Raw genomic sequence first — 56,841 nt, 5'->3', positions numbered from 1 at the left:
CAAACTGACGAAGGAAGTGTCGCTGTACGGCAATTACATCGAAGGTCTGCAGCCCGGCACCAAGGTCTCGGATACAACCGCCACCAACTTCGGCGCGATGCTGGCACCGTACAAGTCGAAGCAAAAGGAAGTCGGCGTCAAATATGATGCCGGCAAGATCGGCCTGACCGTTGCCGTGTTCAGCATCGAGAAGCCAAACGTCATCACGGTCGGCCCGGCCGCCGCGCCAACCTATACCGCCAGCGGCAAGCAGGAAAACAAGGGTGTGGAAATCGGCGCCTTCGGCGAACCTGTTCGCGGCTTGCATCTGCTGGCCGGCCTGACTTTGCTGGACGCGAAGCAAAAGCGCACGCAAAACGGCATCTACGACGGCAAGGACGCCATCGGTACGGCAAAGACCATGGCCAACGTCGGTGCAGACTGGGATATCCCGGGCGTACAAGGCCTGTCGGTCAGCGGCCGCGTGATCTACACCTCGAAGCAATATGCCGATTCGGCCAATACGCAAGGGATTCCTGCATGGACCCGTCTGGACGTGGGGGCGCGCTACATGACCGACATCGGCGGCAAGGCGGTAACCCTGCGCGGCGGCATCCAGAACCTGGCGAACCGCAGCTACTGGGAATCGGCGGGAGGATCTTCCGCCCTCGGCTACCTGGTGCAAAACGCACCGCGCACCTTTGTCACCTCGGCCTCGATCGACTTCTGATCGCGGCAAACGGAGTCAAAAAAGGGAAGCCATCGCTTCCCTTTTTCATTTCCGGTTCGCTGCAGCGTCCTGCAATCGCAACGCGGGCGCTCAAGCCACCCGTTTCCCCAAGATCACCAGATCGCGCTCCACACCATCCAGCGTCGCCACGCGCGGCATGTTGGCCCAGCGCTCGAAAGCGAAGGCCTCGAACAGCTTCAGGCTCGGCTCGTTATGGCCGAACACGAATCCCAGCAGCGTATGCACCTTGATCGACGGCGCGAAGGCGATGGCCTGTTCGAGGAAGTAGCGTCCAAGGCCCTGGCCGCGCGCTTTTTCATGCAGGTAGACCGACAGCTCGGCAGTGCCGGCATAGGCCGGACGGCCGTAGAAATTGGAATACGACAGCCAGCCGATGATCTCGCCGTCGCGTTCGGCGACCCATAGCGGGCGCTTGTCGGCGGTGTGCTCGTCAAACCAGGCCTGGCGCGATGCCAGGGAGACGGGTTCGGTATCGGCGGTAACCTGACGCGATGCGACGGTGCTGTTGTAGATGGCGACGATGGCGTCGAGGTCTTGCTGGCGTGCCAGGCGATGAGTGTATGCGGTGCTCATGACGAAGTTTCGGTTAGTGCGGGTAAAAGTGACGGCGGCGCTCGCACAGAACGCCGCTGCCCGGCTCAGGCAAACAGCGAAGAATATTCGATCAGCATTTCTTCGATGAACAGCCGCGCCGACAAGGGATGGTCGGCAATCGCGCGGCGGTCGTTGGCGGCCTTGAGCGCGGCGGCGATGGTGACCGTGTCGATGCGTCCGCTCAGGGCGCCGAGCTCCTTGCTGTAGCGCGGATAGTAGCGGATCGGCCCGCCTGACTTCAGCGCGAACAGATCATACAGCCAGCGCTGCTGCCAGCCGACCAGTTCGGCTACCGGCGTTTTTTGCAGGCGTTCGGCCGTCTTCAGCGCGACATCGATACCCGGATGGCACAGCGAGCGCAGGAATTCATCCATGACTTCGCGACCATCGCCCTGCGAGGCGTTGAACGCCGCCAGCGGCGCCCCGCCCTGCTCCGACAGCCAGACATCGGCGTCCTTGACGTTCTGCTGCTTGAGCCAGGCCAGGCCGTCGTCATGCGACGGCAAGGCCAGTGCGAACTTGCGGCAGCGCGACAGGATGGTCGGCAGCAGACGGTCAAGCCGGTTCGAAACCAGCAGGAACATGGTGTTCGGCGGCGGCTCTTCCAGCGTCTTCAGCAGCGAGTTGGCAGCGGCGGTATTGAGCGCCTCGGCCGGATACAGCACCACCACGCGCATGCCGGAGCGATGCGTCGATACGTTCATGAAATCAGCCAGTGCGCGGATCTGGTCGATCTTGATTTCCTTCGATGGCGTCTTGCTGGCCTTGGCGGTCTTCTTTTCTTCGCCGTCGCCGTCATCGCCGCCCTCTTCGCCGTCGAGGATTTCCGGACGTACGCGACGATAGTCGGGATGGTTGTATTGCGAGAACCAGCCGCACGAGGCGCAAGCGCCGCAGGCATGGCCATCGGGCTGCACGTCTTCGCATAACAGCGATTGCGCAAAAGATTCGACGAAATCGGTCTTGCCTATGCCTTCGGGGCCGTAGAACAGGATCGCGTGCGGCAGGCGTGCACGCAGCTGCTGCAATTGCAGCCAACTGTCTTCGAGCCAAGGGAAAACGGTATTGCTCATGCGGGTTCAGTCATGGGTAGTGGGCGTCAGACCGCGTCCAGCAATTGCGCGATTTCCTGCTGGATATCGGCAATGGCGCGGGTCGAATCGATGACGCGGAAACGCTGGGGGAATTGCGCCGCGCGGCGCAGGTATTCGGCGCGTGTGGCGGCGAAGAAATCAGCCTTCTCCTGTTCGAACTTGTCCAGCGTGCGCTCGGCATCGAGACGGGCGCGCGCCACTTCCAGCGGCACGTCGAACAACAGCGTGAGGTCCGGCTGCAGATGGGGATGCACCCATTGCTCAAGCGCGTTGAGCTTGTCGAGCGACAGGTGGCGGCCACCACCCTGATAGGCGAAGGTGGCGTCGGTAAAGCGATCGGAAATCACCCAGTCGCCACGCGCCAGCGCCGGCTCGATGACTTGCGCCAGGTGTTCGCGGCGGCCGGCGAACATCAGCAGCGCCTCGGTTTCGAGATGCATCTTCTGATGCAGCACCATCGCGCGCAGGCTCTCGCCAAGTTCGGTGCCGCCCGGTTCGCGTGTGGTCACAACCGTCAGGCCGCGCGAGCGCAACAGGTCCGCGACGAAGGCGATATGGGTCGATTTGCCGGCGCCGTCGATGCCTTCGAAAGTAATGAATTTGCCAGATGCCATGGGATTCTTGATGGTCGTGATGATCGGTCCGAACGAAAAACCAGCGCAGCTTGGTTGCAGCTGAATTAACGCTGATACTTGTTGACCGCCTGGTTATGCTCGCTCAGATTGCTGGAAAAATGACTGGTACCATCGCCGCGCGCCACGAAGTACAAGGCTTCGGTCTTGTCGGGATTCATGGCGGCCGCCAGCGATGCCGCTCCCGGCAGCGCGATCGGCGTGGGCGGCATGCCTTTGCGGGTGTAGGTATTGTACGGCGTGTCGGTCAGCAGGTCGCTTTTGCGAATCACGCCCTGGTAGCGCTCGCCCATGCCGTAGATCACGGTCGGATCGGTCTGCAGCAGCATGCCTGTCTTCAGGCGGTTGACGAATACGCCGGCAACCATGCCGCGCTCCGACTTCTGGCCGGTTTCCTTCTCGACGATGGAGGCCATGATCAGGGCGTCGTAAGGCGTCCTGTACGGCAAGGACAGCTCGCGCTTGCTCCAGGCCTCGTTAAGCCGCTTGCTCATGAGCATGAACGCCTGGCGGTAGATCTGCATGTCGCTGGCGCCTTTGGCGAACAGGTAGGTGTCCGGGAAGAACAAGCCTTCCGGCGCGGCGAACTCGGTGGTCAGCTTGGCCAGCAATTCAGCGTTGGACAGCGTTGCGGTGTCGTGCTTGAGTCCCTTGTGGTCGGCGATGGCCTGGCGCATCTGGCGGAAATTCCAGCCTTCGATGATGGTCAGCGACTCTTGCGCGAACTCGCCGCGCACCAGCTGATCAAGCAGGCGCAACGGCGTAGCGCCCGGTTTCAGCTCGTAACTGCCTGCCTTGATGCGGTTGCCCTTGCCGCTGCCGCGCGCCAGCAAGGCGAACAGCACCGGATTGACCGGCGCGCCGGCATCGGCGATCTGCTGGGCGGCGCCGTTGATGCCGGCGCCGGGGGTAATGGTGAATTCGACCGGTTTCTGCCCCTCTTCGATGATGGGCTGGCTGAGCCAATAGGCGGCTCCGCAGGCAGCCAGGACACACAGCAGGACGAGGGTATTGAATATTTTTTTCATTGAAAAAGCAAAATCAGTGCAATCCGACGCGCTTTTTCAAGCGCCACTATAATCGAGGCATCAATGATAATCGCTGTTAGCCCAGTAACCTAATTTATGACCGATCCGACCCCGGCACGCTCCGCGTGGCACACCTTCCTGGACCAGCAAGGCTCGCATCTCCCTCCTGAGGCAGGCGCCGCGCTGCCGGACAATTTCGTCGCTGCGCTGAACGACCTCGGCCTGATTTCGCTGACCGGTGACGACGCCGCATCCTTCCTGCATAACCAGATTACCAACGACGTCGAAAAGCTCGATCTCGCCAGCGTACGGCTGGCCGGCTATTGCACGCCCAAGGGCCGCCTGCTGGCAACCTTCCTGATGTGGAAGGACGCCGGCCAGATCGTGCTGCAACTGCCGCGCACGCTGCAACCAGCGATCCAGAAGCGCCTGCAGATGTTCGTCCTGCGCGCCAAGGCCAAGCTGGCCGATATCAGCGAGCAGCGCGTCACGCTGGGCCTTGCCGGCAACGCCGCCGCCACCGCCTTGCAGCAATGGTTTCCGCAACTGCCGGCGCAGCCGTATGGCAAAACCGACAACGAACACGGCACCTTGCTGCGCGTCGCCGACAGCCGCGGCGCCCCGCGTTTCCAGTGGATCACCAGCGAGGAACAGGCGATCGCCGCCTGGCCGGCGCTGACCCAGAAACTCGCTGTCGCCGGCGCCCAGGCCTGGCGCCTGAGCGACATCTACGCGGGCGTCCCGACGATCACGCAACCGACGCAGGAACAGTTCGTGCCGCAGATGATCAATTTCGAGCTGATCGGCGGCGTCAATTTCAAGAAAGGCTGCTACCCCGGGCAGGAAATCGTTGCGCGCAGCCAATACCTGGGCAAGCTGAAACGGCGCAGCGTACTCGCGCTGGTCGCTGACGGGCAAGTTGCCGCAGGTGCTGAGGTATTTTCCAGCGAAGATCCGGGCCAGCCTTGCGGCATGGTGGTCAACGCCGAGCCGGCCGGCGCCGGCAATTCGGCCTGCCTGGTGGAAATCAAGCTGGCTGCGGCCGAATCCGGCAGCATCCATCTGGGTAGCGTCGACGGCCCTGCGCTGCAGTTGCAGGCACTACCGTACGAATTGACGGACCCGCAGTAAGCGGCCTCTGCGAAACAAACGACCGGAGCCCGTCGATGGATCTTTATATTTATTACCGCGTGCCGGTCGGCAAATCGGCGCAGCTTGAGCAGCAGGCGGCGGCATTGCAGGCGCGCTTGTCGCAACAGCACCAGGTCGCCACCGAACTGAAACGCCGGCCACAGGACAAGGACGGCATGCATACGTGGATGGAGGTCTATCTCGATACGCCGGATGGCTTTGAAAGCATCCTTGAGGAAGCGCTCACAAGCTCCGGCTTGCCCGCGCTGATCGATGGGCAGCGCCACACCGAATATTTCCTGGATTTTTCACCATGTGCCTGATCATTTTTGCGTGGAAAGTCATCCCCGGCATGCCGCTGATTGCGGCAGCCAATCGCGACGAGTTCTACAACCGCCCGGCCAGTGCCGCCGGCTGGTGGGAAGACCAGCCCGACATCTACGCCGGCCGCGATCTGCAAGCCGGCGGCACCTGGCTCGGCGTGACGCGCAACGGCCGTTTCGCGGCGCTGACCAACGTGCGCGCACCGACCGAAAAACGCCCGGATGCACCCACGCGCGGCAAACTGGTGTCGGACTACCTGGCAGGCACGCTCACCCCGGAACAATACATCGAGCACATCCGCGCCGGCGCCGGCCAATACAATGGCTTCAACCTGATCGTCGGCGATCGCGAAACCCTGCTTTGGTACTCCAACAAGGGCGATGAAGACCCGCGCAACGGCAAACCGCTCGGCTACGGCGTCTACGGCCTGTCCAACGCCCTGCTCGACACGCCCTGGCCCAAGCTCACCCGCGCCAAGGCGCAATTCGCCAGCTTGCTGTGCCAGGGTGCGCCGGAAGAAACCTTTTTTGAACTGCTCAGCGACAGCACGCGGGCCAACGATTGCCGCCTGCCGAGCACCGGCGTCAGCCAGGAATGGGAGCGCATCCTCTCCTCCATTTTCATCTGCTCGCCCGAGTACGGCACTCGCGCCTCCACCGTCGTGCGTGTACCCATCGTCGGCGAACCGGTCCTGAGCGAGCATGTATCTGACCCGGTGACCTCCTGCCAGTCGCCACCTGCAACCGAGCCGCAACAAAAGAAATCACCCTGCAAACTCAAGCTCAAGCTCGAAGTTGAACGCCCGGAAAGCCCCAGCTGAAGCGGCCTCCGGTGCAAAAACACTGCAATTATCACCAAAACGAATATCTGATATTTGAGAAATAAAGTAGATGGTTTTTGTGCGGAGCATTAAAGTTGTACCTGTCTCCTCCAATTTCCTCCTTAAAGAATTGGATTTAAGCCCGCACCTTCAGGTCGCGGGCTTTTTTTTTCGCCGCTCCGGTTTGCCACCTCCGCGCAGACCGTATTCCACCGCTTCCCCGCCCTGAATTCATGCTGCACTGCAGAATGACTAATCACGTCAAACGGAACACAATAGCTTCAAATAAATCCAGTCCTCAAGAGGCTGCGAGGAGACCCGGACCCGTAACGTGCCCCCATTCGTTATGGGTCTTTTCTTTTGTGCGGCCGATGGAAATAAAAAAGCGGCGAGACCGTCAAGTCTCGCCGCTTTTTTTGCGCCGCCCGGCTCAGCGGGCAGCGGCAACATCAATGGTGGATCTTCGCTTCCGTGCGATCCAGGACTGCTTCAGGCTCGTTGGCCTCTTCCGCCGTCTCATTGTTGAGCTGCGCATGCAGACGCTTCTCATCGAGCTCATTGCTCCATTTCGCCACGACGAGGGTCGCCACGCCGTTGCCGATGGTGTTGGTCAGCGCGCGGGCTTCCGACATGAAACGATCGATACCGAGGATCAGCGCCAGACCTGCGACCGGCACGTGGCCCACCGCCGACAGCGTCGCCGCCAGCACGATGAAGCCGCTGCCGGTAATGCCCGCCGCGCCCTTGGAAGTCAGCAACAGCACCGCCAGCAAGGTCAGCTCCTGCGTCAGCGTCATCGGCGTGTTGGTCGCTTGCGCGATGAACACGGCCGCCATGGTCAGGTAAATCGCGGTGCCGTCCAGATTGAACGAATAACCGGTCGGGATCACCAGGCCGACCACGGTCTTCTTGGCGCCCAGGTTCTCCATCTTGGCCAGCATGCGCGGCAGCACCGATTCCGACGACGAAGTACCCAGGACGATCAGCAGTTCTTCCTTGATGTACTTGACGAACTTCCACACGCTGAAGCCGTGCAGTCGCGTAATGATGCCAAGGATGACGAAGATGAAGAACAGGCAGGTCAGGTAGAACGTGCCCATCAGCTTGCCCAGCGACAGCAGCGAACCGACGCCGTACTTGCCGATGGTGAATGCCATCGCGCCGAATGCGCCGATCGGGGCAGCCTTCATGATGGTGCCGACGACCGAGAACAGGACGTGCGAGATTTTTTCGATGAAATCGAACACCAGCGTGCCGCGGCCGCCGAACTTATGCAGCGCGAAACCGAACAGTACCGAAATCAGCAGCACCTGCAACACGTCGCCCTTGGCGAATGCGTCGAACATGCTGGTCGGGATGATGTTCATCAGGAAGTCGGTGGTGCTGGTCATCTTGCCCGGCGCGGTATAGGCAGCGATGCTCTTGGTGTCGATCGTGCTCGCATCGATGTTCATGCCTGCGCCCGGTTGCAGCACGTTGACCAGGATCAGGCCGACGATCAGCGCCAGGGTGCTGACGACTTCAAAGTACAGCAGCGCCAGACCACCGGTCTTGCCGACCTTCTTCATGTCTTCCATGCCGGCGATGCCGAGGACGACGGTGCAGAAGATCACCGGTGCGATGATCATCTTGATCAATTTGATGAAGCCGTCGCCGAGCGGCTTCATCGCCTCGCCCGACTGCGGATAGAAGTGGCCCAGCAGCACGCCGATGGCAATTGCCACCAACACCTGGAAATAGAGGGATCTGTAAAGCGGCGTTTTGGCGGCCATTGCGGTTCTCCGTTTATTATGAAATCTGGGAAACAGTCAGCAGTCGACGTCGCAAGTTTCAAACACGGGATGAGTCGCTGCGGGCGCAAGTATGCCCGACCGGCATACCGCTAGATATTGTGGGAAACCACAACAAAAGACAATTTATTTCCTTCGGGGAATTGCATGCCGCCATCCTTGCAGCAGCGCGGCCGCGTACCGGAAAACAACAAAAAACAGGGAATGCGGGCAAGTACGAGAGCCGTCCTTGCCCTGTGCCGGGGCCGGTGCTTGGGCCTATTCAGCCCAATGCAGCGCGCATGTGGATGTGGGGAATGCCGGCTTCCATGAACTCGGCGCCCTCCTGGGCGAAACCGTGGCTGCCGTAGAAGGAGGCTGCGTGCGTTTGCGCATTCAGCACCACCTCGCGGTCGCCACGCGCACGCGCAGCCTCCATCAGCGTCTGCAGCACGCTGCCGCCAATGCCCTTGCCGCGGCCGCTCTTGCGCACGGCCATGCGACCGATGTGACCGTCCGGCAGCAGACGACCGGTCGCCACCGGCACGCCGGCGGCGTCGTAGGCGACGGCGTGTACGCATACGGCGTCCATTTCGTCCATTTCCAATTCGGCCGGAACGTTTTGCTCCACGACGAAGACTTCATTGCGGATTACTGCGGCGTCCTCGCGCAGCACGTCCCATGCGGCGACCTTGATGTTGTAGCTCATGTCTGGAATCTCTGTTGTTCAGGTGATATCAATGATCCGTGTCGGTCACGACTCGTGCGTCAGCTTCTTGGCAATGTCGATGCGCTTGATCGCCTTGAAGGTGCCCATCGCCTTGGCGACCAGCTTGTCGCCGTTCCACAGCCCGGCTTCGCAAAAACACATGGTCGTCGAGCGATGGTAGGCGATGCCCTTGGCAACGATGGTTTCGCCTGCCTTGCCCGCCGGCAGCAGAAAGCTGGTGCTCATGTCGACCGTGGCGGAGGACTTGGCGTCCGGGATCGCGGTACGCGCCGCCAGCCCCATCGCGACGTCCATCAGCGTCATCGAGATGCCGCCCTGCGCGACCTCCCAGCTGTTCATGAATTCGGGACGCAGCAGCAATGCCATGGTGGCCTTGCCGTCGCCGTATTGCAGCACTTCCACGCCCAGGCTTTCGAGGTAAGGATTGCCGTTGGCGAATACTTCGGTTAAGGAATGACTCATGTCGGTATCGGTCTCCGGCGCGCTCAGACTTCGTAGTCCATGCATTGGCGACCTTCGCGGATCGCCCCGATGAACGGCTTGATGGCGATGTGATCCGGATGGTCCTGGTAGGCGTCCAGCGCCGCCTTCGATTCGAACTCGGAATACAGCACCACGTCGTAAGTCGCTTCCAGTCCCGGTTGCGCCAGCGCCGCTTCGAACTTCAGGATGCCGGGCACCAGATTCTTGCAGCCGTCCAGCAGTTCCTTCATTTTGCGCGCGTTGGTCGCCTTGTCGCCGCCTTCGGCCTGGTCTTTCAGTTTCCACATGACGATGTGTTTCAGCATGGCGAGTCTCCCGGCAAATAAGCAAAGCCGTAATGATAAGCGAAGGCGGTCCCGGATGCTGCGGGTGCGAGGTTCCGCCGGGCTGATTTCAGAGGGAAACCCCGCGCCGTATTAAAATTCGTCCTTCGTCACTTTTTGAATTGCCGTTGCCGTGATCAATCAACCTGTCGTCATGCTGGACTTCGAAACCACCGGCCTGAGCCCTGCGCAAGGCGCCCGCATCACCGAAGTCGCTGCGCTGCGCATCGTCGACGGCCGCGTGGTCGAGCGTTTCGTGTCGCTGATCAACTGCGGTGCCGAGGTGCCTTACGAAATCACCGCGCTGACCGGCATCACCCAGGATATGGTCGATTCCGCCCCCTCGGTGGAACGTGTATTGCCGGAATTGCTACGTTTCATCGGCAGCGACGCTCTTGCAGCGCACAACGCCAGTTTCGACGCCAAATTCCTTGCAGCCGAGGCCGAACGCCTCGATTTGCAGGCCGGCTATTCCGAACTGGTCTGCTCGCTGCTGCTGTCACGCCGGCTGCTTCCGGGCCTGTCCAGCTACCGCTTGTCGAGCCTGGCCGACAGCCTGGGCATCCGCTTCAGCGGCCATGCCCACAGAGCGGAAGCCGACGCCGAGGTCTCTGCCGAACTGCTGCTGCACTTGAGCGAGCGCCTGCGCGGCCATCACAAATGCGTACGTGTCGACCCCACCCTGCTGGCCGCGATCAACCGCCTGCCCGCCGCCAAAGTGCCGACTTTCCTGCAACAGCAGGCGGCCTGATCGCCATTGCCGGCTGCGCTGCAATGCGGAAAAATCCCTGTAAGCTTATGTAAGTTTCAAGCAAGTCCTGCGTAAGGTTCGCGTCGCACACTCCATCCGTGCACAAATGGCGCCTGCGCAGTTTGGGTCGTCCCGGTCGCCCGTTTGTACATCCAATTACATCAATAAATTTAGGAGACAAGCATGGCGACAGCTTCCACTGCGCACACCATTACTCCCGAAGAGCGCAAAGTCATTTTCGCGTCTTCGCTGGGTACTGTTTTCGAATGGTACGACTTCTATCTGTACGGCTCGCTGGCAGCAATCATCGCCAAGCAGTTCTTTGCCGGCACGGATCCCAACACCGCTTTCATCTTCGCGCTGCTGGCGTTTGCCGCGGGCTTCATCGTGCGTCCATTCGGCGCGCTGGTGTTCGGCCGCCTGGGTGACCTGGTCGGACGCAAATACACCTTCCTGGTGACCATCCTGATCATGGGTGCGTCGACCTTCATCGTCGGCATCCTGCCGAATTACAACTCCATCGGCATTGCCGCTCCGATCATCCTGATCGCCCTCCGCATCCTGCAAGGTCTGGCGCTGGGCGGCGAGTACGGTGGCGCAGCGACCTACGTCGCCGAGCATGCGCCGGAAGGCAAACGCGGTTCGTTCACTGCGTGGATTCAAACCACTGCGACACTGGGTCTGTTCCTGTCGCTGCTGGTGATCCTGGGTGTGCGCACCGCCGTCGGCGAAGCTGCATTTGCCGACTGGGGATGGCGCATTCCGTTCCTGGTCTCGATCATCCTGCTGGGCATTTCCGTCTGGATCCGCCTGTCGATGAACGAATCGCCGGCCTTCCTGAAGATGAAATCCGAAGGCAAGCTGTCGAAGGCGCCGCTGACCGAAGCATTCGGCAAATGGAAGAACCTGAAGCTGGTCATCCTGGCACTGGTCGGCATGACAGCCGGCCAGGCCGTGGTCTGGTACGCAGGTCAGTTCTACTCGCTGTTCTTCCTGACGCAAACGCTGAAGGTCGACGGTCCCCTGGCCAACATCCTGATCGCGCTGGCGCTGTTGCTGGCAACACCGTTCTTCCTGATATTCGGTTCGCTGTCCGACAAGATCGGCCGCAAGCCTATCATCCTGGGCGGCTGCCTGATCGCTGCAGTGACCTACTTCCCGATCTTCCAGGGCCTGACTCACTACGCCAATCCAGCGCTGGAAGCAGCCCTGAAAAAAGCGCCTGTGATCGTCACCGCCGATCCTGCAACCTGCCAATTCCAGTTCAACCCGACCGGCACCAAGAAGTTCACTTCGTCTTGCGATATCGCCAAGGCAAAGCTGTCCGCCGCTTCGGTGAACTATGAAAACGTGGCTGGCGCCCCGGGTTCGGTCGCTACCATCAAGATCGGCGACAAGGTCCTCACTTCGTATGATGCCTCCGGTCTGTCCAAAGAAGATGCTGCAGCGAAGGACAAGGCATTCTCCAAGGAACTGGCTGACGACATCAAGGCCGCCGGTTATCCGACCAAGGCCGATCCTGATCAGATGAACAAGCCGATGGTCCTGCTGCTGCTGTTCATCCTGGTGATTTACGTGACCATGGTCTACGGCCCGGTTGCTGCCGCGCTGGTGGAAATGTTCCCGACCCGCATCCGCTACACCTCGATGTCCATGCCTTACCACATCGGCAACGGCTGGTTCGGCGGCTTGCTGCCGACCACGGCGTTCGCTCTGGTGGCGTACAAAGGCGACATCTACTACGGTCTGTGGTATCCGATCGTGATCGCCCTGGCGACATTCGTGATCGGCCTGCTCTTCGTCAAAGAGTCCAAGGACAACAACATCAACGCCGAAGAGTACTAAAAGCATCAAGAGGGGGAAGCCGGACGGCTCCCTCGCTTGCCTGCAGTCTGAAAGTACAAGTGAGAGAGTACGTCGAGCCGGTCAGGGTGCAAATCCTGACCGGCTTTTTTCCTGTATCAGCTCCAGCAAACCTTGCGCCGCAATCGACAGGCTGCGTTCCCTGGCCTTGACGATCAGCAGCGGCCGCACCAGATCGGGCGCATTCAGCGGAATCGCCACCAGATTCGGATGACGGAACTGGAACAGCGTCAGTTCCGGCACCAGGCTCACGCCCAGGCCGCTTTCAATCAGGCCGGCGACCGTCGCCAGATGCTCCACTTCCAATCCCGTATTGATCACGCCGACCGGCTGCAGCAGCGTATCGAGATGCTGGCGTACGCTGGTTGAACGCGCTAGATGGATCAGTTCGCAGCCGGCCAGTTGCTCCACCCGGATCACGCGTTTCTTTGCCAGCTTGTGATCGCGCCGGCACACCAGGTAAAACGGATCCTCGCACAACGGTTGCGTGTCGAATTCCATCAGGTTTGGTCCCGGCGCGGTCAGCGCTATGTCGGCCTTGCCCTGGCGCAGGTAGTTCAGGCAGTGATCCGAAATCGCATCGAACAACTCCACCGTCACGCCGGGATGCTGTGCGCGATACATCGCAATCACCGGCGGCAACCAACCCGCAGCCAACGATGGCAAGGCAGCGATCGACACTCTGCCCTTGCGCCGCGCCACATAGTCGCTCATGTCAGAAAACGCGGCCTCAATATCGCTCATCAGCTGACGCGCCACCTCGACGAACAATTCACCTTCCGGCGTCAGCGTCACGTTGCGTGTGTCGCGTTCAAACAGTCTGGCGCCGGCAGCGGCTTCCAGTTTCTGGATCATCACGCTGAATGCCGATTGCGACACGTGGCAGCGTTGCGCTGCATGGCCGAAATGGCGGCAATCGTTGAGCATGAGAAAAGCCTGCAACAGGCGAGTGGAGATATTGGCTTGCATAGCGTATTGGAATCAAATACCTCTTCATTAATCTGAAAAACCGATTAATCAATCGTAAAAATGCACTTTACAACAAAATTGCGCCACACCTACACTCGTCCTTTCCCATATGACATCCCGTCAATAAAAATACCGGAGACACGCATGCTCGCCCTGCTCGGCTTTATCACGATCGTTGTTTTACTAGCGGCCATCCTGACCAAGAAAATGTCGCCGCTGGCGGCGTTGATCGCCATTCCATTCATCGCCGCATTGATTGGCGGCTTCGGTCTCGGCACCGGAAAATTCATGGTCGACGGCATCAAGAGCATTGCGCCGATTGTCGGCATGTTCGTCTTCGCCATCCTCTTCTTCGGCATCCTCAAGGACGCCGGCATGCTCGACCCGATCATCAATAAAGTCCTGAAGGTGGTCGGCATGCGGCCATCGCGCATTGTGCTCGGCTCCGCAGTGCTGGCCGCCATCGTGCATCTCGACGGCTCTGGTGCGGTGACGTTCCTGGTGACGATTCCTGCGCTGCTGCCGCTGTACGAACGGCTCAAGATGGACAAGCGAATTCTTGCTTGTGTAGTCGCCATGGCCGCCGGTGTCGCCAATGCCTTGCCTTGGGGCGGCCCGACCCTGCGCGCCGCCGCAGCGCTGCATATCCCGGTCGCCGATTTATATCTGCCTTTGATCCCGGTGCAAATCTGCGGCATGCTGTTCGTCTTCACCTGCGCCTGGTTGCTCGGCAAAAAAGAAGAGCGCCGCCTGGGATTGACCGCCGCTGCCTCGGCCAGTGACGAAATTACTCATCATCAGCAGGAACTCAGCACGGAACAGCTCGAACTGCGCCGTCCCAAGCTCTTTGTCGTCAATGTTGTCCTCGTCCTGCTGGTGCTTGGCACGATGATTACCGGCAAAGTCGATCCGGTGGCCTGCTTCATGATCGGTACCGTCATCGCCCTGTTCATCAACTATCCGAACGTGGCGCAACAGCGCGCGCGCATCGACTCGCATGCCAAAGCCGCCTTGATGATGGCCAGCATCCTGCTTGCCGCCGGTGTTTTCACCGGCATCATGAAAGGCACCGGCATGCTGACCGCCATGGCCAAATTCGTGGCGGGCAGCATTCCCGTCGACATGGCGCATCACTTGCCGGCAGCGCTGGCCGTCATCTCCATGCCCCTGAGCCTGCTGTTCGATCCGGACTCGTTCTACTTCGGCGTCTTGCCGGTGTTGGCAGAAGCCAGCTCCGCGCTCGGCGTTCCCTCGATACAGATGGCCCAGGCATCGTTGCTGGGACAGATGACCACCGGATTTCCGGTCAGCCCTTTGACCCCCGCGACCTTCCTGCTGATCGGTCTGGTGGGCATCGAACTCAGCGACCATCAGAAATTCACGATTCCGTTCCTCTTCGCTACGACGATTTTCATGACCCTCGTAGCGATCGTCCTGGGCTTGTTTCCCTTTTGATTTTCTATCCCGACTCTGAACCTGTCTGCATCGACACATGGCGCATCACATGAAAACCATCCGCATCGGCGCTGGCGCCGGTTATTCCGGCGACCGTATTGAACCCGCCGTCGAGCTCGTCGAAAAAGGCGAGCTTGACTATCTGATTTTCGAATGCCTGGCAGAACGCACCATCGCCATCGGCCAGCAGACACGCAGGGCCGACCCGAACCAGGGCTATGATCCGCTGTTGGCCGATCGCATGCTGGCGGTACTGAAGCTATGCGCCGGCAAAGGCATCAAGATCGTTACCAACATGGGCGCCGCCAATCCGCTCGCCGGCGCGGCAAAAGTCAGAGAAATCGCCGCAGCGCTGGGACTGAAGGGGCTGAAAATCGCCGCCGTCGCCGGCGACGACGTGCTCGATGTTCTGCTCGACGGCGACTATCGCATTGAAGACAACGGCAAGCCCGTGAAATCGCTCGGCGACAAACTGATCTCCGCCAACGCCTACCTTGGCGCGCAACCCATCGTTGACGCTCTCAAAGCCGGTGCAGATGTCGTCATCACGGGCCGCGTCGCCGATCCTGCGCTGGTCCTGGGTCCGCTGATTCATGAATTCGGCTGGGCCATGGACGACTGGCCGCGATTGGGCCAAGGCACCCTGGCCGGTCACTTGCTCGAGTGTGCCGGGCAGATCACCGGTGGTTATTTTTCCGATCCGGGCGTCAAAGACGTCAGGAGTTTGGCGCGCCTCGGTTTTCCCATCGGCGAAATCGCCGAAGACGGCAGCATGGTGATCACCAAGGTAGCCGGATCCGGCGGCCAGGTCACCGCAGCCACCTGTAAGGAACAGCTGCTGTACGAAATTCATGACCCTCAGGCCTACCTGACTCCCGATGTCATTGCCGATTTCTCACAGGTCTCGATCACGGAAATTGCTCCCGACCGCGTCGCCATCAGCGGCGCCTCCGGCCGTCCGCGCCCTGCCACCCTCAAGACCACGCTGGGGTATGTCGACAGCTACATCGGCGAAGGACAGATATCCTATGCCGGCCCCGGCGCACAGGCGCGCGGACAATTGGCGCTGGACATCGTCAGGCAGCGCCTGGCCATCATCGATGTAAAGACCGACGAGACGCGTTACGACCTGATCGGTGTCAATGCCATTCACAACGGCCAACAGTCGGCATCCGCAGTCGAACCCTACGAAGTCCGCGCCCGGGTCGTCGGCCGCACCGCCAGCATGCGTGAAGCGATACGCATCGGCAACGAAGTCGAAACCTTGTATACCTGCGGCCCAGCCGGTGGTGGAGGCGTGACCAAATCAGCCAAGGAAATCATCGCCGTCCTCTCCGCGCTGGTACCGCGTGAATTGATTCATCCCGCCATCCATTTCGAGGAAAGTTGACATGCTGCTACGTGACATCGCGCATTCACGCGCCGGCGACAAAGGCGATATATCCAACATCTCCGTCATCGCCTACGACCTCAAGGACTACGCCCTGCTGGAAACATACCTGACCCCGGAACGCGTCAAGGCGCATTTCGCCGGTGTCGTGCGAGGCGAGGTAGTCCGCTACACGCTACCGCACCTGGGCGCCCTCAACTTCGTCATGCAGCAAGCGCTGGGCGGCGGCGTGACACGTTCACTGGCGCTGGATGCACATGGGAAGAGTCTGAGCGGGGCAATGCTCGCCATCGTGCTTCCCGAGCAGGAATAAAGGGCGTGTGAGGCTGTTGCAATGAATTGCTTGTACTTATCCGCCTTTCTTCAAGCATTCTCTCAAGAGCTTTCCGATTTGCTAACGGCAGCACAATTTTGGCTGTCCAAAATGGCCAGGATTTGGTATCGTCGCGCGATTCCCCGACTTTCCCATCCTTTCCATTCTGCATTTATCCAATGAAGACTCCCGTTCGCCTCGGCACCCCGCTTTCTCCTTCCGCCACCAAAGTCATGCTGCTCGGTTCCGGCGAGCTCGGCAAAGAAGTGATCATCGCCCTGCAACGCCTGGGCGTGGAAGTGATCGCCGTGGACCGTTACGCCGATGCGCCGGGCCATCAGGTCGCGCACCGCTCGCACGTCATCAACATGACGGACGGCGCCGCACTGGCCGCCCTGATCGCCAAGGAACAGCCCGACCTGGTCGTGCCTGAAATCGAAGCCATCGCCACCGAAACCCTGGTCGAACTGGAAAAAGCCGGCAAGGCGCGCGTCATCCCGACCGCCCGCGCCGCCTGGCTGACCATGAACCGCGAAGGCATCCGCCGCCTGGCCGGTGAAACGCTGAGCCTGGCGACTTCGCCTTACCGCTTCGCCGACAGCCTCGACGAGTTGAAAGCCGCTACCGAACAAATCGGCTTCCCGTGCGTGATCAAGCCGGTCATGTCGTCCTCGGGCAAGGGCCAGTCGAAGATCGACAGCGCCGCCGAAGTCGAAGCCGCCTGGAATTACGCCGCTGCCGGCGGCCGCGTTGACTCCGGTCGGGTGATCGTGGAAGGCTTCATCGATTTCGATTATGAAATCACCTTGCTGACGGTGCGCTCGCTCAACGAGAACGGCGACACCGTCACCAGCTTCTGCGACCCGATCGGCCACGTGCAGGTCAAGGGCGATTACGTCGAATCCTGGCAGCCGCATCCGATGCATCCGGCGGCACTCGACAAGGCGCGCGACATCGCCCGCAAGGTCACCGAAAACCTCGGCGGCCTGGGCCTGTTCGGTGTTGAGTTGTTCGTCAAGGGCGAGATGGTCTGGTTCTCTGAAGTTAGCCCGCGTCCGCACGATACCGGCATGGTCACCATGGTCACCCAGGTCCAAAGCGAGTTCGAACTGCACGCCAAGGCCATCCTCGGCCTGCCGGTCAACGTTGCGCTGCGCACGCCGGGCGCGTCCGCCGTGATCTACGGCCAGCATGACGCCAAGGCCATCGCCTTCGAAGGCGTGGCCGATGCGCTGCGTATCCCGGGCGCCGACATCCGCCTGTTCGGCAAGCCGGAATCGTTTGAGCGCCGCCGCATGGGCGTGGCCCTGGCCGCCGCCGACAACGTCAGCGACGCCCGCATCCGCGCCAAGCAAGCCGCCGCCAAGGTCAAGCCGGTCAAGACTTCCTGATCGATTGAGTCGCATCGCTGCCCACGTGCAGCGATGCTCGTCCTTACTGCAGCGATGCGTTCTTTCCGCTGTTCCCCGCTCCTGCCCTCCTCCTCTTGCCTCTTGCCCCTTCCCCTTACCCCGTCTTCCCGGCTGACAAAGCCGCGCGCGATTGCCGGATATAATCGTGCCTTCCTTTCAACATCTCCTCAGCCCTCATGAAATTCGATGTCGCCATCATCGGCAGCGGACTTGCCGGTTTATCCGTCGCCCTGCATCTTGCCGAAAAGAAAAACGTGGTCGTGGTCTCCAAGGGAGAGTTGCTCGACGGCGCCAGCAACTGGGCGCAGGGCGGCATCGCTGCGGTGCTCGACTCGGGCGACAGCCATGACCAGCACATCGACGACACGCTGATCGCCGGCGCCGGCCTGTGCGATGAGGCGTCCACGCGCTTCATCGTCGAGCATGGCCGCGAAGCGATCGAGTGGCTGATCGAACAAGGCGTGCCCTTCACGCGCGACGACAGCGCCGAACTGGGTTACCACCTGACCCGCGAAGGCGGCCACAGCCAGCGCCGCATCATCCACGCCGCTGACGCCACCGGCCATGCGGTGCAGGTCACGCTGGAGCAGCGCGTGCGTGCCCATCCCAACATCACGCTGCTGGAACATCACTGCGCGATCGACGTCATCACCACGAAAAAGCTCGATCCCACAGCCGAAGGCGCACCGCGCTGCGTCGGCGTCTACGTGCAGGACATTAAGCAGGGCAAGGTCGTCACCATTGCGGCCGACCACACCGTGCTCGCCACCGGCGGCGCCGGCAAGGTCTACCTGTACACGTCGAATCCGGACTCCGCCACCGGCGACGGCATCGCCATGGCGTCGCGCGCCGGTTGCCGCGTCGCCAACATGGAATTCATCCAGTTCCATCCGACCTGCCTGTATCACCCTTACGCCAAGTCCTTCCTCATCAGCGAAGCCTTGCGTGGCGAAGGCGCCTTGCTCAAGCTGCCTGCCGCCGCCGGCAGCGCTGCCGGCACACGCTTCATGCCCGAACACGACGAACGCGCCGAACTGGCGCCGCGCGATATCGTGGCGCGCAGCATCGATTTTGAAATGAAAAAACGCGGCCTCGATCATGTCGACCTCGACATCAGCCACCAGCCGCCGGAATTCATCAAGGAACATTTCCCGACCATCCAGGCGCGTTGCCTGGAGTTCGGCATCGACATCACGAAGCAACCGATCCCGGTCGTGCCTGCAGCGCATTACACCTGTGGCGGCGTGGTGACCGATATGTCTGGCCGCACCGACCTGTCCGGCCTGTATGCCGTCGGCGAGACCGCCTACACCGGTCTGCACGGCGCCAACCGCCTGGCCAGCAATTCGCTGCTGGAATGCCTGGTGCTGGGCCGCGCCGCCGCGCAGTTCATCGAGCAGCAGCCCGCTGCGCCGGCGATGGCGTTGCCGGCCTGGGACGAAAGCCGCGTCACTAACGCCGACGAAGAAGTCGTGATCTCGCACAACTGGGACGAGCTGCGCCGCTTCATGTGGAATTACGTCAGCATCGTACGCACCAACAAGCGCCTGGAACGCGCGCAGCACCGCATTCGGCTGCTGCGCGAAGAGATCGACGAGTACTACGCCAATTTCCGCATCACGCGCGATCTGCTGGAGCTGCGCAACCTGGTCGAGGTCGCCTCGCTGATCGTCAACAGCGCACTGGCGCGCAAGGAAAGCCGGGGCCTGCATTACAGCCTCGACTATCCGGACACCCTGGCGCAAGCCGTGCCGACGGTGCTATCCCCGCAAAAGTGAAAGCCCGGGCGATTCGGTTCATAATGACGGCAGGAACAGCAACGACAGCATCATTGCGTCGTTGAACGCAGCCCGCCGAAGGAGGAGACGATGAGCATTACGCGTATCAATACATTCCAGGCGCTCGACGACAAGGTCGACGCGCTGAAGGAGTTCCTGACCGCCCTGTTGCCGACCATCCTCGCATCTCCCGGTTGCCGGTCCTGCCAGTTTCTGCAGGATCAGACCGTCCCGTCGCGCATGGTGATCATCGAAGTCTGGGACAGCATCGACGCCCATCATCAGTCGCTGCAGCATGTGCCGCGCGAAAGCATCGAGGAAGTGAAGACCATGCTGGCTGCGCCGCCGGTCGGCGCTTACTACCGGTAAATTTTGCGGCGCCGCGGCGCCGCGCCGCTGCCGCATCCGTCCGGGATGAAGACTGTCTGAACGTGTTGCATTGCGTGTTCGGTCCGGCCCGATTTACACTACGGCCATCGCCATTCCTCGCCCCCACACCGTGACACGCCCTCCCGCCCTTCTCTCCCTTCGCTTGCTCGGCTTGCTGGCGGGAGTTGCATTCCTCACTGCTGCTTCCTCCTCATCGGCCGCAGAGGCTTCCTCCGCAACAGCAACGACACCCGAAGCCAAGCCGCGCCCGCGCGTCGGCCTGGTCCTGTCCGGCGGCGGCGCTCGCGGCTATGCGCATCTGGGCGTGCTGCAATATCTGGAGAAACTGCACGTGCCGGTCGACTATATCGCCGCCACCAGCATGGGCGCGCTGGTCGGCGGCCTGTACGCCACCGGGATTTCGGCGGAAGACCTGGAAAACTGCCTGTCGCAGACCAATCTCAGCGACATCGCCTTCGACCGCAACGAGCGCGCCAAGCTGCCGCAATCGCAGCGTGAAGACGATTTCCAGTATCCGATCTCGATTGCCGCCGGTTACGACGACGGCAAGCTCAAACTCGCTCCCGGCCTGGTGCAGGGAAACAACCTGCTGACCTTGCTGCAGAACTGGACGGCGCAGTTGCCGGCCAACATTTCCTTCGAGCGCTTGCCGATTCCGTTTCGCGCCGTCGCCACCGATCTCGGCAAGGGCACCGAAGTCATCCTTGAGCGCGGCTCCCTGCCGCGCGCCATGCGCGCCAGCATGGCGGTGCCGGGGCTGTTCGCACCGTACGCCATCGACGGCCGCACGCTGGTCGATGGCGGCCTGGTCAGCAACCTGCCGGTGCAGGAAGCACGCGACATGGGCGCCGACGTCATCATCGCGGTCAACATCGCCACCCCCTTGCAGGATCCCGCCAATCTGCAATCTCCCACTGCCGTCGCGCAGCAGATGGTGGGCATCCTGATCCAGCAAAACGTCAAGGCGCAGAAGGCCCTGCTGGGCAAGGATGACGTGCTGATCGAACCGGAACTGGCCGGCATGTCTTTCACGGATTTTGCGCGCGGCAAGGATGGCGTCAACGCAGGCTGGAACGCGGCGCAGAAGCAAAGCGCCCGCCTCACCGAACTGTCGCTGCCGCCGGCGCAGTGGCAGGCCTATCTGGCGGCGCGCCAGACCGGAGCCGTCCTGGCGCATGACACCCGCGTCGATGCGATCGAAATCAAGACCACCGGAAGGATTCCTGCAGCCTATGTGCGCAGCCGGCTCAGCGTGAAGGAAGGCGATGTCTACGACGCCGACAAGATCAACCAGCAGCTGTCGCAATTGGCGACCAACGGCGACTTCAACGCACTGACCCAGGAGATCGTTGAAAAAGATGGCCGCAACGTGCTGCTGATCGATGCGGAGGAAAAATCCTGGGGACCGCAATATCTGCTGTTCGGACTCGGTCTGTCCAATAATTTCAACGGTCGCGGCGGCGTCAATCTGCAGATCGGCCATCGCTATCCGTGGATCAATCAAAGCGGCCTGGAATGGCGCAATGACCTGGTGCTCGGCAACAACCGCGCCAGCCTGCACAGCGAGCTGCGTCAGCCGATCCTTGGCACCAGCGGCATCTATCTGTCCCCGTATGTCGACCTGAACCGCCGCTACGTCGACATCTACCTCGACGGCAGCGACGCCAAAGCCTCGCCGGCGACGCAATACCGCATCGATACCTACACCGCCGGAGTCGACCTCGGCATGCCGCTGGCGCGGCTGGGCGAAGTGCGGCTGGGCGTCAATTATCAGCACAACAAATACACGCCCACCTACAACTTGTCGGATCCGTCTTTCGGTTCGCTCTACGACACCGCACAAAGCAACCAGCCCGTGGCGCGCGCACGACTGACCATCGACCAGCTCGACGATCCGCTGTTTCCGCGCAAGGGCTACTACCTGTTCGCCGAAGCGCATCGCGGCTTCGGCAAGGAAGACGATCGCTACAGCGACGCCCAGTTCAAGAGCCTGTGGGCCTTCAGCCATGATCGCAACACCGTCAACGTGGCGCTGGAAGCGGCCAGCAATCTGTCGTCCAACAATCCGGGGCCAGGCTTTTTCCTGGGTGGATTCCAGCGCCTGTCGGCGTATGCGGCCGATCAGTTCTATGGAAATTATCTGCTGTACAGCAGGCTGACCTACTTGCGCGACCTCAATGACTTCGCCCTGCCGGGCCTGCGCAATCCCGTGCTCGGCACCAGCCTCGAAGCAGGCAACGTGTGGCAGTCGCGCAGCGCCATGGGCGACGGTCCGTACCGAAAGAGCGTCAGCATGTTCCTCGGCGGCAGCAGTCCGGTCGGACCGCTGTACTTCGGCGCCGCGCTTGGCGATCAGGGTGTGTGGAACGTCTATCTGCAGCTGGGACGCGTGTTCTGACTTACCTCTGAACCGGTTCTCAGGCGACCGTACCGCGCTGCCGCCGCACGCGTTCCGGCAGCGGCGGGAAGCCGAAAAACTCCAGCACGCTGTTGGCGACCTGATCGCGGTCGTTGTCGACGCAGATCATGTGGTAGCTGTTTTCCAGCACCACGGTGCGCGCATCGGCAAGACGCGCCTGCAAGAACTCCGCCGAGCGCAAACTGGTGAGTTCATCTTCCCGCGCATGCACGATCAGCGTCGGCGCCTTGATGTTCCTGGCACCGGCAAACACCCAGCTGCGCAGACGATCAACCTGGCGGATGCATGCCATCGGCACCCAGCGATAATGAAAATTGTCGCCGCGCTCGAACTTGGCCTTGACCACGGCGCGCACCAGGGTGTTCTTGATGCCGTAGGGCTCGCCCTCTTCCACCTTCATGCGCGACGCGACGCCCGGAATCAGATAGCACAGCGAACGCAAGTTGGCATACCACGGGGTTGACCAGCCGTCGATGTAGACCGGCGGCGCCAGCGTGACCAGCTTGCCCTGTTTTTCCGTATGCCCGACCCGCTCGCACAACACCAGCGCCAGCAATGCCCCCATGCACATGCCCATGACATGCAATTGCTCATACCGAGGCTGCAATTCGCGATATTGCGCAATGAGCATGTCGATCCATTGCTCGGCACGGACCGGGATGAGATCCTCCGGCCTGGTCCCGTGACCGGACAAAGTCACGGCATGGGTATCGATGCCCGCTTTTTGCAGGATCTTGTGCAGCGAGCCAAGATCGTATTGCGTGCCGCCCAGGCCGTGGATCATGATGACGCCAACCCGGGCTGTCATTTTTCGCCCCGGCCCTGCGCGAGATCTGCGCCGTTGAAATGCCATGTGCCGGCGACCATGACAAGGCTGCCGTCGGGATCGCGCAAACTGCGGCTCATGTCGGTCGCGCCGATGCTTCGCCCGTCGGCCAGCTGCAAGCGGAACGGCATGTCTTCGCGCGCTTCATCGCTGTCGCCATTCTCGTCTTCCAGCCAGCGTTGGCGCAGGCGATGCTGATCCAGTGGATGCACCAGCTTCAATACCTCGTCCAGGGCCGTGAGCTTGTCCGGCGACAGACCGAGCAAAGCCGTTATGTCGCCACTCCAGGCAACGGTCTTTTTTGCTGGATCGATGCTGTACACCAGTTGCCGGCTCACCGTCAGCGCCAGCTCGACGTTGCTCTTCCAGCGCGCCACATCTTCATGCAGCTGCTCGCGTGTGGTCTTCAATGCGCTGATCAGCAGCGACAATAGCGACGCCACCGCCAGATAGATCTGCAGCTCCAGCAAGGCATTGCTGGAGTTCAGCCGGACCAGTTCGACGAACGGCCCGCGCCCCAGGGAGTTGTAGACGAACGCCATCAGGGACAATACCGCTACCGACAAGGCCCCGCCGCGCCCGCCCCACAGCAGGGCGACCAGCGCGATGAAAAACAGCGGCAGATACGTCGTTGAAAAATCGATATCGAAAATGATGCGGTCAAGATCGCTGTCGAATGCAAGGTAAGCGGTCGCGATGACGGCAACGAAAGAAGCCAGTCCAAGCAGGAATTCGGTGCGCGCAATCCCGCCCGAGCGTGTCGCCCGGAACTGCGACCAGCTCGCCAGTACCGGCGTCATGATCAGGATGCCGACCAGATCGGACAGCGCCCAGACGCGCAGGGTTGGCCAGAATGACGTACCTTGCGTTATCGCGAACCAGCCCGCGCCGAAAAGACCGCTGACGACGCTGGCGCCGACGCCGACCATCAGCAGGCCGCGAACGAAATACAATCCTTCCATCGGAAAAGGCGCACGCCTGACCAGCCACACCGCCACCGCCGCGACGCCGATTTCGTCCAGGCAAAACAAGGCCATGCGCCAGAGTTCGCGATGCTCCAGCCAGCCCAGGAAAATCTGCGCGGCGAACAACAGCACCAGCAATGGAAACCAGCGCGCGGTCGGCGTCAGCAACAAGGCGCTGACGGTGATCCCGGCCGGCAGCCAGATGTAGCCGGTGGCGACGAAAGAGCCGTTCAACGCATGCGAGACGAAGCCGAACACGAAATACAGTGCAGCCCATAGCAGCGGTGCGGTGAGATTGTTTGATTTCACGATGGATTCCCTGAAGATGACCTGCCGGCGCTGGTGGACGTGCCGCCGTTCAATTGCCTCACCGGCCCCCCGGTGCAATGGCGCATTCTATCAGCGCCCGCTGCCAACGCGATCGCAAGCGGTCGCAAAACGACACGACCCGCATGCCGTGAAGGCCATGCGGGTCGTGCCGGAAGAAAGCAGAAAACCGGTTCAGCCGACGATGCGCAGCGAATAATCGATCGCTTGCAGATCCTTGGTCAGGCTGCCCACCGAGATACGGTCCACGCCGGTCTCGGCGATGGCGCGGACGGTTTCCATGTTGATGCCGCCGGACGCCTCCAGCACGGCGCGGCGCGCATTGATCATGACGCCTTCACGCATCATGTCGAGCGAGAAGTTGTCGAGCAGGATCGAAGTCGCGCCTGCTGCCAGGGCTTCGCCGAGCTCATCGATGCTTTCGACCTCGACCTGGATGCTGACGCCGGCGTTGAGCTTGATCGCCGCCGTCACGGCAGCGGTGATGCCGCCGGCTGCAGCGATGTGGTTTTCCTTGATCAGGATGCCGTCGTACAGCGCCAGGCGCTGGTTCATGCCGCCGCCTACGCGCACGGCGTACTTCTGCGCCAGGCGCAGGCCCGGCAGCGTTTTGCGCGTGTCGAGGATGCGGGCACGGGTGTCGCGGATCAGGTCGACGTAGCGATGCGTGGCGGTCGCCACGCCGGACAGCAATTGCAGGAAATTCAACGCACCGCGCTCCGCCGTCAGCAAGGCGCGCGCCGGACCTTCGATGCGGCAGACCTCGGCGTCGGCCGGCATCAGGTCGCCTTCGCCGAATTTCCAGTCGACGCGCAGGCGAGGATCAAGCCGCGCCATGACCGCTTCAAACCACGGCGCACCGCATAAGACAGCTTGTTCCCGCACGATGACGCGCGCCTTGACGTGTTCGTTTTCCGGCACCAGCTTGCCGGTGTGGTCGCCGTTGCCGACGTCTTCGGCAATCGCCAGATTGACGTTGGCGTCAAATGCCGCCGACAAGGCCGGATCGAAAGGTGCGAACGGATTGCGCAGATTGCTTGTGCTGCTGACGGTGAGACTCATGCTGGGCCGATTCCTGCAAACAGTGTTTGTTCGTTTTCCAATGCGCCGGTCGGACGCACATTGGTTTTTTTCTGCGCCGCGAAATCCAGCATGCGGTCGATGCAGACCACGGCCTTCTTGCCGATGGCAGGATCGACGTGGATTTCGTTGCTGCCGGTTTCCAGCACGTGCAGCAGATTCTGCAAACCATTCATGGCCATCCATGGGCAATGCGCACAGCTCTTGCAGGTGGCGGCGTTGCCGGCGGTCGGCGCGTCGATGAAGATCTTGCCCGGCGCGGCGGCGCGCATCTTGTGCAGGATGCCGTTGTCGGTGGCGACGATGAATTCCTTCGCGTCCGACGATTGCACGGCGGCGATCAGCTGCGAGGTCGAGCCGATCACGTCGGCTTGCGCCACCACGCCTTCAGGCGACTCCGGATGCACGAGGATCAGGGCCTTGGGATATTCCTTGCGCAGCAATTCCAGCTCGACACCCTTGAACTCGTCGTGCACCAGGCAGGAGCCCTGCCACAGCAGCATGTCGGCGCCGGTCTGTTTCTGGATGTAGCCGCCCAGATGCTTGTCGGGAGCCCACAGGATTTTTTTGCCTTGCGCGTGCAGGTGCTTGACGATGTCGAGACCGATCGACGAGGTCACCATCCAGTCGGCGCGCGCCTTGACGGCGGCGCTGGTGTTGGCGTACACGACCACGGTGCGGTCCGGATGGGCGTCGCAGAAGGCGCTGAATTCATCGGTCGGGCAACCGAGATCGAGCGAACAGGTCGCGTCCAGATCGGGCATCAGGATGCGCTTTTCAGGACTCAGGATCTTGGCGGTTTCCCCCATGAAGCGCACGCCGGCGACTACCAGCGTCTGCGCGGCATGGTCGCGGCCGAAGCGCGCCATTTCGAGCGAGTCCGAGACACACCCGCCGGTTTCTTCGGCGAGGTCCTGCAGGTCGCCGTCGACGTAATAGTGTGCGACGAGCACTGCCTGTTTTTCCTTCAGCAGTTGTTTGATGCGCGCCTTCAATGCGTGGCGTTCATCGGCCGTCGGCGTGGCCGGGACCCTGGCCCACGCGTTGGCTGTGCAGCTGCTGCCGGTCTCCATCTGCGGCCGTTCAAATTCGACGACCTTCATTGCGGTTGCTTGCATGGCTTGGACGATAAAAAGGCGATCGAAACATCGATCGCCTGAAAAAGTTACTGGATACCCTGGCTGGACAGATAATCTTCGTAGCTGCCGCGGAAATCGATGATCTCGTTTTCCTTCACTTCCAGAATGCGCGTCGCCAGCGACGAAACGAATTCACGGTCGTGCGACACGAAGATCAGCGTGCCGGCATACTTTTCAAGCGCGATATTGAGCGACTCGATCGATTCCATATCCATGTGGTTGGTCGGCTCATCCATCAGCAGGACGTTATGACGGCCCAGCATCAGCTTGCCGTACATCATGCGGCCCTTCTCGCCGCCGGACAGCACCTGGACCGACTTCTTGACGTCGTCGCCGGAAAACAGCAGGCGGCCTAGGATCGAACGCACCGCCTGATCGTCGTCGCCTTCCTGGGTCCACTGTCCCATCCAGTCGGTCAGGATTTCACCCTTGGCGAATTCCTCGGTGGGATCCTGCGGCATGTAGCCGACGCTGGCGTTTTCCGCCCATTTGACCAGTCCGCTATCGGGCTGCAAGCCGGCGACATCGCCGCCGATGCAGCGCAACAGCGTGGTCTTGCCGACGCCGTTGGCGCCGATGATGGCGATCTTTTCACCGGCTTCAACCATGATGCTGAAGTTCTTGAAAATCGGACGGTCGTAGGTCTTGCTGATGCTTTGCGTCTCCACCGCCAGGCGATGCAGTTTCTTCTCGCCTTCGAAACGCACGAAGGGATTGGCGCGGCTGGACGGCTTGATGTCTTCGACCTTGATCTTGTCGATCTGCTTGGCGCGCGATGTGGCCTGGCGCGCCTTGGATTTGTTGGCCGAGAAACGGCGCACGAAGTCTTGCAGCTCGGCGACCTTTTCCTTGGCCTTGGCATTGACGGACAGTTGCTGCGCACGCGCTTGGGACGATGCCAGCATGTATTCGTCGTAGTTGCCCGGATAAACCTTCAGCGTGCCGTAGTCCATGTCGGCCATGTGCGTACAGACCTGGTTCAGGAAGTGGCGATCATGGGAAATGATGATCATGGTGGAATTGCGCTCGTTGAGCATGTCTTCCAGCCAGCGGATGGTGTTGATGTCGAGGTTATTGGTCGGTTCGTCGAGCAGCAGGATGTCTGGATTCGAGAACAGCGCCTGCGCCAGCAAGACGCGCAGCTTCCAGCCTGGCGCAACGTTGCTCATCGGGCCCTGATGCTGTTCAATGTCCACGCCCACGCCCAGCAGCAGTTCGCCGGCGCGCGCTTCGGCCGTGTAGCCGTCGTACTCGGCGAACTTGGCTTCCAGGTCGGCCGCCTTCATGTAGTCGTCGTCGGTGGCGTCCGGATTGGCGTAAATCGCATCGCGTTCGGCCATCGCCGCCCACATTTCGGTGTGGCCCATCATGACCACGTCCAGCACGCGCATTTCTTCGTAGGCGAACTGGTCCTGGCGCAGCTTGCCGAGACGCTCGTTGGTGTCCAGGCTGACGTTGCCGCCCGACGGTTCGAGGTCGCCGCCGAGGATTTTCATGAACGTCGACTTGCCGCAACCATTGGCGCCGATCAGGCCGTAGCGGTTGCCCTCGCCGAATTTGACCGAAATGTTTTCAAACAGCGGCTTGGGGCCGAACTGCATCGTGATGTTTGCCGTGGATAACACTGAAAAAAGCCTTTACGTATGGTGATGTTGCCTGAGATTGCCCGGCAAGTTGCCGGAAACCAAGCCAAGCCGGGAAGTCGAATGAGACCGAATGAGGCTAGGCGAGGTCAGGTGTAAACACGTGATTTTACCATCGCAGGCCAAGTCCGGCGTGACTGCGCCGCACCGCGGGAAGAATCGCTTTGAATTATTTGCCCGGCAACGGTTCCAACCGTTTTCTCCGACACTCCGAGAATGGGAAAATGATGATCAAAACGACAACATCCGCCTTCGGCAAGCGCTGGCGCAGCCTGGCGGGAGCCTTACTGCTGGCCTGCGGCGCGCTGGCGGCTGCGAGCGCCAGCCAGGCTGCCTACAACATCTGGACCAATGAATACACGTTTCCGAAAAAAGACCTGCAGACGGCGCTCGCCACGCAGTTCCCGCGCAAGCTGCGCTACATGGACATGTTCGACGTCAACCTCAGCAATCCGCGCCTGGCGCTCAATCCCGACAGCAATCGCCTGACCACCGTGGTCGACGCGCAGATCGACAACAAACTGCTCATGAACAAACCCGTCAACGGCACGCTGTCGCTGAGCAGCGCGCTCAAATACGACGCCGCCACACGTTCGGTGCGGCTGGATGCGCCCACTGTGGAGAAAGTCGACATCGCCGGTGTACCGGCGCAATATGCGCCGCAGCTCAATGCCATCGGCAACGCTGCGGCGGAACAAGTGCTCAAGGATTACCCGCTCTACACCTTCAAACCCGAGCAACTGGAAATGAACGGCAAACGATTCGAACCGGGCGCCATCACCGTGCTCAGCGATGGCGTCAAGGTTGAAATCAAGCCTTTGTAAGCTTCCAACCTGCTTGCTCAGGACTGCTGCTCAGGACGAGCTCAGGTCAGGGTCCGATAGCCGCTCAGACGCAGCGAGAAGCCGCGCGCGTCGGACTCGAGCTCGGCGTGGGCGCCGACCGGCAAACTGACGCGGTCGGTGATATGGCCGAACGGTAACCCGGTCAGCAACGGAGCCGACAGATGTTGGCGCGCATAGCCCAGCATTTGTTCGAAGTTGTAGCCGTTGTCGTAGTCGGACAAGCGGTAATTTGAGAAATCACCCAGCAGCACCGCCTTCTGGCGCGCCAGCACACCCGCATGCTCCAGTTGCAGCAGCATGCGCTCGACGCGATACGGATGCTCGTTGACGTCTTCGACGAACAGAATGCCGCCGTCAATCTGCGGGAAATACGGCGTGCCGAGCAGATGCACGACCATCGCCAGATTGCCGCCCCACAATTTGCCCGAAACCTTCAGCGCCGGATTGCCCGCCTGTTCCACGGCGATGGTCTGCATCGGTTGCGTGAGCACGCGCCAGAAACTGTTCATCGTCATCGCGCTCGGGTTCTCGGCGCCAAAATCGCCGCACAGCATCGGCCCGGCAATACCACCAGCGCCGGTCTGCGCCAGCAAGGCCAGATGCAAGGCGGTGATGTCGCTGTAGCCGACGAACAATTTGCCGCTGGCGGCCAGCGCCTCGTAATTGAGTACCGGCAGGATGCGCGACATGCCGTAGGCCCCGCGCAATGCGATGACGACCTGCACTTCAGGATCTGCCGCCGCCTGCTGGATGTGGGCCGCGCGGCCGGCATCGGTGGCGCCAAAACGCTGGTGCCGCGCAGCGTGATCATAGTAGCTCTTGACCTTGCAGCCTTGCGCTTCCAGCAAAGCGATGCCGCGCCCGACCGCCGCCTCGTCGGGCGCATAGCCGCCGGGAGCGATGATGGCGACGCAGGTGCCGGCCGGCACGTGAATATCGGGAGCAAGCAAGGTTTCAGTCATTGGCTTCATCGTCGATTGAATGGGCGTTGGCATGCGCGTGGGCGATTGCCTGGCGCTGCAATCTTTCCTGCTTCAGCTGTTCGCGGCGTTCCGAAAAAAAACTCTTCAGCATCTGTCCGCACGCATCCGCCATCACGCCGCCGACCAGCTCGGTGTGGTGGTTCAACTGTTCCTGCGCGAACAGGTTGAGCACCGAACCGCAGGCGCCGGTCTTGGGATCGGCCGCGCCGTAGACCACGCGCGCCAGGCGCGCATGCATCATCGCGCCGGCGCACATCACGCAAGGCTCCAGCGTGACATACAGTTCGCAGCCGGGCAAACGGTAGTTGCCGAGAATCCCGGCGGCCGCGCGCAACGCCATGATCTCCGCATGCGCGGTCGGGTCATGCTTGCCGATGGGCTGATTGTAGCCGGTGGCGATGACTTCGCCGTCCCTGACCACCACTGCGCCGACCGGCACTTCGCCAAGGTCCCAGGCGTGTTGCGCCTGCACCAGCGCAAGCTGCATGTGCTCAGGCGAGGCCGTGAACGTGCCGGTCATGATTTCTGGCGCCTCAGTCGGCCGTGATCTCGGCCCAGCAATTGGGCGTTTCGTGCAGCACCAGCTTTTGCAGATGCAAGCCAGTGCCATACGCGTCCTTGTAGGCCGCGTTGAGGATGTCAAAGGCGGTGCGCGCCAGGTTCTCCACGGTCGGGATGCGGTCGATCACGACCGTCTTGTGGTCCGGCAGGCTTGCCAGGAAATCGCGCACGGGCTGATCTTTTTCATAGACCAGGAACGCGTGATCCCAGACGTCGACCAGATGTTGCTTGGCCAGCGTCTTGATGTCGGAGAAATCCATGATCATGCCGTTGTCGGAGCTGCCCTCGACTTCGATGACCTTGCCGACCAGGGTGATTTCCAGGGTATAGCGGTGGCCGTGCAGATTGCGGCACTGGCTCTTGTGGTCGGGGATGCGGTGGCCGGCATCGAATTCGAGTTTACGGGTAATGGTCAGCATGAACGCCTTACGGATTGAAAATAGGAATGGATCAGAAACGGATTGTAAACAAACGCGCGCCCGGCAACAGGGGCGCAGGCCGATAACAGCTATATCGCAGCGGTTTCCTCGAATCGCTCACGAGCTGGCTGCGAGGCCTTGCACTTGTTCTTACGGTATCTGCAACAGCTTGTGCGTCTGGATGCTCAGCTTCCACTTGGGATTATTCTTGACCAGCTCGATCGCCATTTTGGTATTGCGCACGGCTTCGGGGCCGTCCATCGGCTGCAGCAGGAAATGCGCGAAATCCAGCTTCTCATAGTCGGCCAGGACCTGCGCCTGCTGCGGAATCACGACCTTCAGTTCGCTGCCTTTGAATACCTTCAGTTCGGAACCCATCTTGGGGCTGACGCAAATCCAGTCGACCCCGGGCGGCACCGGAATCGTGCCGTTGGTTTCGATGGCAATCTCGAATCCGACCGCGTGCATGCTGGCGATCAGTACCTCGTCGAGCTGCAGCAACGGTTCGCCGCCGGTGAACACGACGTACTTGCTGGCCGCATAGGACGCGGGCCACAGCTGGTTGATCGCTTGCGCCAGCGCGTCGCTGGTCTTGAACTTGCCGCCACCCTCGCCGTCGGTGCCGACGAAATCGGTATCGCAAAACTGGCAAATCGCCTTGCTGCGATCTTCTTCGCGGCCGGTCCACAGGTTGCAGCCGCTGAAACGACAAAACACCGCCGGACGACCGGCGTGCGTACCCTCGCCTTGCAAGGTATAGAAAATTTCTTTGATGCTGTAAGTCACGATGATAGGGGGCTGGCGGCGGCGTGTGCGCCGCGGGTTTCGGAGCTGCGCGCGCAGGCTTGCACCGCGCGTCGTCCGTAAGCCGTCATTATAGCGTGTCTGCCGCCGCGACCGGGCGTGACGCCCGGGATGCGGTGCTGCGCCCTCCGCGTGCATCATTCTCGCAACAAATCGAGCGACACCACCATTACGGTAGAAAAATATCACTATAATGAGTAATTACCTTCATATTATTGCTATTTTTCTGCCCATATGGACGACTTCTGCACCATCGAGCTGTTCGCTGACAATCACTGGACCGAGGCCGCCAATGTCAGCCTGACCGGGGCTGCCGCGCAGGGCGTATTTACGCCTACGTCCAGCGGCTATGGACTGGAATACGCGGTCGCCTGGCAAAACCGGCGCGACGCCCATGCCTTGTCCAGCGGCTTCCCGGTGTCATTGGCATCGCTCGACCTGCCGCATTGGCCGGTGTTCCTGATCGACATGCTGCCGCAGGGATACGGGCGCCAGGAATTGCTGCGCCGGCTCGGCTTGTCGGAAAACGCCGAGGCAGCCGGAGACTGGCCGCTGCTGCTCGCCGGTGCCGGCAATCCGATCGGCAATTTGCGGATCAAGGAGGCGGCGCAGTGGCTGCAGCGGCAGGATGGTCCCTTGCACGGCTTCACCGACGAGGAAGTCGCCACGCGCGCCGACGACTTCACGGAATACCTGGCCCGGCACGGCTTGTTCGTCGCCGGTTCGTCCGGCGTGCAAGGCGAATGGCCCAAGATCCTGCTGACCCGCGCCGACGACGGCCTGCTCTACCTCGACCACGCCCTGCCCGACGAGCGCGCACGCGAACATTACATCGTCAAATTCGGCCGCGGCGCCAATGAACGCCTGGCCCAGATCCTGCGCCAGGAAGCGCCGTACATGGAAATCGCCCGCCATCTCGGCTTGCGCGTGCATGCGCGGTTACACATGCAGGAGCGCGCCCTGTTCATCCCGCGCTTCGACCGTCGCGTCGACGGCGGCAAGGTAATCCGCCTGGCCCAGGAAAGCCTGGCCGCCCTGACCGGCAAACCCGGCTTCGGCCAGGTGCCGACGCATGACGAAGCCTGCATGAGATTGTGCGAAATCGCCTCCGATCCACTTGCTGAAATCTGCGAGTACCTGCGCCGCGACGTCGCCAACGTCGCGCTGGCCAACAAGGACAATCACGCCCGCAATACCGCGATCACGCGCGATGAAGCCGGACGCATCGGCCTGACGCCGCTGTTCGATTTCGCCCCCATGTATCTGCATCCGGACGGCATTTCGCGTCGCATCCGCTGGTCGCAGCACGACGGCGGCAGCCCGGACTGGCAGGCCGTGATCGACTCGGTTGCCGGGCAAACCCGGTTGCCGCGCACCCCTCTGCTGGAGACGTTGCAGGCGATGGCGACGCCGTTGCTGGAAGTGGCCGATCGCGGACGCGATTTCGGCCTGGAAGAGGATGTTCTGGCTTATCTGCAGCTCCCCTTGCGCACGCATGCCGCGCGACTGCAGGCATTGCACTGAATCGACGACATCATGGACAAACGCTACAACCCGATTTCGCTGCAAGAACAGGTGCAACTGCGCAAGCAGGCTGTCGACGGCGTGCTCGCCCATCCCGAGTGGGATCTGGCCGAAGCCGCACGCCACTTGCGCACCACCATGCGCCTGACCATCAAGGAAATGGCGAAAGTCACCGGGCTATCCGAACGCACTCTCCGCGACATCGAAAGCGGCCGTTCCGGCGGCACCATCGCGACCGCGGAAAAATTGCTGGGACTGGTGGGATTGCGACTGTCGATCAGCCGCATCCGCCCGGTGTCAGGCGATCAGCAGGTATAGCCAGGCCGTCTTTTCATGGTTCCGCCAATACGCCCGCGGTGCGCTCACGCAAACGCGGCGTCGCGAAATCCAGAAAGGCGCGCAGCTTCAGCGGCAACGGCGCCTGCCCCGTGTGCACCAGGCTGACGGGCAGTGGCGCCGACTCAAACTCCTCCAGCACAACGCGCAGCACCTGCCGGCGAACCGCGTCCGCGACTTGGTAAGACAGCACGCGTATCAATCCGACATCCAGCGTTGCAGCGGCGATGGCGGCCTCCGCCGTATTGACCGTGAGGCGCGATTGCACCGGCACCGAGAATTCGGATTTGCCGCTCCCGAACATCCAGGCGCGCATGGATGCGAGGACCTCGAACGTAATGCAGGCATGCCCGGAGAGATCCTGCGGCCTGAGCGGCCGGCCGTGCGCGGCCAGATAGGCGGGGCTGGCGCAGATCACGCGCCGCACCGTTCCCACGCGCGTCGCCATCAGCATGCTGTCGGGCAGGTCACCGATGCGTATCGCGGCATCGGCATGTTCATCCATCAGATGCACCACGCGGTCCGTGAGCATCAGGTTGATGCCGATCTCAGGGTATTGCACGAGAAATTCCGCCACCACCGGCACCACGTGCAGCCGTCCGAACGCCACCGGCGCCGTGATCAGCAGTTCGCCCTTGGGCGAGGCGTATTCCCCTGTCGCGGCGCGCTCGGCTTCGCCGATTTCTTCCAGGATGCGGCGGCAGGCGGCGACGTAGGAGATCCCTGCTTCCGTCAGCGACAACTGTCGCGTCGAACGATGCAGCAGGCGCGTCTTCAGATGCTCCTCCAGTTCAGCCACCTTGCGGCTGACCGTCGCCAGCGGCATGTCGAGAACACGCGCGGCGGCCGACAGGCTGCCCGCGTCGACAACGGCGATCAGAACGGACATGGAGTCGAGACGATTCATAGGCAACTACCAGATTTTGGAAGGATCATTCCCGATATTAGGTAATTATCTTTATAAATGCAAACAAGTAAGCTGGCGTGTCCGCCTCGGAATGTGGCATTTTGCCGCACTCCGCAGACACCTTTCCAAGGAGAACGCCGTGAACGGCCAGCTAAACCTATCCGCCAGTCCCGCGACGCCCGCGACCGCGTCGCGCAGCAAGATCCTGATGATGGCGATCATCGCCGGCGCAGTGATCACCAACATCTATTGCACCCAACCCATCCTGCCACTGATCGCCGCAGACATGGACGTCAACCTGGCGACGGTTGACCTCGTGGCCGGCGCGGCGCTGCTCGGCTTTGCCGTCGGGCTGGCGCTGCTACTGCCCCTCGGGGACCGCTTCGACCGGCGCAAGCTGGTGCTCGGCCAGATCATCGGCGCTTTCCTTTTCGCCGCTGCGGCGGCGTTGGCGCCCGGCATCTGGGCGCTGATCGCGGCTTCGTTCGGACTCGGCATCGTCAGTTGCGTGCCGCAGCAACTGGTGCCCTTCGCGGCCGTCATGTCGCTGCCGGGCGATCGCGGACGTTCGGTCGGCACGGTGGTCAGCGGCATCATGGTCGGCATCCTGCTTGGCCGCACGATCAGCGGCGTGGTCGGCTCGGCCTACGGCTGGCGTGCGGTGTACGGGGTGGAAGCCGCGTTCATGATCCCGGTCTGGATCGCCGCTGCGATGCTGCTGCCGCGCGGCGTACCGAGCACCAACCTGTCCTACGGACGCCTGCTGGCGTCGCTGTGGCCGCTGGCCCGCGACCACCGCCCGATTCGCGAATCGATGATAGTGCAGGCGCTGCTGTGGGCTTGCTTCAATGCCTTCTGGGTCAATCTGGCGGCGCTGCTGGCGAACGGGCCGTGGCACCTCGGCAGCGCTTGGGCCGGCGGTTTCGGCATCATCGGCGCAGCCGGCGCCCTGGCTGCGTCGCTGGGCGGCCGCGCCACCGACAAGCGCGGGCCGCGCAGCGTGGTGGCGGCCAGCATCGGCATCGTGACGGCCGCCTTCCTGCTGCTGGCTGGCGCGGAGTCCTCGCTGGCGTTGCTGGTGATCGGGGTGATCGTGCTTGATATCGGCGTGCAGTCAGGACTGGTGTCCAACCAGACCCGCGCCTTCGCGGTCGATCCGAAAGCGCAAGGCCGCATCAACAGCCTGTACATGACCGCCACCTTTTCCGGCGGCGCTCTCGGCGTGGTGATCAGCGGCTGGCTGATGACGCGCTATGGCTGGAGTGGCATCGTGATCTTCGGCATCGTGCTGGGACTTGTTGCTGCGCTGGTCCACTGGAGCGGCAAGCCGCGCCGGGAGGACGTGTTCAGCCGGTGAGCTGCCACGTCCGCAACACCTCGTGCCGGGACAGTCCGATGTGGCTTTTGACGAGCGCAAACTCGGCAATCTGAAAACCGATGGGATCGATGGCGATACGCTCCACGCGGTTGCGCGGATCGTAACAAAGGGTCATGTGCGGCTCATACGAACGCGACGGCGTGAAGCCCTGCTCCGCCAGCGCGCAGCCAAGCTCCGTCCGCAACTCGCGCACGCCATTGAGCCCGTCGCCTCCGAGCAGCACGAATGGACCGCTGGGCGCAGAGAAAGTCACTGCGGCGTCGAAACGCGCATCAATGGAAGGAAATCGAAGCAGGTCTGCCGCGCGGCATGCCGCCTCCACCACGCTTGCCTCGGAGTCGTGCCCGACCAGTTCCAGCGTGATATGCAGCCGCTCCACTCCGACACGTTTGCCGGTGACGCCATGGGACGCCAGCAAGCTTTCGGCAAACGCATCGAGACGGGCCGCGTCGGCGATCGCAGGACGCAAGGCGAAGAACCAGGTGTGCTGCGGCGGTGCAGCCTGCGGGCGGGTTTTGCGAGCCTCGCGGGGACGCGCTGCAGGCGCAGGAACGTCTCCGAACAGATCTTGCTCAGCCATGACTCACCCTCTTAACCTGCAGCGGCCGCATTCGCCCGCGCCTTGTGCAATTTCCGGTAGCTGTCGATCAGGCGATGGTGCCTGTCGAGACCTTCCAGTTGCATGCTCGTCGGCGTCAGTCCGAAGAAACGCACACTGCCGTCGACCGAACCCATTACCGTATCCATGCGGGCGTCGCCGAACATGCGGCGGAAGTTGACCGCATAGTCGTCCAGCTCCAGCTCGTCATCGAGCATCACTTCCAGCACCACCTTCAGGGCCTGGTAGAACAAGCCGCGTTCGACCGTGTTGTCGTTGTATTGCAGGAAGGCGCCCACCAGCTCCTGCGCCTCCTCGAATTGCTGCAGGGCGAGCTGGATCAGCAGCTTCAGCTCGAGGACCGTCAATTGCCCCCAGACCGTGTTCTCGTCAAATTCGATACCGATCAGCGTCGCGATATCGGAATACTCATCGAGTTCGCTGTTTTCCAGGCGCTCAAGCAGCGCTTCCAGGGCGGCATCATCCAGGCGATGCAGGTTCAATACATCGGCGCGAAACAACAGCGCCTTGTTGGTGTTGTCCCAGATCAGATCCTCGACCGGATACACCTCGGAATAACCGGGCACCAGGATTCGGCAAGCCACGGCGCCCAGCTGGTCATATACCGCCACATAGGTCTCTTTGCCCATGTCCTTGAGAATGCCAAACAAGGTCGCGGCTTCTTCGGCATTAGCGTTTTCGCCATGACTGGAAAAATCCCACTCGACGAATTCAAAATCCGCTTTGGCGCTGAAAAAGCGCCACGACACGATGCCGCTGGAGTCGATGAAGTGCTCCACAAAATTGTTCGGCTCAGTTACCGCGTTACTCTCGAAGGTCGGCTGAGGCAAATCATTCAGGCCTTCGAAACTGCGTCCCTGAAGCAACTCGGTCAGGCTGCGTTCCAGCGCCACTTCGAAGCTCGGGTGAGCGCCGAACGAGGCGAAGACGCCGCCGGTGCGGGGATTCATCAGGGTGACGCACATCACCGGGTAAGTCCCGCCGAGCGACGCATCCTTCACCAGCACCGGAAAGCCCTGCTCCTCCAGGCCCTTGATCCCGGCCAGGATGCCGGGATATTTCGCCAGCACCTCCTGCGGCACATCCGGCAAGGCGATTTCACCCTCCAGGATTTCGCGCTTGACCGCGCGTTCGAAAATCTCGGACAGGCACTGCACCTGCGCTTCAGCCAGCGTATTGCCGGCGCTCATGCCGTTGCTGACGAACAGGTTTTCGATCAGGTTGGACGGAAAATACACCACCTTGCCATCCGACTGCCGCACATACGGCAGCGAGCAGATGCCGCGTTCCACATTGCCGGAGTTGGTGTCGATCAGATGCGAGCCGCGCAACTCGCCGTCGGGGTTGTAGATATCCAGGCAATAGTCATCCAGAATTTCTTTCGGCAGCGCATCCTTGCGCCCTGGCTTGAACCAGCGCTCGTTCGGATAGTGCACGAACGCCGCGTCGGCGATGTCTTCGCCCCAGAATGCGCCGGCATAGAAATGGTTGTTGCTGAGCCGCTCGATGTATTCGCCCAGCGCCGAAGCCAGCGCGCTTTCCTTGGTCGCGCCCTTGCCGTTGGTGAAACACATCGGCGAATGCGCATCACGGATATGCAACGACCACACATTGGGAATGATATTGCGCCACGACGCGATTTCGATCTTGATGCCCAACCCGGCCAGAAGGCCCGACATATTGGCGATGGTCTGCTCCAGCGGCAGATCCTTGCCCAAGATAAAGGTGCTGGCATCAGCGGCCGGCTTCACGGTCAGCAAGGATTGCGCATCGGCATCCAGGCTTTCGACTTCTTCGATGACGAAGTCGGGACCTTCCTGCACCACCTTCTTCACCGTACAGCGCTCGATCGATCGCAGGATGCCGCGACGGTCCGCTTCCTCGATATCTGCGGGCAACTCCACCTGGATCTTGAAGATCTGCTTGTAACGATTTTCCGGATCGACAATATTGTTCTGCGACAGGCGGATATTCTCGGTGGAGATGTTGCGCGTGTTGCAGTACAACTTCACGAAGTAAGCTGCGCACAAGGCCGACGACGCCAAGAAGTAGTCGAAGGGACCAGGCGCAGAGCCGTCGCCCTTGTAGCGGATGGGCTGGTCGGCGATGACCGTGAAGTCGTCGAACTTGGCTTCGAGACGCAGCTTGTCGAGGAAGTTGACCTTGATTTCCATGGGAGAGCTCTAAAAATGATGCTGAAAATGATGTGGCTGCCATTCTCCGCCGCCACGCCGATACCCGAAAGATAAAGCCCTGTCGGAACAGGGCTTTGATAGTCAATCAACTACTGAACAAAATTTCCCGAGAAATTTTATTCCCACTCAATTGTGGCAGGCGGCTTGCCCGAGATGTCGTAGACCACGCGGTTGATGCCGCGCACTTCGTTGATGATGCGGTTGGACACGTGGCCCAGCAACTCGTGCGGCAGATGCGCCCAGTGTGCGGTCATGAAGTCCTGCGTCTGCACGGCGCGGAGCGCCACTACGTACTCGTAGGTGCGGCCATCGCCCATCACGCCCACCGATTTCACCGGCAGGAACACGGCGAACGCCTGGCTGGTCTTTTCGTACCAGCTCCGGCCGTCTGCATCCTTGGTGTTGCGCAGTTCTTCGATGAAAATTGCATCGGCGCGGCGCAGCAGATCGGCGAATTCCTTCTTCACTTCGCCGAGGATGCGCACACCCAGGCCCGGGCCCGGGAATGGATGGCGGTACACCATCTCGTGCGGCAGGCCGAGCGCCGCGCCCAGTTCGCGCACTTCGTCCTTGAACAGTTCGCGCAGCGGCTCCAGCAGCTTCAGATTCAATGTTTCCGGCAGGCCGCCGACGTTGTGGTGGCTCTTGATGGTGTGAGCGCCCTTCTTGCCCTTGCCGGCGCTTTCGATGACGTCCGGATAGATCGTGCCTTGCGCCAGCCATTTGGCGTTCTTCAGCTTGCCTGATTCGGCCTGGAACACTTCGACGAATTCGCGGCCGATGATCTTGCGCTTGGCTTCCGGATCGGTCACGCCGGCCAGGTGGCCCATGAACTGATCGGTGGCATCAACGTGGATGACCTTGACGCCGAGGTTCTTGCCGAACATCTCCATGACCATCTTGCCTTCATCCAGGCGCAGCAGGCCGTGGTCGACGAATACGCAGGTCAGCTTGTCGCCGATGGCGCGATGGATCAGCGCTGCCGCTACGCTGCTGTCGACGCCGCCGGACAGGCCGAGGATCACTTCATCGTCGCCCACTTGCTGGCGGATCGACGCGACCGCTTCGGCGATGTAGTCGGGCATGTTCCAGTCCGATTTGCAACCGCAGATGTCGTGCACGAAACGGCCCAGCAAGGCCTTGCCTTGCAGCGTGTGCGTGACTTCGGGATGGAACTGCACCGCGTAGAAGCGGCGCTCTTCGTCGGCCATGCCGGCCACCGGACAGTTGCCGGTCGAGGCCATCAGCTTGAAGCCGTGCGGCATTTCGTTGACCTTGTCACCATGGCTCATCCAGACCTTCAGCATGCCATGGCCGTCGGCCGTGGTGAAGTCGGCGATATCCTTCAGCAGCGCGGTGTGACCATGCGCGCGCACTTCGGCGTAACCGAATTCGCGCAACGTACCGTTTTCCACCTTGCCGCCAAGTTGCTCTGCCATGGTTTGCATGCCGTAGCAGATGCCCAGCACCGGCACGCCCAGCTCAAACACCGCAAACGGCGCGCGCGGCGTATCGCCTTCGGTCACGCTATTCGGGCCGCCCGACAGGATCACGCCGGAGGCGCCGTAGTTGCGCACGAATTCGTCGCTCACGTCGTGGGGAAAAACTTCGGAAAACACGCCGGCTTCGCGCACGCGGCGAGCGATCAGCTGAGTGACCTGGGAACCGAAATCGATGATCAGAATTTTTGAATGCATGGCTGTGATGGTAGGCAAGTTTGAAATTATTTCAGCGGCAAAAATAAGTCAAAAGGCCGCAACTCGAAAAGGAGCGCGGCCTTTTTGTCTCTATCCTTACCTTGCTTAGTCGGCGCGGTAGTTAGGAGCTTCCTTGGTGATCTGCACATCGTGGACATGCGACTCGCGCATGCCCGCCGAAGTGATCTCGACGAACTCGGCTTTTTCGCGGAATTCATCGATGGTGGCGCAACCGCAATAGCCCATCGAGGAACGCACGCCGCCAACCAGTTGATACAGGATCGCCAGCACGCTGCCCTTGTAGGCGACTCGGCCTTCGATGCCTTCCGGCACCAGTTTCTCCGCGTTGTTTTCGCCGTCCTGGAAATAGCGGTCAGCCGAACCGTCGGTCATGGCGCCGACGCTGCCCATGCCGCGATACGACTTGTAGCTGCGGCCCTGGAACAGGATCACTTCGCCCGGCGCTTCTTCGGTGCCGGCGAACATGCTTCCCATCATCACGCTGGAAGCGCCTGCCGCCAACGCCTTGGAGACATCGCCGGAGAAGCGGATGCCGCCGTCGGCGATGACCGGCACGCCGGTGCCTTCGAGCGCCTTGGCGACGTTGGCAATGGCCGAGATTTGCGGCACGCCGACGCCTGCAACGATACGGGTGGTGCAGATCGAGCCTGGGCCGATACCTACCTTGACCGCATCCGCACCGTGTTCGACCAGCGCCTTGGCTGCTGCGCCGGTAGCGATGTTGCCGCCGATCACTTCCACATGCGGGTAGCGGGTCTTGACCCACTTGACGCGGTTGAGCACGCCCGCCGAGTGGCCGTGGGCGGTGTCGACCACCAGCACGTCAACGCCTGCGGCAACCAGCAGTTCGATGCGCTCGTCATTGTCAGGACCGACGCCGACGGCCGCGCCGACGCGCAATTTGCCTTGATCGTCCTTACTGGCAAACGGGTGAGCGGTAGATTTTTGAATATCCTTGACGGTGATCAGGCCGCGCAATTCGAAGTTGTCGTTGATGACCATCACACGCTCGAGACGGTGCTTGTTCATCAGGCGCTTGGCTTCTTCCAGGCCGGCGCCGTCCTTGACGTAGACCAGTTTGTCGCGTGGCGTCATCTTGGCGCGGACTTCGGCGTCGAGGTCTTCTTCAAAACGCAGGTCGCGGTTGGTGATCACGCCGACCAGGCTGCTGCCCTCGACCACCGGAAAGCCGCTGATGCCGTGCAATTCGGACAGGGCGATGACTTCGCGGATCTTCATGGTGGGCGGGATCGTGATCGGATCGCGCACCACGCCGGATTCAAAACGCTTGACCTTGGAAACTTCGCGCGCCTGTTCCTTCGGTGTGAGGTTCTTGTGGACAATGCCGATGCCGCCCTCTTGCGCAATGGCAATAGCCAGACGTGCTTCAGTCACGGTGTCCATTGCCGCGGAAATAAGCGGAATGTTCAGGCGAATGTTGCGTGTCAGACGCGTGGCAAGGGAAGTATCTTTAGGGAGGATGTCCGAGTAGGCCGGAACGAGGAGCACGTCATCGAATGTGAGTGCTTTTTGGAGAAGACGCATAGCATTTCCTATAGGCGCAAAAGCGAATTATACAGAAAACTTTTGCACTCGTCGCGCCGACCTTGATTTTTCCGTGAAATGTGCAGCATATTTGCCGCACCGCCCTGCGTCGGGCTGCTTCAGCGCTTCTTCGCCACCCGGCGGCGGCGCGAATCCATGGGGTCGGCGATAAGCGGACGGTAGATTTCTATCCGGTCCTGGTCGCGCAGCACCGTGTCGAGCGTCTTGAGCTTGCCGTAGATGCCAACGCGGCAGACCGTCAGGTCGATTGCTGTACACTCGCGCATTACGCCACTTTGCATGATGGCATGCTGCACGGTGGCGCCAGCGTCGACGCGCACCGGCTTGCGGATCTGCAAGTCCGGCGCGGCATAGCAGATCTCGACTTGCAATTGCGCCGTTTCAGCCATATATCTGTTCTGCACGCTTGCAGAAAGAGTCGACGAAACTGTTGGCAATCATGCTGAACACGGGCCCGATCACCGATTCCAGGATGCGGCTCGAGAATTCGTACTGCATGTCGAATTCGATCTTGCAGGCATCCTCGCGCAGCGCCTTGAAGTTCCAGCGGGCTTCGAAATGCTTGAACGGCCCCTCCACCAGATGCATGGTCATGCTGCTCGGCGGCGTGTTGGTGTTTTCGGTGGTGAAGGATTGCTTGAGGCCGTGATAATTGATCTTCAGCTTGGCCTTGAGCTTGTCGCCTTGGCGCTCGTCGACCTCGACGCCGCCGCACCAGGGCAGGAATTCGGGATAGTCTTCGACGCGGTCGACCAGCTTGAACATCTGCTCCGCGCTGTAATTGATCAGGACTGTTTTATGTACGACTGCCATGAAAGGTGGTCCGTTTGATAAAATCGCAAAGTTGAAATTTTAACCGAGACCACGGATTTTCCGACCAGATGAGTATTGTTGATAATAAAAAAGCATTTTTCGATTACTTCGTCGAGGAGCGCTTCGAAGCCGGGATCGTCCTGGAAGGATGGGAAGTCAAGGCCATCCGAGCCGGCAAGGCGCAGATCAAGGAAGCCTACGTCACGATCCGCAACGGCGAGATCTTTTTGTTCGGTGCGCACATCAGCGCCCTGACCAGCACGTCCACGCACGTCCATCCTGAAACCACGCGCACCCGCAAGCTGCTGCTCAACGCCTCCGAGATCGACAAGCTGATCGGCAAGGTGGAGCGTTCGGGTTACACGCTGATGCCGCTGAACCTGCATTTCAGCAAAGGCCGCATCAAATGCGAAATCGGCCTGGCCAAGGGCAAGAAACAGCACGACAAGCGCGAGACCGAGAAGCAACGCGACAGCCAGCGTGAGATCCAGGCTGCCATGAAAACCCACCGCCGTTAAGAACCTGTTTCCGGTCCGTCGCGAGACCGGGTTCCAGGAGCTTCCTACCTGTCCGCCGCCAGCCGCAGACACTCCGCCACTTCTTCCACCACGCCCGACCAATCGCCGCGATGCTGCTGGCGGAATACCTTCACCGTCGGATACCAGCGCGAGCTGCCGGTCTGCCAGCCCCAGCGCCATTCACTTTCATAGCGCAGCAGCAGCCAGGCCGGTTTACCCAGCGCGCCGGCCAGATGGATCACGGCCGTATCCGCGCTGATCACCAGATCAAGGTTATCGATCAGCGCTGCGGTCTCCGCCATGTCGGTCATGGCCGCTTCCAGCCGGTGCATGCGTTGCCACTGCGCCAGTTCGGCCTGGTCGCCGGCGGGAATCTGCTGCTGCAGGCTCACCAATTCCACCTCGACCTCCGCCAGCGGGCGCAGATGACTCAAGGGGATGTCGCGCGTGTGATTGAGCTCGCCGTGTTGCCGCCCGGCCCAGGCCAGTCCGACCCGCAAGCGCGGCGCCGGTCCCAGCACGGCCGACCATTGCTGCTTGAGTTCGGCGTCCGCGTGCAGATACGGCACCCCTGCCGGAATCGTTGCCAGCGTCCAGCTCAGCGCCAGCGGCAAACTCATCAGCGGACAATGGAAATCGTGCGGCGTCAGCGCCTTGTCGTTGCTGACCAGCGTGACATTGGGCAAGGCGGTCAGCGAAGCGAGCAACCGTCGCAAGGTCTCCGGCACGCACACCGTCACCTGCGCCGCCATGTCGGCAATCAGGGGAATGTAGCGCGCGAACTGGATCGTGTCGCCCAGTCCCTGCTCGGCCCATAACAGGATGCTGCGCCCTGCCAGCGGCGGCTCGCCCAGCCAGGCCGGCTCATGCGGGAACAGGCCTTGCCCGCGCAGCTGTGTCGTGCGCCAGCGTGCTTCGTGATGCTGCCAGCCGCCGGCGAAGTCGCCTTGCAGCAGCAGGCAATGGCTCTGCGCCATCTCCGCTTCAGGGAAGTTCGGTTGCAGGGTGAGCGCTTGCTCGTAACACCACAGCGCCTGGTTGATGCAATTCATTTTTTGCAGCACGTTGCCGCGATTGAAAATCGCCGCGGCATCGGCAGCCGATTGCGCCAGGATGCGGTCGTAGCACAGTACGGCTTCTTCGTGGCGATTGAGGTGCAGCAGCACATTGCCGCGTTGATTCAGCGCCTGCTGGTGCGTCGGCGCATATTCCAACGCGCGGTCCAGGCTGGCCAGCGCCTCATCGAAGCGTCCGAGCCGCTCCAGCAACGCTGCCTGCTCGCACAGCAGACCGGCTTCATGCGGCCGCTCCTCCAGCATGATCTGGCAGTGATCCAGCGCCAGGATCATGGCGCGATGGCGCGACTGTCCGGCTTCTTCCAGCGTCGGAAAGCGCTGCAGGCAATCGTCGTAGGCGGCGATCGCTTCGGCGTAGCGCTCCTGCGCCATCAACAGGTCGGCGCGACGCATCAGCGCCGGCATGAAGGCAGGGTCCAGCGCGATCGCCTGTCCGATGATATCGAGCGCTTCATCCGGCCGTCCGGCCAGGTCGGCGGCGATGCTCTGCGTCAACAGCGTCATCAGTTCCTGCAGGTGACCGGGGTCTTGCAAAAGCTTTTCATGCAACATGGTTCAAGTCCGTCTCATCTATGTCGCGCACATTATCTCCCCGCGCGATGCGGCCTGTTATTTACCGTCATTTTCACCCGGCAACAAAAACCGTGAAAGTGTTGGCGGCATGTATCAACAAGGCCGCAGTATCGGCCATAGCCCGATGCAAAAGCCGCCGTCCGCATGTAAAACCGGGTAAATTCCGGTCGGCATCCCATCTCCCTCTTCCTGCAAGGCTGTGACTGGCCGTGCATTTTCAAAACGGCAATTTTCCTTGTCTGGCCTGCTATTGCGTCCGGGAAAAAGCAGGGTAAAAGATTGTAAAGATACCGGCGCCAGCCGTTACCGTAGTACCGTGCCGCGGTCTTTTGCGCATATGATTGCGCAATCCGAAGCATCCGCAAATCAAAGAAAGTGAAACCGGCGACGATGTCCAAAGTATTGCTGATAGACGACGACATTGAACTCGTTGACATGCTCAAGGAATATCTCGAGCAGGAAAAATTTGAAGTACACGTTGCCTACGACGGCGAAAGCGGCGTCATCGAGGCCCTCTCCGGCCAGTACGCCATCGTCGTCCTGGACGTCATGATGCCGCGCCTGAACGGTCTGGAAACCCTGCGCCGCATCCGCGCCAAGAGCAATCTTCCCGTGCTCATGCTAACCGCCAAGGGCGACGACACCGATCGCATCATCGGCCTCGAACTGGGCGCCGACGATTACGTGCCCAAGCCGTGCACGCCGCGCGAGCTGACCGCCCGCGTGCGCGCCATATTGCGCCGCACCGTCATCGACAATCCCGGCCACAGTCCCTACTCGCCGCTGGCTGTGGGCGCGCTGTCGATGTGGCCCGAGCAGCGCCGCGCCACCTGGTCCGGGCGGCCGCTGGAACTGACCAGCAGTGAATTCAATCTGCTTGAAGTGCTGGCCCGCAATGCCGGCAAACCGGTCAGCAAGCAACATCTATCGGAACAAGGCCTGGGCCGTCCGCTGGCGCGCTTCGACCGCAACATCGACGTCCACCTGAGCAGCATCCGCCAGAAAATCGCCACCCTCGGCAGCGACAAATCCTGCATCCAGACTGTTTACCGCCTGGGGTATCAGTTCATCAAGGAATAGCGGTGGGACGGCTGTTCTGGAAGTTCTTTTTCTTCATCATGGTGGCGCAGCTGACGGCGACGATCGGCGTCGGCATCATGTTTTCGCTGGAGAATCGCGAACGCGACCGCCGCACCAGCGACCTCGACCAGAGCCCTCCCGCCGCCTTCATGATCCGCTCCGCCGCCGCCACGCTGCAGTACGGCGGCACCGAAGCATTGCGCAAACTGGTGCTCAACGCCGACCGCCATCATGTCTATGCCGTCGATGAAGAACAGCATGAACTGCTCGGCCGCGAAGTCCATCCGCGCCTGATCGAAGAAGCACGCACCCTGCTCGGCACCGAGACCCGCCGCCGTGTGGTCGAGGAAGTCAAAGCCGCCGACGGCCATACCTATCTGCTGTTCCTGCCTTCGTCCGCCGATCCGGAATACGGCGGCCCGCCGCACGAAGAGCGCGGCTCGCGCCGCATGCAATCGCCACCGCCGTTCTTTTTCCCGATGATGCCGATGCTGGTGGCGACCGTCGCCAGCCTGTTCTTCGCCATGCTGCTGGCCTGGTATTTCTCGCAGCCGATCCGCCTGCTCAAGTCGGCCTTCGCACGCGCCTCGTCCGGCAACCTGAACGACAGACTGGCGCCGAAAATGGGCAAGCGCAACGATGAACTGGCCGATCTCGGTCGCGATTTCGACGGCATGACCGACAAGCTGCGCGCCTTGATGGACAGCCAGCGCCGCTTGCTGCACGACGTCTCGCATGAACTGCGCTCGCCGATTGCGCGGCTGCAGGCTTCGATCGGACTGGCGCGCCTGCAACCGGAAAAAACCGCCGCTACGCTGGAGCGCATCGAACGCGAAGGCGTGCGCATGGACAAGCTGGTGGGCGAACTGCTGACGCTGTCGCGACTGGAAGCGGGCGTTACCGGCGCCATGGAAGACCACATCCGCATGGAAGATCTGCTGACCGAAATCATCGACGACGCCCGTTTCGAGGCTGAAGCAGTGAATCGTCACATCGAAGGAATGGTACGCTGCGACGTCGTGATCACAGGCGGCGCAGAACTGCTCCACCGCGCCATCGAGAACGTCGTTCGCAATGCCGTCAAACAAACCGCCGTCGACACCACGGTCGCGATCAATACCCAGGTTGACAAGGACAGGCAGTCGCTGCTGGTGTCGGTCGTCGACCACGGCCCGGGCGTGCCGGAAGAAGAATTGCAGCTGATCTTCGAACCCTTCTTCCGCAGCAGCCGCACCCGGAAAAACAGCAACGGCTACGGCCTCGGCCTGACCATCGCGCGCCGCATCGTTGAAGCGCACGGCGGCCGCATCTGCGCCTTCAACCGCGTCGATGGCGGCCTGTGCGTGGAGATCATTCTGCCTTACGATGCGATCGAGAGCGGAAACACTGCGTAGCCGCCGACCATCAGAAAAACGTTGCGCCGCACCGGACCGCAGTCTGATTGCGCTGGTCCGATTTAATCGCAACGGTCGTAAAAAAGCCTGAAGATTTCTCCTCAGGCTTTCATGATTCGTGCGTCGCCGTTGCTTATTTTCCCTGTGCTTTCACCACTTGCAGCGCGCTGGCAATCAGCGTGCTCATGTCACTCAGGTTGGCCGGCACGATGATCGAATTATTGGTCTTGGCCAGTTGCGAAAACGCTGCGACATACTGTTCCGCCACTTTCAGGTTGACCGCTTCTTCGCCACCCGGTGATTGGATCGCCGCCGCCGTCTTGCGCAGTGCTTCGGCACTGGCGTTGGCGATGGCGATGATGGCGGCGGCCTGGCCTTCGGCACGGTTGATCGAGGCCTGCTTCTCACCTTCCGACTTGGCGATGGAGGCTTCCCGTTCGCCGCTGGCGATGTTGATCTGCTCCTGCTTGCGGCCTTCGGAAGCGGCAATCAGCGCACGCTTTTCCCGCTCGGCGGTGATCTGCGCCTGCATGGCGTGGAGGATTTCCTTGGGCGGCGTCAGGTCCTTGATTTCGTAACGCAGCACCTTCACGCCCCAGTTCGCGGCGGACTCGTCGATGGCGCTGACGATGGCGGTGTTGATGTGGTCGCGTTCTTCGAAGGTCTTGTCGAGCTCCATCTTGCCGATCACGGAACGCAGGGTGGTTTGCGCCAGTTGAGTGATCGCCGCGATGTAGTTCGACGAGCCATAGGATGCGCGCATCGGATCGGTGATCTGAAAATACAGGATGCCGTCGACCTGCAGCTGCGTGTTGTCGCGCGTGATGCAGACTTGCGGCGGTACGTCGAGCGGGATTTCCTTGAGGACGTGCTTGTAAGCGACGCGGTCGATGAACGGCACCACGATGTTCAGGCCCGGCCCGAGAGTCGCGTGATATTTACCGAGGCGCTCGACCACCCAGGCATGCTGTTGCGGCACGACTTTGACGGTCTTGATGACGAAGATGATAGCAATGAAAAAAATGACCAGCGTCACGCTTCCGAACATGATGATTCTCCTAATGATGAGAGACGATCAGGCGGCTGCCTCGAACTTCCCGGATGACGAATTGTCCTGCCTGCACGGGGCTACCCGCTGCGAGTTCGACGTCCCACTCGGCGCCGCGATAGCGGATGCGCGCAGTGTGGGTGCCGTCGAGGTCGTTCCAGTGATCGACCTGTACGCTCTGGCCGATGTCGAGGATGACGTTCGGGTCGCGCGCTGCGTTTTCCTTGCCCATCCGGCCGAAGCGGCTGCGTCGCAATGCGCCGATGGCGGCAAAGCCGATTGCCGCCGCCAGCAGCAGTTGCCATTCCAGTTTTCCGCCCAGCAGCGCGGCAACGCCGCCGGCGCCCAGACCGATCGCAATCATCAGCAGATAGAACGTGCCGGTGAAGAGTTCCACCCCGATTGCCACACCGGCCAATACAAACCATATCGCCCAGTCCATCATGTCCTTGTTCCTTTTCAGAGAGGGTGCGAGAGACTGCTACGGAACCGCTTACCGGCAAGACTTTAACAGTCTATTCCCAAAAACAAAAACGCGGACCCGAGGCCCGCGTTTTTGTGAGACCGGAGTAACGACGCTTGCCTACTTGCCGGCAACGCTCGTGGCCAGTTTCTGCCAGGTATCGATCACGGAATCAGGATTCAGGGAAATCGATTCAATACCCTGCTTCATCAGCCATTCCGCAAAATCCGGATGGTCCGAAGGACCCTGACCGCAGATGCCGACGTACTTGCCCTTGGCCAGGCAAGTCGAGATGACCTTGGTCAGCAAGGCTTGCAACGCCGGATCGCGTTCGTCGAAATCGGCTGCCAGCAATTCCATGCCGGAGTCGCGGTCCAGGCCCAGGGTCAGCTGGGTCAGATCGTTGGAACCGATCGAGAAGCCGTCGAAGTGCTCGAGGAACTGCTCCGCCAGAATCGCGTTGGAAGGCACTTCGCACATCATGATGACGCGCAGGCCGTTCTCGCCGCGTTTGAGGCCGTTCTTGCCGAGCAGGCCGATGACCTTTTCCGCCTGGCCCAGGGTACGGACGAACGGCACCATGATCTCGACGTTGGTCAGACCCATGTCGTTACGCACGCGCTTCATGGCCTGGCATTCCATTTCGAACGCTTCGGCAAAATCTGCCGACAGGTAACGCGCGGCGCCGCGGAAGCCCAGCATCGGGTTTTCTTCGTCCGGTTCATAGCGCGAACCGCCGATCAGCTTCTTGTACTCGTTCGACTTGAAGTCGGACAGGCGCACGATGACCGGCTTGGGCCAGAATGCCGCCGCAATGGTGGCGATGCCTTCGGCCAGCTTGTCGACGTAGAAGGCCTTCGGCGAGGCATGGCCACGGGCGACGGATTCGACGGCCTTCTTCAGGTCAGCGTCGATATTGGGGTATTCCAGGATCGCCCTTGGATGCACGCCGATGTTGTTGTTGATGATGAATTCCAGGCGCGCCAGACCAACGCCGCCGTTGGGAATCGACTGGAAGTCGAAAGCCAGTTGCGGGTTGCCGACGTTCATCATGATCTTCAACGGAATCGACGGCAATTCGCCGCGTGCGACTTCGGTGATTTCGGTTTCCAGCAGGCCGTCGTAGATCTTGCCTTCGTCGCCTTCGGCGCAGGAAACGGTGACCAGCGTGCCATCCTTGAGCATGTCGGTGGCGTCGCCGCAACCGACCACTGCCGGCACGCCCAGTTCACGCGCGATGATCGCCGCGTGACAGGTGCGGCCGCCGCGATTGGTGACGATCGCCGCAGCGCGCTTCATGACCGGCTCCCAGTTCGGGTCGGTCATATCGGCAACCAGCACGTCGCCCGGCTGCACGCGTTCCATTTCGGCGGCATCGCGAATCACGCGCACCGGACCGGCGCCGATCTTCTGACCGATGGCGCGACCGGTTGCCAACACGGCGCTGGAACCCTTGAGTTTGAAACGTTGCTGTGCGTCGGTCGCCTTTTGCTGCGACTTCACGGTTTCCGGACGCGCCTGCAGGATGTACAGCTTGCCGTCACGGCCGTCCTTGCCCCATTCGATGTCCATCGGACGTTCGTAGTGCTTCTCGATGATGGCGGCGTATTTGGCCAGCTCGACGATTTCGGCGTCGTTCAGCGAATAGCGGTTGCGCATTTCGACCGGCACGTCGACCGTCTTGACCGAGCGGCCGGCTTTGGCTTCGCCGGTGAATTCCATCTTTATCAGCTTGGAGCCGATGTTGCGGCGAATGATTGGCAGCTTGCCTTGTTCGAGCATCGGCTTGTGCACGTAGAACTCGTCCGGATTGACTGCGCCCTGCACCACCGTTTCGCCCAGGCCGTAGCTGGAAGTGATGAAGACCACATCCTTGAAGCCCGATTCGGTGTCGATGGTGAACATCACGCCGGCAGCGCCGACGTCGGAGCGCACCATGCGTTGCACGCCGGCCGACAACGCGACTTCGGCATGGGTGAAGCCCTTGTGGACGCGATACGAGATCGCGCGGTCGTTGTACAGCGAGGCGAACACGTGCTTCATCGCTTCGAGCACGTTGTCGATGCCGACCACGTTGAGGAAGGTTTCCTGCTGACCAGCGAAGGACGCGTCAGGCAAATCTTCCGCGGTCGCAGACGAACGTACGGCGAAAGACATCTCCGCGGTGGAGTCGGCAACCAGTTTGTCGTAGAAGGATTTGATCTGCTGTTCCAGCGCGGGCTGGAAAGGCGTGTCGATAATCCATTGACGAATCTCAGCACCGGCTTGCGCCAGCGCACGCACATCTTCGATGTCCAGCGTAACGAGACGATCTGCAATGCGTTGAGCCAGCGTTGCGCCGCCATTCGCACTGTGTTCCAGAAAGTCGCGGAAAGCCTGTGCGGTCGTGGCAAAGCCACTTGGCACGCGGACTCCGGCACCGGCCAGCTGGCTGATCATTTCACCCAGCGACGCGTTCTTGCCGCCGACGGACTCGACATCCGTCATGCGAAGATTTTCAAAGGAGACTACGTATGCGGCCCCCTGGGTAGAACCCATGTTTACTGCGTTGGACATAACAACCTCTAGTTTGATGATGGGAAATCTTCGCGGGGCCGGCGATCGTCATTTGTTCTTTGTTATTTTGGGACGAAGGCGACATAATTGCAGCAAATGCGGGGACAGCGGCACAGCTCATTTGATTCATGACTTCACTCAGACGGCGCGCGGCAGTTCCGAAGGTGTTTGCAACGGCAAACATCCAGATGGTTTCGGTCAACTTGCGCAGCACATTCAGGGTCATTTTGAGCTAGCTTCTCAATCTGTTGCATGGCATTTTACAGGGTAGCCAGCTTTTTTTTCACTCCCCTTCCTTATTTTTTATTGTTTTCTTTTTAACAACATTATGCTCGATCTCGCTCCGTCTTCCTGCCCGGTCCCGTTGCCGCCCGCCAACCGCACGGTGTTCTTCGTTTCGGACGGCACCGGCATTACGGCGGAAACCCTGGGCCATTCCGTCCTCAGCCAGTTCGAGCTGCGCTTCAAGCAAGTGCGCCTGCCCTTCGTCGATACGCTGGACAAGGCCTACGACGCCACGCGCCGCATCAATGAAGTCGCCGAAGTCGACGGCAAGGCGCCGATCGTGTTTTCGACGCTGGTGAAAGCGGATCTGTCGGCGGTCATTCGCCAGTCGCGGGCGATGCATATGGATCTGTTCCAGACCTTCGTGGAACCGCTGGAACAGGAGCTCGGCGTCAAGTCGACCCACACCATCGGCCGCAGCCACAACACCGCCGATTCGGAAGAATACAAAAACCGCATCGAAGCGATCAATTTCTCACTGGCGCACGATGACGGCCAGTCGAACAAGAACCTGGCCAGCGCCGACGTCATCCTGGTGGGCGTGTCGCGCTCGGGCAAAACGCCGACCAGCCTGTACCTGGCGATGCAGTATGGCATCAAGGCGGCCAACTACCCGCTGATTCCCGAGGATTTCGAGCGCGACAAGCTGCCGAGCGGGCTGGTGAATTTCAAGAAGAAGATCTTCGGCCTGACCATTGCCGCCGAACGCCTGTCGGAAGTGCGCAATGAACGCCGTCCCGGCAGCAAGTATGCCGCCATCGAAAACTGCCGCTATGAAATCAACGAAGCAGAAAAGATGATGCGCCGCGAAGGTATTCGCTGGATGTCGTCCACGGCCAAGTCGATCGAAGAGATCGCCGCCACCATCCTGCAGGAAATCAAGCCGGAAACACGCTGATCGCGCAAGTCGCCATAGCGCACGCAAACTAGCCGGGCTGCCTGGTGAAATGCGTGTGCACCCGATAATCCTTGTGCGGACCGTCGATGCGCGTGCGCAATTCGAAGCTATCGGCATTCGTCAAGCGGTAGCTGCCGTCGTAGCGATCCAGGATGCAGAGATGCGTCTCCACCGGCAGCAAGGCCTGTTCCACCGCATCGTAGCGATAACTCTGGTAAGCCTGCCCAAGCTGCATGCCGTCGGCAAACGCGACATGCACCATGTCGCCTGCAACCTCATAGTCGAAGCGCCGCGAAAAACCGACCACGCGCTGGCCGGCTGCGAGGCGCAACTGCCCCGCTTCCTTGTAATGCAAAAGAGACATGCCGGACACCGGCAGGAACTCGGCCGCACCTTCCGCTTCACCGATCAGTACGTCGTCGGCGCCGACCATGGTGCGGGAAAACGTCCAGCGTCCGCTGAAATAGGCATGGAGATCCGGCGACTGGAAGTTCATCGCCGACTCAGGAAGCGGCGCCCTGCTTTTGCCGGACCTGCTCGAAGAAGCATACCGCTGCTGCTGCCGCGACATTGAGCGACTCCATTTCGCCGAGATGCGGAATCACTACCTTGTCACTGGCGGCGTCTAGCAAATCGTCAGCGACGCCCTGGCCTTCATGGCCGAACAGCCAGGCGACAGCTTGCGTCAGGTCAGTCTGATAGATGGTTTTTTGCGCGTAGGAGCTGGTCGCAAGGACGGAAACTGCACTGCCCTTGCACAGGCTCAGCAGGTCAGCGCCCTCGAATATCTCAAGCTGAAAATGCGCCCCCATGCCGGCACGCAAGACCTTGGGAGACCACGCCGCTGCCGTGCCTGCAGAACAAAACACCTGGCGGATGCCGGCAGCCGCAGCGCTACGCAGGATGGATCCCAGATTGCCGGGATCCTGCAAGCCATCGAGCAATACGGCGGACATCGTCAGCGCCGACGGCGCGGACGGCTGCGGCGTGGCAATCACCAGCAACAGGCCGACGCCGTTTTCGACCTGGCTTGCCGCCTGGTAGAGCGCATCGGGAAGGCAAATGCATTGGCTGCCTGCCGCTTCGCATTGCGCCAGCACGGGCGCTACTTCGGCGTGATGCAGTGCGCTCTCGGCGACGATGCAGAACTCAGGCTTGCCGCCACCCTGTAAATAGGCTTGCGCCAGATGCACTCCGTCAAGCAGGCTGCGCCCGACCTTGCGCCGTGCCTGCGCGCTGGTGGCGAGTTGCTTGAGTTCCTTGTACAGCGCATTGTCGCGCGAGGAAATCGTTTTCATCGCCTCACCTTCAGGCCGCGTTCAGCAAAGCGCGCACGGGCGCGTACGACTTGCGATGCACCGGCGAAACGCCGTGCAGGCGTAGACGCTCCAGATGCAGTGCCGTGGGATAACCCTTGTGCTGGTCGAAGGCATAGTGAGGATATTGCGCATGCAACACCAGCAAGGCGGCGTCGCGTGCGGTCTTGGCGAGGATTGATGCTGCCGAGATTGCCGGCACCTTGTCGTCGCCCTTGATGATGGCTTCCGAGCGTATCGTCATCACCGGACAGCGGTTGCCGTCGATCAGCGCCAGCGTGGGGATGGTCTTGAGCGTTTCGACGGCGCGGCGCATGGCCAGCATGCTGGCGTGAAGGATATTGAGCTGGTCGATTTCATCTTCCGAGCATTCAGCAATCGCCCACGCGATGGCGCGATCCTTGATTTCGAGCGCAAGCGCATCGCGGCTGGCTTCGGAGAGTTTCTTGGAATCACGCAAACCGACAATCGGCCGCGCCGGATCGAGAATGACGGCGGCGGCAAATACCGGTCCCGCCAAGGGGCCGCGTCCTGCTTCGTCAACGCCGCACACGGTCTCGCCCGCATAGTCGTCGAACGCAAACAGGGACAGATTGAGATCTTGTTTTTTCGCCATGATGCCTACCCTCCCGGCGCCAATCGCGCGCGCTGCCGGTCCAGCAAGGCGCAGACCGCCTGTGCGCTGGCGTTGGCGGTGTCGCGCAGCAAGCTGTGGTGCATGTCGGTAAACCGCTGGCGCAGGTTCCGGCAATGCGCCGGATCATCCAGTTGCTTCCACAGCGCGTCGGCCAGCGCCTGCGGCGTAGCCGCGTCCTGCAGCAATTCCGGCACGACGAATTCGCGCGCCAGGATGTTCGGCAGACCGACCCAGGGCTGGTAGTTCATGTGGCGCATGATGGCATACGATGCACGCATCATTTTGTAGGCGATCACCATCGGTTTCTTGTACAAGGCCACTTCCAGGGACGCGGTGCCGGAAGCCACCAGAACGGCGTCAGCGGCTTCCATTGCCGCATGCGACTGGCCGCTGATGACGTGGATGCCGAGATCGGCACTACCGGTCTCGACAATCAATTGTTCGAAATACGCACGCTGCTTGTCGCCCGCCATCGGCGCCACGAACTGCAATTGGGGCTCGCGCCGGCGCAACAGTCTGGCCGCGCCGAGGAAGCTGGCGGTGTTGTACTTGAGCTCGGACATGCGGCTGCCCGGAAGGATCGCCACGACGCGGCGGTCCTGCTGCAAGCCCAATGCAGCACGCGCGCCGGCCTGGTCGGGTTCCATCGGAATGATCTCCGCCAACGGATGGCCGACGTAGGTCACCGGTATGCCGGCCTTGCGATAAATCTCTTCCTCGAATGGGAAGATCACCAGCATGTGCGACACCGCACGTGCGATTTTCTTGATGCGTCCGCCGCGCCATGCCCAGATTTGCGGACCGATGAAATGCATGGTGGGGATGCCTGCGTCACGCAGTTGCTGCTCGAGGCCGAGATTGAAACCGGGATAGTCGATGCCGATGAACACGGACGGCCGCTCGGCCAGCAACTGGTCGCGCAGCGTGTTCTGTATGCCCTTGAGTTCACGATAGCGCGGCACGACTTCGAACAGGCCGCGTACGGTCAGCTTGTCCATCGGCCAATCGCTCACGAAACCGTGTTCCGCCATATGAGGTCCGCCGATGCCGTGCAAACGCGCATCCGGCAGGCGTGGACGCAAGCCGGACAGCAAACGGCTCGCCAGCAGATCACCCGAGCTTTCGCCGGCGACCATGGCGATGGACATGTTATCGAATGATGCCACGAGAGGACGAGGCGATGAATTCACGCATCAGGCGGATGTAGGCGGCGGATTCAGGGGAATTTTCTTCTTGCTGCTGCAACGCCTGCCGGGCTTCTTCCAACGGCAGGCTGGAGCGATAGATGGCTTTGTAGGCCCGCTTGATTGCGGCAATCTGCTCGGGCGTGAAACCGCGACGTTTCAGGCCTTCGCTGTTGATGCCGGCCGGCACGGCACGGTTACCCGCTGCCGTCACGAACGGTGGAATGTCCTGGCTCACGGCCGCAGTAAACGCCGTCATGGCGTGCGCGCCGATCTTGCAGAACTGGTGCACCGACGTGAAGCCGCCAAGGAACACCCAGTCACCCAGATGGACATGCCCTGCCAGCGTGGCGTTGTTGGCCAGAATGATGTTGTTGCCCAATTGGCAATCGTGCGCAATATGCACGTAAGCCATGATCCAGTTGTCGTCGCCAAGGCGCGTGACACCGGCATCCTGGGTGGTGCCCAGATTGAAGGTGACGAATTCCCGGATGGTGTTGCGGTCGCCGATTTCCAGACGGGTCGGTTCGCCGGCGTATTTCTTGTCCTGCGGCGCAGCGCCCAGTGAACCGAACTGGAAGATCTGGTTGTCGCGGCCGATTGTCGTATGGCCTTCGATCACCACGTGCGGACCGACCTTGGTGCCGGCGCCGATGCGCACATTGGCGCCGATGACCGAATAGGCACCAACCTCGACCGACGAGTCGAGCTGCGCGCCCGACTCGATCACAGCGGTAGGATGAATGCGCGACATGAATCAACCCGCC

The 56,841-nt window shown here is 61.2% G+C and carries 56 protein-coding genes (2 of these 56 cut by a window edge); 21 read left to right on the top strand and 35 right to left on the bottom strand.

The features are described 5' to 3' along the window. Positions 1-709: the 3' portion of a TonB-dependent receptor gene (locus F506_RS11990; protein ID WP_053201521.1), read on the top strand. It extends 1,508 nt beyond the left edge of the window; 709 of the gene's 2,217 nt are visible here — the last part of the coding sequence; its start codon lies off the left edge, out of view; it ends in the stop codon at positions 707-709. Between the two features lie 90 nt (positions 710-799). Here F506_RS11990 and F506_RS11985 read toward each other — a convergent pair whose 3' ends face one another. The 4 genes from F506_RS11985 to mltG all read right to left on the bottom strand — a co-directional run bounded on the left by F506_RS11985 (position 800) and on the right by mltG (position 4,078). Continuing rightward, positions 800-1,303 (bottom strand): GNAT family N-acetyltransferase, encoded by a 504-nt coding sequence (locus tag F506_RS11985; protein ID WP_053197747.1) that lies wholly within the window; start codon positions 1,301-1,303, stop codon positions 800-802. A 65-nt stretch (positions 1,304-1,368) separates the two neighbouring features. Then, on the bottom strand, positions 1,369-2,397 hold the full coding sequence (locus F506_RS11980) for a DNA polymerase III subunit delta' (protein ID WP_053197745.1): 1,029 nt from the start codon (positions 2,395-2,397) through the stop codon (positions 1,369-1,371). Positions 2,398-2,423: 26 nt separating this feature from the next. Next, positions 2,424-3,032 (bottom strand): dTMP kinase, encoded by a 609-nt coding sequence (tmk, locus tag F506_RS11975; RefSeq protein WP_053197743.1) that lies wholly within the window; start codon positions 3,030-3,032, stop codon positions 2,424-2,426. 65 nt (positions 3,033-3,097) lie between these two features. Then, positions 3,098-4,078, bottom strand: coding sequence for an endolytic transglycosylase MltG (gene mltG / locus F506_RS11970; protein WP_053197741.1), 981 nt, complete (start codon positions 4,076-4,078; stop codon positions 3,098-3,100). 96 nt (positions 4,079-4,174) lie between these two features. Here mltG and ygfZ point away from each other — a divergent pair, with 96 nt between their 5' ends. The 3 genes from ygfZ to F506_RS11955 are packed head-to-tail and all read left to right on the top strand — an operon-like array spanning position 4,175 to position 6,353. Then, positions 4,175-5,209, top strand: coding sequence for a CAF17-like 4Fe-4S cluster assembly/insertion protein YgfZ (gene ygfZ / locus F506_RS11965; protein ID WP_053197739.1), 1,035 nt, complete (start codon positions 4,175-4,177; stop codon positions 5,207-5,209). Positions 5,210-5,244: 35 nt separating this feature from the next. Beyond that, entirely contained in the window at positions 5,245-5,532 is a 288-nt protein-coding gene (locus tag F506_RS11960) for a DUF4936 family protein (protein ID WP_053197738.1), read from the top strand. Beyond that, positions 5,523-6,353, top strand: coding sequence for an NRDE family protein (locus tag F506_RS11955; protein ID WP_053197736.1), 831 nt, complete (start codon positions 5,523-5,525; stop codon positions 6,351-6,353). The genes F506_RS11960 and F506_RS11955 overlap by 10 nt, the downstream gene beginning before the upstream one ends. A 449-nt stretch (positions 6,354-6,802) precedes the next feature. Here the strand turns inward: F506_RS11955 and F506_RS11950 are convergent, their stop codons facing one another. The 4 genes from F506_RS11950 to F506_RS11935 form a co-directional block, all read right to left on the bottom strand. Continuing rightward, positions 6,803-8,125, bottom strand: coding sequence for a dicarboxylate/amino acid:cation symporter (locus tag F506_RS11950; RefSeq protein ID WP_053197733.1), 1,323 nt, complete (start codon positions 8,123-8,125; stop codon positions 6,803-6,805). Between the two features lie 280 nt (positions 8,126-8,405). Next, on the bottom strand, positions 8,406-8,831 hold the full coding sequence (locus F506_RS11945; RefSeq protein ID WP_053197732.1) for a GNAT family N-acetyltransferase: 426 nt from the start codon (positions 8,829-8,831) through the stop codon (positions 8,406-8,408). A gap of 45 nt (positions 8,832-8,876) precedes the next feature. After that, positions 8,877-9,314, bottom strand: coding sequence for a PaaI family thioesterase (locus F506_RS11940; protein ID WP_053197730.1), 438 nt, complete (start codon positions 9,312-9,314; stop codon positions 8,877-8,879). 23 nt (positions 9,315-9,337) lie between these two features. After that, positions 9,338-9,640 (bottom strand): Dabb family protein, encoded by a 303-nt coding sequence (locus F506_RS11935; RefSeq protein WP_053197729.1) that lies wholly within the window; start codon positions 9,638-9,640, stop codon positions 9,338-9,340. 151 nt (positions 9,641-9,791) lie between these two features. On the opposite strand from F506_RS11935, the gene F506_RS11930 reads away from it, so the two are divergent. Both F506_RS11930 and F506_RS11925 read left to right on the top strand, forming a co-directional pair. After that, positions 9,792-10,409: a 3'-5' exonuclease gene (locus tag F506_RS11930; RefSeq protein WP_053197726.1), complete on the top strand. Its 618-nt coding sequence runs from the start codon at positions 9,792-9,794 to the stop codon at positions 10,407-10,409. Positions 10,410-10,592: 183 nt separating this feature from the next. Further along, positions 10,593-12,254, top strand: coding sequence for an MFS transporter (locus F506_RS11925; protein WP_053197725.1), 1,662 nt, complete (start codon positions 10,593-10,595; stop codon positions 12,252-12,254). A gap of 81 nt (positions 12,255-12,335) precedes the next feature. On the opposite strand, the gene F506_RS11920 is transcribed toward F506_RS11925, so the two are convergent. Continuing rightward, positions 12,336-13,241: a LysR family transcriptional regulator gene (locus tag F506_RS11920; protein ID WP_053197723.1), complete on the bottom strand. Its 906-nt coding sequence runs from the start codon at positions 13,239-13,241 to the stop codon at positions 12,336-12,338. A 144-nt stretch (positions 13,242-13,385) separates the two neighbouring features. On the opposite strand from F506_RS11920, the gene F506_RS11915 reads away from it, so the two are divergent. From F506_RS11915 to F506_RS11885, 7 genes are all read left to right on the top strand, one after another. Then, positions 13,386-14,696, top strand: coding sequence for a CitMHS family transporter (locus tag F506_RS11915; RefSeq protein WP_053197721.1), 1,311 nt, complete (start codon positions 13,386-13,388; stop codon positions 14,694-14,696). Between the two features lie 49 nt (positions 14,697-14,745). Next, positions 14,746-16,086: an acyclic terpene utilization AtuA family protein gene (locus F506_RS11910; RefSeq protein WP_144424042.1), complete on the top strand. Its 1,341-nt coding sequence runs from the start codon at positions 14,746-14,748 to the stop codon at positions 16,084-16,086. Between the two features lies 1 nt (position 16,087). Then, positions 16,088-16,399, top strand: coding sequence for an AtuA-related protein (locus F506_RS11905; protein WP_053197717.1), 312 nt, complete (start codon positions 16,088-16,090; stop codon positions 16,397-16,399). A 179-nt stretch (positions 16,400-16,578) separates the two neighbouring features. Next, positions 16,579-17,790 carry a formate-dependent phosphoribosylglycinamide formyltransferase gene (gene purT, locus F506_RS11900; protein ID WP_053197715.1) on the top strand — a complete coding sequence of 404 codons (1,212 nt, stop codon included), beginning with the start codon at positions 16,579-16,581 and terminating at the stop codon, positions 17,788-17,790. 197 nt (positions 17,791-17,987) lie between these two features. Next, positions 17,988-19,589 (top strand): L-aspartate oxidase, encoded by a 1,602-nt coding sequence (gene nadB, locus F506_RS11895; protein ID WP_053197713.1) that lies wholly within the window; start codon positions 17,988-17,990, stop codon positions 19,587-19,589. Positions 19,590-19,679: 90 nt separating this feature from the next. Further along, entirely contained in the window at positions 19,680-19,958 is a 279-nt protein-coding gene (locus F506_RS11890) for a putative quinol monooxygenase (protein ID WP_053197711.1), read from the top strand. 130 nt (positions 19,959-20,088) lie between these two features. Further along, on the top strand, positions 20,089-22,377 hold the full coding sequence (locus tag F506_RS11885; RefSeq protein ID WP_407638183.1) for a patatin-like phospholipase family protein: 2,289 nt from the start codon (positions 20,089-20,091) through the stop codon (positions 22,375-22,377). A gap of 19 nt (positions 22,378-22,396) precedes the next feature. Here the strand turns inward: F506_RS11885 and F506_RS11880 are convergent, their stop codons facing one another. The 5 genes from F506_RS11880 to F506_RS11860 all read right to left on the bottom strand — a co-directional run bounded on the left by F506_RS11880 (position 22,397) and on the right by F506_RS11860 (position 28,360). Then, positions 22,397-23,206 (bottom strand): alpha/beta hydrolase, encoded by an 810-nt coding sequence (locus F506_RS11880; protein ID WP_053197707.1) that lies wholly within the window; start codon positions 23,204-23,206, stop codon positions 22,397-22,399. Then, positions 23,203-24,498, bottom strand: a complete 1,296-nt coding sequence (locus F506_RS11875; protein ID WP_235471136.1) for an MASE1 domain-containing protein — start codon at positions 24,496-24,498, stop codon at positions 23,203-23,205. Before F506_RS11875 ends, F506_RS11880 begins: the two co-directional genes overlap by 4 nt. A 192-nt stretch (positions 24,499-24,690) precedes the next feature. Beyond that, complete coding sequence (nadC, locus tag F506_RS11870) at positions 24,691-25,578, bottom strand: carboxylating nicotinate-nucleotide diphosphorylase (protein WP_053197706.1); 888 nt, start codon at positions 25,576-25,578, stop codon at positions 24,691-24,693. Beyond that, positions 25,575-26,714 carry a quinolinate synthase NadA gene (gene nadA / locus F506_RS11865; protein WP_200907669.1) on the bottom strand — a complete coding sequence of 380 codons (1,140 nt, stop codon included), beginning with the start codon at positions 26,712-26,714 and terminating at the stop codon, positions 25,575-25,577. The genes nadC and nadA overlap by 4 nt, the downstream gene beginning before the upstream one ends. 47 nt (positions 26,715-26,761) lie before the next feature. Further along, the gene (locus F506_RS11860; protein WP_083457796.1) at positions 26,762-28,360 is read right to left on the bottom strand and encodes an ABC-F family ATPase; all 1,599 of its coding nucleotides are present in this window, start codon (positions 28,358-28,360) and stop codon (positions 26,762-26,764) included. A 245-nt stretch (positions 28,361-28,605) separates the two neighbouring features. Between F506_RS11860 and F506_RS11855 the strand changes: the two genes are divergently transcribed. Continuing rightward, a complete protein-coding gene (locus F506_RS11855; protein ID WP_083458263.1) occupies positions 28,606-29,202 on the top strand; it encodes a DUF1439 domain-containing protein in 597 nt (198 codons plus the stop codon). Between the two features lie 41 nt (positions 29,203-29,243). Here F506_RS11855 and ldcA read toward each other — a convergent pair whose 3' ends face one another. From ldcA to queE, 4 genes are all read right to left on the bottom strand, one after another. Beyond that, positions 29,244-30,185 carry a muramoyltetrapeptide carboxypeptidase gene (gene ldcA, locus F506_RS11850; protein WP_053197699.1) on the bottom strand — a complete coding sequence of 314 codons (942 nt, stop codon included), beginning with the start codon at positions 30,183-30,185 and terminating at the stop codon, positions 29,244-29,246. Then, entirely contained in the window at positions 30,178-30,726 is a 549-nt protein-coding gene (gene tadA, locus F506_RS11845) for a tRNA adenosine(34) deaminase TadA (RefSeq protein ID WP_053197696.1), read from the bottom strand. Before tadA ends, ldcA begins: the two co-directional genes overlap by 8 nt. A 13-nt stretch (positions 30,727-30,739) precedes the next feature. After that, the gene (gene queD, locus F506_RS11840) at positions 30,740-31,186 is read right to left on the bottom strand and encodes a 6-carboxytetrahydropterin synthase QueD (RefSeq protein WP_053197695.1); all 447 of its coding nucleotides are present in this window, start codon (positions 31,184-31,186) and stop codon (positions 30,740-30,742) included. A 150-nt stretch (positions 31,187-31,336) separates the two neighbouring features. Further along, complete coding sequence (queE, locus tag F506_RS11835) at positions 31,337-31,972, bottom strand: 7-carboxy-7-deazaguanine synthase (protein ID WP_053197693.1); 636 nt, start codon at positions 31,970-31,972, stop codon at positions 31,337-31,339. A gap of 252 nt (positions 31,973-32,224) precedes the next feature. Between queE and F506_RS11830 the strand changes: the two genes are divergently transcribed. Both F506_RS11830 and F506_RS11825 read left to right on the top strand, forming a co-directional pair. Further along, complete coding sequence (locus F506_RS11830) at positions 32,225-33,514, top strand: type II toxin-antitoxin system HipA family toxin (protein ID WP_053197691.1); 1,290 nt, start codon at positions 32,225-32,227, stop codon at positions 33,512-33,514. Between the two features lie 12 nt (positions 33,515-33,526). Beyond that, positions 33,527-33,832: a helix-turn-helix domain-containing protein gene (locus tag F506_RS11825; protein ID WP_053197688.1), complete on the top strand. Its 306-nt coding sequence runs from the start codon at positions 33,527-33,529 to the stop codon at positions 33,830-33,832. Positions 33,833-33,845: 13 nt separating this feature from the next. On the opposite strand, the gene F506_RS11820 is transcribed toward F506_RS11825, so the two are convergent. Continuing rightward, a complete protein-coding gene (locus F506_RS11820; protein WP_053197687.1) occupies positions 33,846-34,757 on the bottom strand; it encodes a LysR family transcriptional regulator in 912 nt (303 codons plus the stop codon). A gap of 91 nt (positions 34,758-34,848) precedes the next feature. Here F506_RS11820 and F506_RS11815 point away from each other — a divergent pair, with 91 nt between their 5' ends. Beyond that, positions 34,849-36,114: an MFS transporter gene (locus F506_RS11815; protein WP_200907668.1), complete on the top strand. Its 1,266-nt coding sequence runs from the start codon at positions 34,849-34,851 to the stop codon at positions 36,112-36,114. Here the strand turns inward: F506_RS11815 and F506_RS11810 are convergent. The 6 genes from F506_RS11810 to F506_RS11785 all read right to left on the bottom strand — a co-directional run bounded on the left by F506_RS11810 (position 36,104) and on the right by F506_RS11785 (position 43,046). Next, positions 36,104-36,715 (bottom strand): 2'-5' RNA ligase family protein, encoded by a 612-nt coding sequence (locus tag F506_RS11810; protein ID WP_053197685.1) that lies wholly within the window; start codon positions 36,713-36,715, stop codon positions 36,104-36,106. The two genes, F506_RS11815 and F506_RS11810, sit on opposite strands and share 11 nt — an antisense overlap. Before the next feature lie 11 nt (positions 36,716-36,726). Further along, a complete protein-coding gene (locus tag F506_RS11805) occupies positions 36,727-38,928 on the bottom strand; it encodes an OsmC domain/YcaO domain-containing protein (protein WP_053197683.1) in 2,202 nt (733 codons plus the stop codon). Between the two features lie 137 nt (positions 38,929-39,065). Beyond that, positions 39,066-40,646: a glutamine-hydrolyzing GMP synthase gene (gene guaA, locus F506_RS11800; RefSeq protein ID WP_053197680.1), complete on the bottom strand. Its 1,581-nt coding sequence runs from the start codon at positions 40,644-40,646 to the stop codon at positions 39,066-39,068. A 105-nt stretch (positions 40,647-40,751) separates the two neighbouring features. After that, positions 40,752-42,212 (bottom strand): IMP dehydrogenase, encoded by a 1,461-nt coding sequence (guaB, locus tag F506_RS11795; RefSeq protein ID WP_053197678.1) that lies wholly within the window; start codon positions 42,210-42,212, stop codon positions 40,752-40,754. A 119-nt stretch (positions 42,213-42,331) separates the two neighbouring features. Further along, a complete protein-coding gene (locus tag F506_RS11790) occupies positions 42,332-42,622 on the bottom strand; it encodes an RnfH family protein (protein WP_053197676.1) in 291 nt (96 codons plus the stop codon). Further along, complete coding sequence (locus F506_RS11785; RefSeq protein WP_053197674.1) at positions 42,615-43,046, bottom strand: type II toxin-antitoxin system RatA family toxin; 432 nt, start codon at positions 43,044-43,046, stop codon at positions 42,615-42,617. The genes F506_RS11790 and F506_RS11785 overlap by 8 nt, the downstream gene beginning before the upstream one ends. 68 nt (positions 43,047-43,114) lie before the next feature. Here F506_RS11785 and smpB point away from each other — a divergent pair, with 68 nt between their 5' ends. After that, the gene (smpB, locus tag F506_RS11780) at positions 43,115-43,564 is read left to right on the top strand and encodes an SsrA-binding protein SmpB (protein WP_016835449.1); all 450 of its coding nucleotides are present in this window, start codon (positions 43,115-43,117) and stop codon (positions 43,562-43,564) included. A 44-nt stretch (positions 43,565-43,608) separates the two neighbouring features. Here smpB and F506_RS11775 read toward each other — a convergent pair whose 3' ends face one another. Next, entirely contained in the window at positions 43,609-45,192 is a 1,584-nt protein-coding gene (locus F506_RS11775; protein WP_053197672.1) for a tetratricopeptide repeat protein, read from the bottom strand. Positions 45,193-45,603: 411 nt separating this feature from the next. Here F506_RS11775 and F506_RS11770 point away from each other — a divergent pair, with 411 nt between their 5' ends. Together F506_RS11770 and F506_RS11765 are read left to right on the top strand one after the other, a co-directional pair. Next, the gene (locus F506_RS11770) at positions 45,604-46,293 is read left to right on the top strand and encodes a response regulator transcription factor (protein ID WP_053197670.1); all 690 of its coding nucleotides are present in this window, start codon (positions 45,604-45,606) and stop codon (positions 46,291-46,293) included. A 2-nt stretch (positions 46,294-46,295) separates the two neighbouring features. Then, on the top strand, positions 46,296-47,687 hold the full coding sequence (locus F506_RS11765; protein WP_053197667.1) for an ATP-binding protein: 1,392 nt from the start codon (positions 46,296-46,298) through the stop codon (positions 47,685-47,687). Positions 47,688-47,820: 133 nt separating this feature from the next. Here F506_RS11765 and F506_RS11760 read toward each other — a convergent pair whose 3' ends face one another. The 3 genes from F506_RS11760 to ppsA all read right to left on the bottom strand — a co-directional run bounded on the left by F506_RS11760 (position 47,821) and on the right by ppsA (position 51,685). Next, on the bottom strand, positions 47,821-48,735 hold the full coding sequence (locus tag F506_RS11760; protein ID WP_053197665.1) for an SPFH domain-containing protein: 915 nt from the start codon (positions 48,733-48,735) through the stop codon (positions 47,821-47,823). A 10-nt stretch (positions 48,736-48,745) separates the two neighbouring features. Then, positions 48,746-49,180, bottom strand: coding sequence for an NfeD family protein (locus F506_RS11755; RefSeq protein WP_053197663.1), 435 nt, complete (start codon positions 49,178-49,180; stop codon positions 48,746-48,748). A 138-nt stretch (positions 49,181-49,318) separates the two neighbouring features. After that, on the bottom strand, positions 49,319-51,685 hold the full coding sequence (gene ppsA, locus F506_RS11750; RefSeq protein ID WP_053197661.1) for a phosphoenolpyruvate synthase: 2,367 nt from the start codon (positions 51,683-51,685) through the stop codon (positions 49,319-49,321). Positions 51,686-52,082: 397 nt separating this feature from the next. On the opposite strand from ppsA, the gene ppsR reads away from it, so the two are divergent. Then, positions 52,083-52,937, top strand: a complete 855-nt coding sequence (gene ppsR, locus F506_RS11745) for a posphoenolpyruvate synthetase regulatory kinase/phosphorylase PpsR (protein WP_053197658.1) — start codon at positions 52,083-52,085, stop codon at positions 52,935-52,937. A gap of 28 nt (positions 52,938-52,965) precedes the next feature. Here the strand turns inward: ppsR and F506_RS11740 are convergent, their stop codons facing one another. The 6 genes in view from F506_RS11740 to fabZ are tightly spaced (at most 10 nt apart) and all read right to left on the bottom strand, a layout consistent with a single transcriptional unit that may run on beyond the window. After that, positions 52,966-53,433, bottom strand: a complete 468-nt coding sequence (locus F506_RS11740; RefSeq protein ID WP_053197657.1) for a DUF6314 family protein — start codon at positions 53,431-53,433, stop codon at positions 52,966-52,968. Between the two features lie 7 nt (positions 53,434-53,440). Beyond that, positions 53,441-54,235, bottom strand: a complete 795-nt coding sequence (locus F506_RS11735; protein ID WP_053197655.1) for a TrmH family RNA methyltransferase — start codon at positions 54,233-54,235, stop codon at positions 53,441-53,443. A 10-nt stretch (positions 54,236-54,245) separates the two neighbouring features. After that, positions 54,246-54,869 (bottom strand): ribonuclease HII, encoded by a 624-nt coding sequence (rnhB, locus tag F506_RS11730; RefSeq protein ID WP_053197652.1) that lies wholly within the window; start codon positions 54,867-54,869, stop codon positions 54,246-54,248. Positions 54,870-54,874: 5 nt separating this feature from the next. Further along, positions 54,875-56,038: a lipid-A-disaccharide synthase gene (gene lpxB, locus F506_RS11725; protein ID WP_053197650.1), complete on the bottom strand. Its 1,164-nt coding sequence runs from the start codon at positions 56,036-56,038 to the stop codon at positions 54,875-54,877. 1 nt (position 56,039) lies between these two features. Continuing rightward, the gene (lpxA, locus tag F506_RS11720) at positions 56,040-56,828 is read right to left on the bottom strand and encodes an acyl-ACP--UDP-N-acetylglucosamine O-acyltransferase (RefSeq protein ID WP_053197648.1); all 789 of its coding nucleotides are present in this window, start codon (positions 56,826-56,828) and stop codon (positions 56,040-56,042) included. Between the two features lie 3 nt (positions 56,829-56,831). Then, positions 56,832-56,841, bottom strand: partial view of a 3-hydroxyacyl-ACP dehydratase FabZ gene (gene fabZ, locus F506_RS11715; RefSeq protein WP_053197646.1) — the final stretch only. It continues 455 nt past the right edge of the window; 10 of the gene's 465 nt are visible here — the last part of the coding sequence; its start codon lies beyond the right edge, outside the window; it ends in the stop codon at positions 56,832-56,834.

It is taken from the genome of Herbaspirillum hiltneri N3 (assembly GCF_001267925.1).
GTDB lineage: Bacteria > Pseudomonadota > Gammaproteobacteria > Burkholderiales > Burkholderiaceae_D > Herbaspirillum > Herbaspirillum hiltneri.
This window is presented reverse-complemented; position numbering and strand designations above follow the sequence as displayed.

Coding starts and splice junctions, on each gene's coding strand:
- F506_RS11985 (WP_053197747.1), bottom strand. CDS start 1,303: ATGAGCACCGCATACACTCATCGCCTGGCACGCCAGCAAGACCTCGAC.
- F506_RS11980 (WP_053197745.1), bottom strand. CDS start 2,397: ATGAGCAATACCGTTTTCCCTTGGCTCGAAGACAGTTGGCTGCAATTG.
- tmk (WP_053197743.1), bottom strand. CDS start 3,032: ATGGCATCTGGCAAATTCATTACTTTCGAAGGCATCGACGGCGCCGGC.
- mltG (WP_053197741.1), bottom strand. CDS start 4,078: ATGAAAAAAATATTCAATACCCTCGTCCTGCTGTGTGTCCTGGCTGCC.
- ygfZ (WP_053197739.1), top strand. CDS start 4,175: ATGACCGATCCGACCCCGGCACGCTCCGCGTGGCACACCTTCCTGGAC.
- F506_RS11960 (WP_053197738.1), top strand. CDS start 5,245: ATGGATCTTTATATTTATTACCGCGTGCCGGTCGGCAAATCGGCGCAG.
- F506_RS11955 (WP_053197736.1), top strand. CDS start 5,523: ATGTGCCTGATCATTTTTGCGTGGAAAGTCATCCCCGGCATGCCGCTG.
- F506_RS11950 (WP_053197733.1), bottom strand. CDS start 8,125: ATGGCCGCCAAAACGCCGCTTTACAGATCCCTCTATTTCCAGGTGTTG.
- F506_RS11945 (WP_053197732.1), bottom strand. CDS start 8,831: ATGAGCTACAACATCAAGGTCGCCGCATGGGACGTGCTGCGCGAGGAC.
- F506_RS11940 (WP_053197730.1), bottom strand. CDS start 9,314: ATGAGTCATTCCTTAACCGAAGTATTCGCCAACGGCAATCCTTACCTC.
- F506_RS11935 (WP_053197729.1), bottom strand. CDS start 9,640: ATGCTGAAACACATCGTCATGTGGAAACTGAAAGACCAGGCCGAAGGC.
- F506_RS11925 (WP_053197725.1), top strand. CDS start 10,593: ATGGCGACAGCTTCCACTGCGCACACCATTACTCCCGAAGAGCGCAAA.
- F506_RS11920 (WP_053197723.1), bottom strand. CDS start 13,241: ATGCAAGCCAATATCTCCACTCGCCTGTTGCAGGCTTTTCTCATGCTC.
- F506_RS11915 (WP_053197721.1), top strand. CDS start 13,386: ATGCTCGCCCTGCTCGGCTTTATCACGATCGTTGTTTTACTAGCGGCC.
- F506_RS11910 (WP_144424042.1), top strand. CDS start 14,746: ATGAAAACCATCCGCATCGGCGCTGGCGCCGGTTATTCCGGCGACCGT.
- F506_RS11905 (WP_053197717.1), top strand. CDS start 16,088: ATGCTGCTACGTGACATCGCGCATTCACGCGCCGGCGACAAAGGCGAT.
- purT (WP_053197715.1), top strand. CDS start 16,579: ATGAAGACTCCCGTTCGCCTCGGCACCCCGCTTTCTCCTTCCGCCACC.
- nadB (WP_053197713.1), top strand. CDS start 17,988: ATGAAATTCGATGTCGCCATCATCGGCAGCGGACTTGCCGGTTTATCC.
- F506_RS11890 (WP_053197711.1), top strand. CDS start 19,680: ATGAGCATTACGCGTATCAATACATTCCAGGCGCTCGACGACAAGGTC.
- F506_RS11880 (WP_053197707.1), bottom strand. CDS start 23,206: ATGACAGCCCGGGTTGGCGTCATCATGATCCACGGCCTGGGCGGCACG.
- nadC (WP_053197706.1), bottom strand. CDS start 25,578: ATGAGTCTCACCGTCAGCAGCACAAGCAATCTGCGCAATCCGTTCGCA.
- nadA (WP_200907669.1), bottom strand. CDS start 26,714: ATGCAAGCAACCGCAATGAAGGTCGTCGAATTTGAACGGCCGCAGATG.
- F506_RS11855 (WP_083458263.1), top strand. CDS start 28,606: ATGATCAAAACGACAACATCCGCCTTCGGCAAGCGCTGGCGCAGCCTG.
- ldcA (WP_053197699.1), bottom strand. CDS start 30,185: ATGACTGAAACCTTGCTTGCTCCCGATATTCACGTGCCGGCCGGCACC.
- tadA (WP_053197696.1), bottom strand. CDS start 30,726: ATGACCGGCACGTTCACGGCCTCGCCTGAGCACATGCAGCTTGCGCTG.
- queD (WP_053197695.1), bottom strand. CDS start 31,186: ATGCTGACCATTACCCGTAAACTCGAATTCGATGCCGGCCACCGCATC.
- F506_RS11830 (WP_053197691.1), top strand. CDS start 32,225: ATGGACGACTTCTGCACCATCGAGCTGTTCGCTGACAATCACTGGACC.
- F506_RS11825 (WP_053197688.1), top strand. CDS start 33,527: ATGGACAAACGCTACAACCCGATTTCGCTGCAAGAACAGGTGCAACTG.
- F506_RS11820 (WP_053197687.1), bottom strand. CDS start 34,757: ATGAATCGTCTCGACTCCATGTCCGTTCTGATCGCCGTTGTCGACGCG.
- F506_RS11815 (WP_200907668.1), top strand. CDS start 34,849: ATGTGGCATTTTGCCGCACTCCGCAGACACCTTTCCAAGGAGAACGCC.
- F506_RS11810 (WP_053197685.1), bottom strand. CDS start 36,715: ATGGCTGAGCAAGATCTGTTCGGAGACGTTCCTGCGCCTGCAGCGCGT.
- F506_RS11805 (WP_053197683.1), bottom strand. CDS start 38,928: ATGGAAATCAAGGTCAACTTCCTCGACAAGCTGCGTCTCGAAGCCAAG.
- guaA (WP_053197680.1), bottom strand. CDS start 40,646: ATGCATTCAAAAATTCTGATCATCGATTTCGGTTCCCAGGTCACTCAG.
- guaB (WP_053197678.1), bottom strand. CDS start 42,212: ATGCGTCTTCTCCAAAAAGCACTCACATTCGATGACGTGCTCCTCGTT.
- F506_RS11790 (WP_053197676.1), bottom strand. CDS start 42,622: ATGGCTGAAACGGCGCAATTGCAAGTCGAGATCTGCTATGCCGCGCCG.
- F506_RS11785 (WP_053197674.1), bottom strand. CDS start 43,046: ATGGCAGTCGTACATAAAACAGTCCTGATCAATTACAGCGCGGAGCAG.
- smpB (WP_016835449.1), top strand. CDS start 43,115: ATGAGTATTGTTGATAATAAAAAAGCATTTTTCGATTACTTCGTCGAG.
- F506_RS11775 (WP_053197672.1), bottom strand. CDS start 45,192: ATGTTGCATGAAAAGCTTTTGCAAGACCCCGGTCACCTGCAGGAACTG.
- F506_RS11770 (WP_053197670.1), top strand. CDS start 45,604: ATGTCCAAAGTATTGCTGATAGACGACGACATTGAACTCGTTGACATG.
- F506_RS11760 (WP_053197665.1), bottom strand. CDS start 48,735: ATGTTCGGAAGCGTGACGCTGGTCATTTTTTTCATTGCTATCATCTTC.
- F506_RS11755 (WP_053197663.1), bottom strand. CDS start 49,180: ATGATGGACTGGGCGATATGGTTTGTATTGGCCGGTGTGGCAATCGGG.
- ppsA (WP_053197661.1), bottom strand. CDS start 51,685: ATGACGGATGTCGAGTCCGTCGGCGGCAAGAACGCGTCGCTGGGTGAA.
- ppsR (WP_053197658.1), top strand. CDS start 52,083: ATGCTCGATCTCGCTCCGTCTTCCTGCCCGGTCCCGTTGCCGCCCGCC.
- F506_RS11740 (WP_053197657.1), bottom strand. CDS start 53,433: ATGAACTTCCAGTCGCCGGATCTCCATGCCTATTTCAGCGGACGCTGG.
- F506_RS11735 (WP_053197655.1), bottom strand. CDS start 54,235: ATGAAAACGATTTCCTCGCGCGACAATGCGCTGTACAAGGAACTCAAG.
- rnhB (WP_053197652.1), bottom strand. CDS start 54,869: ATGGCGAAAAAACAAGATCTCAATCTGTCCCTGTTTGCGTTCGACGAC.
- lpxB (WP_053197650.1), bottom strand. CDS start 56,038: ATGTCCATCGCCATGGTCGCCGGCGAAAGCTCGGGTGATCTGCTGGCG.
- lpxA (WP_053197648.1), bottom strand. CDS start 56,828: ATGTCGCGCATTCATCCTACCGCTGTGATCGAGTCGGGCGCGCAGCTC.